General features: G+C 56.8%; 40 protein-coding genes (1 of these 40 cut by a window edge). 15 read left to right on the forward strand and 25 right to left on the reverse strand.

Annotation, left to right across the window (positions count from 1 at the left end; translation table 11 throughout):
• The first annotated feature begins 114 nt into the window (after window positions 1-114).
• A complete protein-coding gene (gene putP, locus RHM55_RS17095; RefSeq protein ID WP_322177488.1) occupies window positions 115-1,605 on the forward strand; it encodes a sodium/proline symporter PutP in 1,491 nt (496 codons plus the stop codon).
• 116 nt (window positions 1,606-1,721) lie between these two features.
• Here putP and RHM55_RS17100 read toward each other — a convergent pair whose 3' ends face one another.
• Window positions 1,722-2,387, reverse strand: coding sequence for a polysaccharide lyase family 7 protein (locus RHM55_RS17100; RefSeq protein ID WP_322177489.1), 666 nt, complete (start codon window positions 2,385-2,387; stop codon window positions 1,722-1,724).
• 307 nt (window positions 2,388-2,694) lie between these two features.
• Between RHM55_RS17100 and RHM55_RS17105 the strand changes: the two genes are divergently transcribed.
• Together RHM55_RS17105 and RHM55_RS17110 are read left to right on the forward strand one after the other, a co-directional pair.
• Window positions 2,695-3,216 (forward strand): M48 family metallopeptidase, encoded by a 522-nt coding sequence (locus RHM55_RS17105; protein ID WP_322177490.1) that lies wholly within the window; start codon window positions 2,695-2,697, stop codon window positions 3,214-3,216.
• A gap of 20 nt (window positions 3,217-3,236) precedes the next feature.
• Window positions 3,237-3,533, forward strand: coding sequence for a winged helix-turn-helix domain-containing protein (locus tag RHM55_RS17110; protein ID WP_322177491.1), 297 nt, complete (start codon window positions 3,237-3,239; stop codon window positions 3,531-3,533).
• Window positions 3,534-3,668: 135 nt separating this feature from the next.
• Here the strand turns inward: RHM55_RS17110 and RHM55_RS17115 are convergent, their stop codons facing one another.
• Window positions 3,669-3,872: a hypothetical protein gene (locus RHM55_RS17115; RefSeq protein WP_322177492.1), complete on the reverse strand. Its 204-nt coding sequence runs from the start codon at window positions 3,870-3,872 to the stop codon at window positions 3,669-3,671.
• Between the two features lie 170 nt (window positions 3,873-4,042).
• Window positions 4,043-4,501, reverse strand: a complete 459-nt coding sequence (locus tag RHM55_RS17120) for a GNAT family N-acetyltransferase (protein WP_322177493.1) — start codon at window positions 4,499-4,501, stop codon at window positions 4,043-4,045.
• A gap of 431 nt (window positions 4,502-4,932) precedes the next feature.
• On the opposite strand from RHM55_RS17120, the gene RHM55_RS17125 reads away from it, so the two are divergent.
• Window positions 4,933-5,670 (forward strand): substrate-binding periplasmic protein, encoded by a 738-nt coding sequence (locus tag RHM55_RS17125; protein WP_322177494.1) that lies wholly within the window; start codon window positions 4,933-4,935, stop codon window positions 5,668-5,670.
• 19 nt (window positions 5,671-5,689) lie between these two features.
• On the opposite strand, the gene yccS is transcribed toward RHM55_RS17125, so the two are convergent.
• The 13 genes from yccS to RHM55_RS17190 all read right to left on the reverse strand — a co-directional run bounded on the left by yccS (window position 5,690) and on the right by RHM55_RS17190 (window position 23,133).
• Window positions 5,690-7,873, reverse strand: a complete 2,184-nt coding sequence (yccS, locus tag RHM55_RS17130) for a YccS family putative transporter (RefSeq protein ID WP_322177495.1) — start codon at window positions 7,871-7,873, stop codon at window positions 5,690-5,692.
• Window positions 7,874-8,018: 145 nt separating this feature from the next.
• Complete coding sequence (locus tag RHM55_RS17135; RefSeq protein ID WP_322177496.1) at window positions 8,019-9,197, reverse strand: NAD(P)/FAD-dependent oxidoreductase; 1,179 nt, start codon at window positions 9,195-9,197, stop codon at window positions 8,019-8,021.
• 129 nt (window positions 9,198-9,326) lie between these two features.
• On the reverse strand, window positions 9,327-10,706 hold the full coding sequence (gene dbpA / locus RHM55_RS17140) for an ATP-dependent RNA helicase DbpA (RefSeq protein ID WP_219064461.1): 1,380 nt from the start codon (window positions 10,704-10,706) through the stop codon (window positions 9,327-9,329).
• 54 nt (window positions 10,707-10,760) lie between these two features.
• On the reverse strand, window positions 10,761-12,191 hold the full coding sequence (gene mdtD / locus RHM55_RS17145) for a multidrug transporter subunit MdtD (protein WP_322177497.1): 1,431 nt from the start codon (window positions 12,189-12,191) through the stop codon (window positions 10,761-10,763).
• 7 nt (window positions 12,192-12,198) lie between these two features.
• Window positions 12,199-13,524: a TldD/PmbA family protein gene (locus tag RHM55_RS17150; protein ID WP_322182995.1), complete on the reverse strand. Its 1,326-nt coding sequence runs from the start codon at window positions 13,522-13,524 to the stop codon at window positions 12,199-12,201.
• An 8-nt stretch (window positions 13,525-13,532) separates the two neighbouring features.
• Window positions 13,533-14,975 carry a TldD/PmbA family protein gene (locus tag RHM55_RS17155; protein ID WP_322177498.1) on the reverse strand — a complete coding sequence of 481 codons (1,443 nt, stop codon included), beginning with the start codon at window positions 14,973-14,975 and terminating at the stop codon, window positions 13,533-13,535.
• Between the two features lie 113 nt (window positions 14,976-15,088).
• The gene (locus tag RHM55_RS17160) at window positions 15,089-15,742 is read right to left on the reverse strand and encodes an RraA family protein (RefSeq protein WP_322177499.1); all 654 of its coding nucleotides are present in this window, start codon (window positions 15,740-15,742) and stop codon (window positions 15,089-15,091) included.
• 203 nt (window positions 15,743-15,945) lie between these two features.
• Entirely contained in the window at window positions 15,946-17,649 is a 1,704-nt protein-coding gene (gene betA / locus RHM55_RS17165) for a choline dehydrogenase (protein WP_322177500.1), read from the reverse strand.
• 83 nt (window positions 17,650-17,732) lie between these two features.
• Window positions 17,733-19,205 carry a betaine-aldehyde dehydrogenase gene (betB, locus tag RHM55_RS17170; protein ID WP_322177501.1) on the reverse strand — a complete coding sequence of 491 codons (1,473 nt, stop codon included), beginning with the start codon at window positions 19,203-19,205 and terminating at the stop codon, window positions 17,733-17,735.
• A 108-nt stretch (window positions 19,206-19,313) separates the two neighbouring features.
• Window positions 19,314-19,907, reverse strand: a complete 594-nt coding sequence (gene betI / locus RHM55_RS17175; protein WP_322177502.1) for a transcriptional regulator BetI — start codon at window positions 19,905-19,907, stop codon at window positions 19,314-19,316.
• Between the two features lie 190 nt (window positions 19,908-20,097).
• A complete protein-coding gene (gene choV / locus RHM55_RS17180) occupies window positions 20,098-21,276 on the reverse strand; it encodes a choline ABC transporter ATP-binding protein (protein ID WP_322177503.1) in 1,179 nt (392 codons plus the stop codon).
• Entirely contained in the window at window positions 21,273-22,118 is an 846-nt protein-coding gene (gene choW, locus RHM55_RS17185; RefSeq protein ID WP_322177504.1) for a choline ABC transporter permease subunit, read from the reverse strand. Before choW ends, choV begins: the two co-directional genes overlap by 4 nt.
• A gap of 67 nt (window positions 22,119-22,185) precedes the next feature.
• Complete coding sequence (locus tag RHM55_RS17190) at window positions 22,186-23,133, reverse strand: choline ABC transporter substrate-binding protein (protein WP_322177505.1); 948 nt, start codon at window positions 23,131-23,133, stop codon at window positions 22,186-22,188.
• Window positions 23,134-23,609: 476 nt separating this feature from the next.
• Here RHM55_RS17190 and RHM55_RS17195 point away from each other — a divergent pair, with 476 nt between their 5' ends.
• Both RHM55_RS17195 and RHM55_RS17200 read left to right on the forward strand, forming a co-directional pair.
• Window positions 23,610-24,986 carry an L-serine ammonia-lyase gene (locus RHM55_RS17195; RefSeq protein ID WP_322177506.1) on the forward strand — a complete coding sequence of 459 codons (1,377 nt, stop codon included), beginning with the start codon at window positions 23,610-23,612 and terminating at the stop codon, window positions 24,984-24,986.
• Between the two features lie 464 nt (window positions 24,987-25,450).
• On the forward strand, window positions 25,451-26,554 hold the full coding sequence (locus RHM55_RS17200) for a GlxA family transcriptional regulator (RefSeq protein WP_322177507.1): 1,104 nt from the start codon (window positions 25,451-25,453) through the stop codon (window positions 26,552-26,554).
• A gap of 41 nt (window positions 26,555-26,595) precedes the next feature.
• Here RHM55_RS17200 and RHM55_RS17205 read toward each other — a convergent pair whose 3' ends face one another.
• The 3 genes from RHM55_RS17205 to RHM55_RS17215 all read right to left on the reverse strand — a co-directional run bounded on the left by RHM55_RS17205 (window position 26,596) and on the right by RHM55_RS17215 (window position 31,991).
• Complete coding sequence (locus RHM55_RS17205; protein WP_322177508.1) at window positions 26,596-26,862, reverse strand: hypothetical protein; 267 nt, start codon at window positions 26,860-26,862, stop codon at window positions 26,596-26,598.
• A gap of 185 nt (window positions 26,863-27,047) precedes the next feature.
• Entirely contained in the window at window positions 27,048-29,294 is a 2,247-nt protein-coding gene (locus RHM55_RS17210) for an autotransporter outer membrane beta-barrel domain-containing protein (RefSeq protein ID WP_322177509.1), read from the reverse strand.
• A 165-nt stretch (window positions 29,295-29,459) separates the two neighbouring features.
• Window positions 29,460-31,991, reverse strand: coding sequence for an autotransporter outer membrane beta-barrel domain-containing protein (locus RHM55_RS17215; RefSeq protein WP_322177510.1), 2,532 nt, complete (start codon window positions 31,989-31,991; stop codon window positions 29,460-29,462).
• Between the two features lie 328 nt (window positions 31,992-32,319).
• On the opposite strand from RHM55_RS17215, the gene RHM55_RS17220 reads away from it, so the two are divergent.
• The 8 genes from RHM55_RS17220 to RHM55_RS17255 all read left to right on the forward strand — a co-directional run bounded on the left by RHM55_RS17220 (window position 32,320) and on the right by RHM55_RS17255 (window position 44,103).
• Window positions 32,320-33,069: a hypothetical protein gene (locus RHM55_RS17220; RefSeq protein WP_322177511.1), complete on the forward strand. Its 750-nt coding sequence runs from the start codon at window positions 32,320-32,322 to the stop codon at window positions 33,067-33,069.
• A 35-nt stretch (window positions 33,070-33,104) separates the two neighbouring features.
• Window positions 33,105-35,060, forward strand: coding sequence for a hypothetical protein (locus RHM55_RS17225; protein ID WP_322177512.1), 1,956 nt, complete (start codon window positions 33,105-33,107; stop codon window positions 35,058-35,060).
• A gap of 115 nt (window positions 35,061-35,175) precedes the next feature.
• Window positions 35,176-36,393: a hypothetical protein gene (locus RHM55_RS17230; protein ID WP_322177513.1), complete on the forward strand. Its 1,218-nt coding sequence runs from the start codon at window positions 35,176-35,178 to the stop codon at window positions 36,391-36,393.
• Window positions 36,394-36,572: 179 nt separating this feature from the next.
• On the forward strand, window positions 36,573-39,128 hold the full coding sequence (locus RHM55_RS17235) for a hypothetical protein (protein WP_322177514.1): 2,556 nt from the start codon (window positions 36,573-36,575) through the stop codon (window positions 39,126-39,128).
• A 120-nt stretch (window positions 39,129-39,248) separates the two neighbouring features.
• Complete coding sequence (locus RHM55_RS17240) at window positions 39,249-40,460, forward strand: hypothetical protein (RefSeq protein WP_322177515.1); 1,212 nt, start codon at window positions 39,249-39,251, stop codon at window positions 40,458-40,460.
• 303 nt (window positions 40,461-40,763) lie between these two features.
• Complete coding sequence (locus tag RHM55_RS17245; protein ID WP_322177516.1) at window positions 40,764-41,801, forward strand: hypothetical protein; 1,038 nt, start codon at window positions 40,764-40,766, stop codon at window positions 41,799-41,801.
• A gap of 184 nt (window positions 41,802-41,985) precedes the next feature.
• Window positions 41,986-43,137 (forward strand): hypothetical protein, encoded by a 1,152-nt coding sequence (locus RHM55_RS17250; RefSeq protein ID WP_322177517.1) that lies wholly within the window; start codon window positions 41,986-41,988, stop codon window positions 43,135-43,137.
• 126 nt (window positions 43,138-43,263) lie between these two features.
• Complete coding sequence (locus RHM55_RS17255) at window positions 43,264-44,103, forward strand: 23S rRNA (adenine(2030)-N(6))-methyltransferase RlmJ (protein WP_322177518.1); 840 nt, start codon at window positions 43,264-43,266, stop codon at window positions 44,101-44,103.
• A 77-nt stretch (window positions 44,104-44,180) separates the two neighbouring features.
• Here the strand turns inward: RHM55_RS17255 and RHM55_RS17260 are convergent, their stop codons facing one another.
• The 6 genes from RHM55_RS17260 to aceE form a co-directional block, all read right to left on the reverse strand.
• Window positions 44,181-45,434: a hypothetical protein gene (locus tag RHM55_RS17260; protein ID WP_322177519.1), complete on the reverse strand. Its 1,254-nt coding sequence runs from the start codon at window positions 45,432-45,434 to the stop codon at window positions 44,181-44,183.
• A gap of 662 nt (window positions 45,435-46,096) precedes the next feature.
• The gene (gene msrA, locus RHM55_RS17265) at window positions 46,097-46,759 is read right to left on the reverse strand and encodes a peptide-methionine (S)-S-oxide reductase MsrA (protein ID WP_322177520.1); all 663 of its coding nucleotides are present in this window, start codon (window positions 46,757-46,759) and stop codon (window positions 46,097-46,099) included.
• Between the two features lie 155 nt (window positions 46,760-46,914).
• Window positions 46,915-49,608 carry a putative bifunctional diguanylate cyclase/phosphodiesterase gene (locus RHM55_RS17270; protein ID WP_322177521.1) on the reverse strand — a complete coding sequence of 898 codons (2,694 nt, stop codon included), beginning with the start codon at window positions 49,606-49,608 and terminating at the stop codon, window positions 46,915-46,917.
• Between the two features lie 270 nt (window positions 49,609-49,878).
• Window positions 49,879-51,315 carry an alkaline phosphatase D family protein gene (locus tag RHM55_RS17275; protein ID WP_322177522.1) on the reverse strand — a complete coding sequence of 479 codons (1,437 nt, stop codon included), beginning with the start codon at window positions 51,313-51,315 and terminating at the stop codon, window positions 49,879-49,881.
• A 237-nt stretch (window positions 51,316-51,552) separates the two neighbouring features.
• Complete coding sequence (gene aceF, locus RHM55_RS17280) at window positions 51,553-53,199, reverse strand: dihydrolipoyllysine-residue acetyltransferase (protein WP_322177523.1); 1,647 nt, start codon at window positions 53,197-53,199, stop codon at window positions 51,553-51,555.
• 154 nt (window positions 53,200-53,353) lie between these two features.
• The gene (gene aceE / locus RHM55_RS17285) at window positions 53,354-55,999 is read right to left on the reverse strand and encodes a pyruvate dehydrogenase (acetyl-transferring), homodimeric type (protein WP_322177524.1); all 2,646 of its coding nucleotides are present in this window, start codon (window positions 55,997-55,999) and stop codon (window positions 53,354-53,356) included.
• A gap of 382 nt (window positions 56,000-56,381) precedes the next feature.
• Between aceE and glnE the strand changes: the two genes are divergently transcribed.
• Window positions 56,382-57,671, forward strand: the 5' portion of a protein-coding gene (gene glnE, locus RHM55_RS17290) for a bifunctional [glutamate--ammonia ligase]-adenylyl-L-tyrosine phosphorylase/[glutamate--ammonia-ligase] adenylyltransferase (RefSeq protein WP_322177525.1). 1,656 nt of this gene lie beyond the right edge of the window; 1,290 of the gene's 2,946 nt are visible here — the first part of the coding sequence; its start codon is at window positions 56,382-56,384; the stop codon falls past the right edge of the window.

Consider the following 57,671-nt stretch of genomic DNA (forward strand, 5'->3'; position numbering starts at 1 on the left):
TGGGGAAATTTCAGTCAAACGCGCGGTCAGTAGTTCATGCATGCGAGGCGAGCTCTTCGTTTCGGCGTGCCTGATAGCCGCCGCTAAATAAAAACAATGCCAGGGCTCAGCTCAATGATTGTCAGCAACCCAACCCTGATCACCTTTGTGATCTACATCGCAGCAATGGTGCTGATCGGCTTCATGGCCTATCGCTCTACCAACAACCTTTCTGATTATATTCTGGGTGGTCGTAGCCTCGGCAGTGTGGTCACCGCGCTTTCGGCTGGCGCATCGGACATGAGTGGCTGGCTGTTGATGGGGCTGCCAGGCGCCATTTACATGTCAGGTCTGTCGGAAAGCTGGATCGCCATCGGCCTGATCGTCGGTGCTTACCTGAACTGGCTGTTCGTTGCGGGGCGGCTGCGGGTGCAGACCGAACACAATGGCGACGCATTGACCCTGCCGGATTACTTCACCGGCCGTTTCGAAGACAAGAGCGGGTTGCTGCGGATTATCTCGGCCATCGTGATCCTGGTGTTTTTCACCATCTATTGTGCATCGGGCATCGTGGCCGGCGCCCGCTTGTTTGAAAGCACTTTCGGCATGTCTTACGAGACTGCGTTGTGGGCCGGCGCTGCCGCGACCATCGCCTACACCTTCGTCGGCGGTTTCCTTGCGGTGAGCTGGACCGATACCGTGCAGGCCACGCTGATGATCTTCGCGTTGATCCTTACGCCGATTATCGTATTGCTGGCCACCGGAGGCATCGATACCACATTCCTGGTGATCGAAGCGAAAGACCCGACTAACTTCGACATGCTGAAAAATACCAGCTTCATCGGCGTCATTTCGTTGATGGGTTGGGGGTTGGGCTACTTCGGCCAACCGCACATCCTTGCGCGGTTCATGGCGGCGGATTCGGTCAAGTCGATTGCCAAAGCGCGTCGGATCTCCATGACCTGGATGATCCTGTGTCTGGGCGGCACGGTAGCAGTGGGCTTCTTCGGTATCGCGTACTTCTCGGTGCACCCTGATCTCGTCGGCCCGGTTCTCGAGAACCCGGAGCGGGTATTCATCGAACTGGCGAAAATCCTGTTCAACCCATGGATTGCCGGTGTGTTGCTGTCGGCGATTCTTGCTGCGGTGATGAGTACCCTGAGCTGTCAGTTGCTGGTGTGCTCCAGCGCGCTGACCGAAGACTTCTACAAAGCTTTCTTCCGCAAACGCGCTTCGCAGGCCGAGCTGGTATGGGTAGGGCGCAGCATGGTTCTGTTGATCGCGCTGATTGCCATCGCCCTGGCCTCTAATCCGGATAACAGGGTGTTGGGTCTGGTCAGCTATGCCTGGGCAGGTTTCGGTGCTGCTTTCGGTCCTGTGGTATTGATCTCGGTGCTGTGGAAGGGCATGACGCGTAACGGCGCCCTAGCCGGTATTCTGGTCGGCGCGATCACCGTCATCGTCTGGAAGCACTTCAGCCTGCTGGGTCTGTACGAAATCATTCCTGGCTTCATCTTCGCCAGCATTGCCATCGTGGTTTTCAGCCTGATTGGCAAGGGGCCAACGGCGGGTATGTTGACGCGCTTCGATGCAGCCGAGAAAGAGTTCAACGACGCTTCTCGCTGAGTAAATGGATGGGCTGGCTTACGGCTGGCTCATGTTTCAAAAAAAACGGCCCGCATCTTCAGGATGTCGGGCCGTTTTTTGTGTGGGGTCGTTTTTAGTGAGCGGTGTGATCAGGTTTAGTTGTGGTCGATATCCAGCTTGTAGAACGTCGCCATACCTCCTTCATTGGTGTAGCCAGAGTTGTCCTGGGCATAGACGCCAGCCTTGAAGTACAGAGGCTTGTCACGCCAGGTGGCACTGATCGGGCTGCTCCAGTTCGCGTCGCGCACGCTAACGCCCAAGTCACCCCCCGGGCTCAGGTGGATGATGTATTTGAATTGTTCATTGAGCGGCACGTTCTCGGCGATGATAATCACGCGACTCTTCTGGTCATCAAACCGATTGCGCACTTTGGCGACGACGATGCCGCTCTTCGTCGCGTCCTTGTATTGGTATTCGACCTTCAGCAGCGGCTCGGTACTCTCGTAGGCATGAATCTGGCCGATGACGATTCTGCCCGATGATGGCACCTGATTGACGGCGAGGGTTGCGCGCAAAAAGTGATCGCCGCTGGGGTACAACCAATTGTGCAGCGTGCCATTGGAGTAGGTTTCTCGGAGTTCGCTGCGCGGGTATTTGGCGTTGGCGGTACGCGAGCCCGTGACCGGAGCCCAAAAAAACAGGGTTCCCGTGTCGGCGTGGAAATATTTGCCGTTGTAGCCGTCGACCAATTTGGGCGTGTCGATAGTCGCCGGGGGGGAGCCCACGGGGATGCTCAAATTCCAGGATGCCAGATCGATCATTGTTCAGTCTTCCAAATATGTCTCATTGCCAGCAGGAAAGCGTCTAGCGCAAGGGTTTGGGCGCGACCTTTATACGGGCTGAGCACGTGTTTGTTAATGCTGGCCCGGTGAATGGGTGGTGTCAAAGTGCCTCTGCAGGGGCTCAAACACCCGTGCGTTACTCCCTGAAGCGATATACCGTTAGTCGGATCGAGCTGCGTTTCGTCGTTGGTTACCGTCGCGCAGTTTGCCCAACCGTTCGATGGGGCGGGGCTCAAAGTGAGCTGAATTCGGTACACTGGGTGCTTCCAAATCTTCGTTGCTCCTTATGACCGCGCCAGCCCTCTCTCCCTTGAAATACCTGCAAGCCTACCCGCCGGCCTTGCAAGACCAAGTGCGTCAGTTGATTGCACAGAATCGGCTGGACGCTTACCTGAAGCAACGCTACCCGGAGCGGCATGCCGTGCAGAGCGATAAAGCGCTGTACGCCTATGCTTTGGCGTTGAAGCAAGAGCATCTGCGTAATGCGCCGAATATCGACAAGGTGCTGTTCGATAATCGTCTGGACCTGACGCATCGAGCGCTGGGCCTGCATACGGCGATATCCCGTGTGCAGGGTGGCAAGCTCAAGGCCAAGAAAGAAATCCGCATCGCCTCGTTGTTCAAGGAGGCCGCTCCAGAGTTTCTGAAAATGATCGTGGTGCACGAGTTGGCGCACTTCAAGGAATCCGACCACAACAAGGCGTTTTATCAGCTTTGTGAGTACATGCAGCCCGGCTACCACCAGTTGGAGTTCGATCTACGCATTTACCTGACCTGGCGCGACCTGCAAGGCAAGGCCGCCGAATGAGCCTCGATAAGGATTTGACGATGGACGTCAGCAAGACCAAAAGCAGTTTTTATCGCCGGTTGTATGTGGCGTATTTGATAGACAGCCGGATCGCCAGCAGTGTCCCCGCTTTGATGGAGGCCACCGGCATGCCGCGTCGCACGGCGCAGGACACCATTGCCGCCCTGGCCGATCTCGATATTCTCTGTGAATTCGAACAGTTGGACGGCGCACGCAATCATGCAGGCGGTTATCAGATCCGCGAGTGGGGGGCGATCGACAAGGACTGGATTGCGCAGCATCTGGTGCAGATCAAGACGGTGCTGGGCTACCCCTGAGGCGCGATGTGCCTGCGAGTTGGCGATGAGAGCTAAAGCTATAGCATTTGGCTCTCATCGTTGGAGCGTGTCGGCCAGCAAGCCGAATGGAGTAATAAGCATCCAGGGAAAAGTTGAATGCTCAAGGGTACCTGCTTAGCCGAAACTGAAGGCTGTGACGATGCCTGCGTCATCACCGGTCATGCCAATTCGCTGTGTATCAAACTCCCGGGTGGCAACGTCCTTCAGACCGACCACGCGAGGTCGACCGGTCAGTTCACTGATGTAGGCTTTGACAGTAGGCACGTAGCGGCTGCCGATCAAATGCTGGATCTGTTGAAGGGCTTCTTCATTAGTCATGTACATGTTCCTTATGCAGTTGAGATGTCCTTATGGACGCCCTGATGTTTACCTCTGTCGGCCCCTGCTGTGCGGTATATATTTGTCGCGTCCCCCGCTAAAGCCGCATGAGTTTTGCGGCATGTTTCCAATACGTCCTGCTTTCGCTCTTCTCATCCAGGAATGCGTTTTTATTCCAAGTCGCGGCGCATGCCGATATGGGGGATGTCGTCTTCCAGATACACCTCGCCCACCGGGGTGAAGCCATAGCGTCCGTAATAGCCTTGCAGATGCGCTTGGGCCGCAAGGTAGATTGGTTGGTCAGGCCATTGCTTTTCAGCGTGCTCCAGCGCCTGAATCATCAGCGCATGGCCCATGCCTTTATTGCGCGCAGTGGGGGCTGTCACAACCCGACCGATCACTACGTCGCCGCCTTGCTGGATGGGGTCAAGCAGGCGCAGATAAGCCACCAGAAGATCGTTTTCCCATGCCATCAGGTGGCAGGTGTCGCCATCCAGGTCCTGACCGTCGACATCCTGATAACAGCATTTTTGCTCGACCACGAACACTTCGGCACGCAGCTGCAAAATGGCGTACAGCTGTTCTTTGCTGAGATCGGTATGGTGTTTGCAGACCCAATTGATAGACATATGGCGGACTCTGAATAGACATTCTGGTCGAATACTAAAGCCAGCATCGTGTGAGAGGCCAAACAAAACTGTAGCGGCTTAATGCTGAGTGCGGTGATTCAGGCCAGGAGGTCTTGATAAAGCAGTAGCTCAGCGCAAAAAACAACCTGTCCAGTGGCATGGCTACGGGGTCAGTCTTTGGCTGTCAAGCACCGCATTAGAACGATTCCTTGAGCCAGCGCTCACATCAATCACTCATATGAGTTGTGCCTGCTCCACTATGAGTATTCAATCGAGGCTAATAGCCCTCATCCGGATTGGTTGCCATGTCATATTTGTGTAATCTGCATTGAGCCCCTGGGTTCCGGGTTTTATGGACCACTGTTAATGAGAGTCCAAGCGTAACGCGCCCTTAATACGGCGGGCGATCTGCCTGCCTCAGGAACTTGAGCATGCCGCGACTGCTTCGAGCCATGGGTTTGATGGGTTTGTTGTTGCTGACGCAAGCCGCCGCAGCGGAGAAGCTACGTTTGGTGGCCGATGCCTGGCCTCCGTTCACCGACATCAATCTGGTCAATGGCGGCCTCGCCACTGATCTTGTCAGTACGGCCCTGGCGCGGGCGGGATACGCCAGCGAGTTCGAACAAGTGCCGTGGGCAAGGGCGCTGCAAGGTATTGGCGACGGGCGTTATGACGTGCTGGTCAGTGCCTGGTTCAATCATGAGCGAACGTTGATCGGTGAGTTTTCTAACGAGTACCTGATCAACCGGGTGCGCTTCCTCAAACGCAAGGACTCGTCCATCGAGTTCGACCGTCTGAAGGCGCTGCACGCTTACCCGATTGCCGTGGTACGCGGCTATGCCTATTCATCCGCTTTCGACGGTGATCCCGAACTACAAAAAGTTCCGGTGCACAGTTTCTCCGTGGCGGTGCGCATGCTGGCAGCAGGACGGGTGGCGCTGGCGGTGGAGGACGAATATGTCGCTCGCTACAACCTCAGCAATGAAGCGCCTCGTGTCCGCGAGAGTGTTGAATTTTTGCCTAAACCACTGAGCGAGAACGGTCTGCATATTCTGGTCAGTCTGAAGAACCCCAATCATGCGCAGATTGTCGCCAACTTTGACCGAGGCATTGCAGCGATGAAAGCCGATGGCAGTTACGCCCGGATGTTTCGCCAGCACGGCCTGTAACAGGCTGTGTGAACAGGTTTCAGGCTTCTGTGGGCTCTTTGATCAAATGCGCAGCCAATGTTCGCAGCGGTCCCAATTGCCGGCCGATCAATGCGAGTTGGGTTTGCACCAATCGCTGGCTTTCGTCCATGTCATCGGGCATGTGCTCCAGATCGCTGGCCAGCGCTTCTTCGGCATCGCTCTGGATCGCTACCGGTTTTTTATTGGCCAGGCTTTGGGCGATTTCATCAATGCTCGCTGCCAGGCTTGCCGCAGCACCCTCAATCAAATGTTCGCGTACTTCGGCCGGCAACTGGGTTTCGCGGTGCGCGCCCAAGCCCGACAGGTAGCTGAGCAACGTGTGTGACAACACCAGAAAGCGAAAGCCCACGTCGGCTTCTTTGCGGAAGTGCCCCGGCTCCATCAGCATATTAGCCAAGGTGGTGGACAGTGCCGCATCGGCGTTGTGCGCGTTGCGCCGGGCCAGGCGGTACGTCAGGTCATCACTTTTGCCTTTGGCGTATTGCTGCATGATCTGGCGCAGGTAAATGCTGTTGCAGGTCAGGGTGTTCGCCAGCACTTTATTCAAGCGCCGCCCCTGCCAGTCCGGAAGGAACAGGAACACGGTCAGCCCGGCAATCAAGCTTCCAAGCAAGGTGTCGAACAACCGCGGAAGGAACAGTCCGTAACTGTCGCCTACCTGGTTGAAGCAGAACAACACCATCAAGGTGATTGCCGCCGTCGACAGGGTGTAGCGGGTGGTTCGGTTGACGAAGAACACCACACCAGCGACCACGGCGAACATTGCTTGAATCAGCGGGCTGGGGAATAGATCAAACAACGCCCATCCTGCAGTCAGGCCTATCGCCGTACCACTGATCCGTTGAACCAGTTTGCGCCGGGTTGCGCCGTAGTTGGGTTGGCAGACGAACAGCGTGGTCAGAATGATCCAGTAACCCTGGGTCGGGTGCACCAAGTGCACCATGCCGTAACCGATGCTCAACGCCAATGGCAGACGCAAGGCGTGGCGGAACAGCAGCGAGGTGGGGGTCATTTGCAGGCGCAAGCGATCCCACACGTCCTTGAATGTGTGGGGCGAACGGTCGAGCAGGCTGCTGTCTGTGGCGTCGGCCAGGCTGTCGGGATTGCTGGCATCCTTGATCAGTCGATCGAGTGTGCCCAGGTTCGCGGCCAGAGCGCGCAATGAGCGCAGGAGCCCACGCCATGCCGGGTTGTTCTGGGTGCGCAGGTACTCCAGCGAAGCGTGCAAGTCTTCCTGCGCGTGGGCAAAGCCCTCATCGTAGATGAATGGCTGACGCAACTGGATCGACTCCGACAGCAAGCGGCAGGCGACTCCCTGTTGGCGCAGCAAGCGCAAACAACGGAACAGTACATCACTGTGGAAGAACGCTTCGGCCAACGCGTTGTAGGGGTAATGCGACGAACTGGCGCGTTCGTGAATGTCCTGGGCGAGAAAGTACAGCTTCAGATAGCGGCTGACCTTGGCGCCGGGCCGCCCATCGCCGACGCGGTGCAGAATGATTTCCTTGGCTGCATTCAGGGCCGCGACGACGCGACCGTTTTGCTGCGCCAGTTTCAGTCGGCGCGCTTCGATGTCGAGTTGCCGGATCGGCTCGAACAGTGTCGCCTTGAGTTCCAGATACAGCCCCAGCTCACGAAACAGTCGGGCCAGGCTTTGCTGCACAGGCTGATTGGAAAACAGCATTTGCCACAGCACCGACAGCAGCCCGTACCAGGCGGCGCCAGCGACCAGCAGCATGGGCTCGTGCCAGAAATCGTTGACCTCGCCCCCGCGCTGATCCACGCCGATCATGGTGTACACAGACAGAATCAGCGTGGCCGAAGCGATGGTGCCATACCGTTCGCCCAAGGCGCCGAGCATGGTCAGGCCAAAGGCGGCCAGCGCCAGCGCAAAGACAAAAATCAGGGGGTAGGGGAATAGCAGCTCGACGGCAAGTGACGCGACGCTGAAACACACCAGCGTCACTGCCAGCGCATTCAGGCGGCCCTGCCAGCTGTCATCGGTTTCGGCCAGGGCGCTGGCGATAATTCCCAGAAAAACCGGGGTCAGCAGGCCCATTTCATTTTGATACCAGCACAGCGCCATGCTGCCGGTTAGCGCAATAAACACCCGCATGCTGTAGCTGAACTTGTCCAGCGCCCACAAACGACGGAGCGTATGACGAAAGGAAGTCGATGACATAAGTGAGCTAACGGCCTTGTTCGCTGGTTTCTTTAAGCATTCAGCTAAATTCAGCTAAGTATGTACAGCGCCAATCGAGGGCTGTACATGAGCTTTAGCAAAATTTATTTCCTGGTCGATCTTTGCCGCTCACCGCGACACCCGGTCAGACGTATTGCGCGGCCGCATAGGCCGAGGCCCAGGCCCACTGGAAATTGAAACCGCCCAGATGCCCACTGACGTCCAGCACTTCGCCAATGAAATACAGCCCTGGCGATTTCAGCGACTCCATGGTCTTGGAAGACACTTCACGGGTGTCTATTCCGCCGAGGGTCACTTCCGCCGTGCGATAGCCTTCGGTACCTGCGGGCACCACCTGCCAGCACGCGAGTTTTTCGGCGATATCGCTGAGTTCGCTCGGGGTGTACTGCTTCATCGGTTTGGAAACGAACCAGTGCTCGGCGAGCAGGTTGGCCATTTTCTTGGTGAAGATTTCGCCCAGCAGGGTTTTCAGTTCGCTGTTGGGCCGTTCGGCTTGTTGTTGCAGTAGCCAGCTTGGCACATCGTGGTCCGGCATCAGGTTGATGACGACCGTTTCGCCTGATTGCCAGAACGAAGATATCTGCAAAATCGCCGGCCCGCTGAGGCCGCGATGGGTGAACAGGATGTTTTCGCGAAAGCTTGTGTCGTTGCAGCTGACCAGGCAATCCACCGATGTACCGGACAACTCGGTGCACAGCGTTTTGAGTTGGTCGGTGATGGTGAACGGCACCAGCCCGGCACGGGTCGGCAGCAAGGTATGGCCGAACTGCTTGCCCACTTGATAACCGAAGCCGGTAGCCCCCAGCGTCGGGATCGACAGGCCGCCAGTGGCGACGACCAGCGACTGGCAATTCAACACGCCCGCCGTGGTGTTCAGGCTGTAACCGGTGTCGGTTTTTTCGATGTTCTGCACCGACGTGTCCAGATGCAGGCTGACGCCAGCCTGTTCGCATTCGTTGAGCAGCATGTCGAGGATGTCGCTGGATTTGTTATCACAAAATAACTGACCGAGTTTTTTCTCGTGGTACGCCACGCCATGCTTGGCCACCAGGGCGATGAAATCCCATTGGGTATAACGCGCCAGGGCGGATTTGCAGAAGTGCGGGTTTTGCGAGAGGAAGTTGTCAGGCTCGGTGTAGAGGTTGGTGAAATTGCAGCGCCCACCGCCAGACATGAGGATTTTCTTGCCAGCCTTGTTCGCGTGATCGATCAGCATCACCTTGCGCCCACGATTGGCGGCGGTCAGCGCGCACATCAAGCCTGCGGCGCCAGCGCCGATGATCACAACGTCAGTAACGGGCAAAGCAGAATCCTCAAAGAGCAGTTGAATCTTCGGTGTTTGATATGACGTCTTCGCGGATAAATCCGCTCCCACAATGTGAATGCGTTTCCCTGTGGGAGCGGATTTATCCGCGAAGCTTTTCGGCGGTTCTTACAAAATCCGCACGCGCAACGAGCGGCCTTTGATTTTGCCGTTGTTCAAGCGCTCCAGCGCTTGCATGGCCACGACGCTTTCGACGGCCACATACGCCTGGAAATCGAAAATGGCGATTTTACCGACCTGGGTGCCGGGAATGCCGGCATCGCCGGTCAAAGCGCCAAGAATATCGCCAGGGCGAACCTTATCCTTACGGCCCGCGCCGATCATCAGCGTGGTCATGGTCGGTTGCAGCGGTGCGCCGCCTTTGCTTTTCAGTTCGTCCAGTTGTTCCCACTTCAGCGGAGATCTCTGCACGTCTTCGATGGCTCGGGCACGGTGTGCTTCGGACGGTGCAACCAGGCTGATCGCCAGACCTTTCTCGCCGGCGCGACCGGTACGACCAACCCGGTGAATGTGCATTTCCGAGTCCCGTGCCAGTTCGACGTTGAGCACCATGTCCAGTGCGTCGATATCCAGACCACGCGCCGCGACATCGGTCGCAACCAGCACCGAGGTGCTGCGGTTGGCGAACATCGCCAGGACTTGATCCCGATCACGCTGTTCCAGGTCGCCGTGCAGGCCGACGGCGGAAATGCCTTTGGCGGTCAGGTGATCGACCACTTCCTGGCATTGCTGCTTGGTGAAGCAGAACGCGACGCAGGACTGAGGGCGGAAATGCCCGAGTACCTTCACCACGGCTTCAAGACGTTGCTCCGGGGTGATTTCGTAGAAGTGCTGCTCGATCTGGCTGTCCGCGTGCAAGGCTTCGACCTTGACCGTTTGCGGCGTGCGCATGAACTTCGAGGACAGCTGCTTGATACCGGTCGGGTAGGTCGCCGAAAACAGCAGGGTCTGACGCTTGGCCGGGGTCTGCTCGATGATGTTCTCGATCGAGTCGTAGAAACCCATGTCGAGCATACGGTCGGCTTCGTCGAGGATCAGCGTGTTCAGGCCGTCGAGGACCAGTGAGCCCTTGCGTAGGTGCTGCTGAATGCGTCCTGGGGTGCCGACGATGATGTGCGCGCCGTGTTCCAACGAGCCGATCTGTGGGCCGAACGGCACGCCGCCGCACAGGGTCAGGACCTTGATGTTGTCTTCGGAGCGCGCCAGACGGCGGATTTCCTTGGCCACCTGGTCGGCCAGCTCACGGGTTGGGCACAGCACCAACGCCTGGCAACCGAAGAAGCGCGGGTTGATCGGGTTGAGCAGGCCGATGCCGAACGCAGCGGTCTTGCCACTGCCGGTCTTGGCCTGGGCAATCAGGTCCATGCCCTTGAGAATCACCGGCAGGCTCTGTGCCTGAATCGGCGTCATCTCGGCATAACCAAGGGACTCCAGGTTAGCCAACATGGGTGCGGAAAGAGGCAGTGAGTTAAAAGCGGTGCTAGTCACGGGACGGGCCTGCAAAACAAAATGTCGCGCAGTGTATCAGGTCGCGGGCCAGCATTAATGCTCGATCTCTGGTTCCGGACGAGGAACACCCTGACTCCCCTTGGGCGGCAACTGCAAGAAAATCCCGGCGGCCAGCATCGACAGCACGCCAACACTGAGGAAGGTCATTTGGAACGCGCCCAACAGGCTGCTCACTTCGCCGCTGGTCACGTCGTCGGTAAAGCCGCCCAGCAACGCGGCGGCGCAGGCCACCCCAAGGCTCAAGGACAACTGCGCCACAACGGACAGCAGGCTGTTACCGCTGGCGGCGCTGGCGTCGTCGAGGTCGATCAGGGTCACGGCGTTCATCGCGGTGAACTGCAGTGAATTCACCGCGCCCATCAAGCCGAGATGGACCAGCAACACCCAATACTGAGTCTGTGCGTCGACCAGCGCCAGACTCGCCAGCAGTGCACCCAGCAGAAACGTGTTGCCGGTCAGCACCACACGGTAACCGAGGCGTTCAATCAGCGGGCGTGCCACCGGCTTGGTGAGCATGGCGGCGATGGCCAGCGGGATCATGCTCATCCCGGCCTTGGAGGGTGAATAACCGAGGGCCACTTGTAACAGTAGCGGTACCAGGAAGGGCAGGGCGCCGCTGCCCAGCCGGGAGAAAAGGTTGCCAAAAATCCCTACAGCGAAAGACCGGGTTCGGAACAGCGCTGGTGCGAACAAGGGGTAATCGATATTCCCGGCCCGCAGCCAGTAAGCCGCCAGACAGGCCATGCCGCCAAACAACAGCAGCACCACGCGCATGTGCGGCAGGTGAAGTTCGCCCAAGCCTTCCAGAGCGATGGTGATCAGCACCATCGACGCACCGAACAGCGCAAAGCCGACGCCATCGAAGCGTGTTCGGCCACCGCCTTGCAGGTCCGGCACGAGGGTTTTGACCGCGTAACAGCCGAGCAGTCCCACGGGCAGGTTGATCAGGAAAATCCAGTGCCAGCTCAGGTACTCAACGATCCAGCCACCCAGGGTAGGTCCCAGCAACGGGCCGAGCAGGCCGGGCACCGTGATGAAACTCATGATCCGCACCAGCTCGGAGCGGGGGTAGGCGCGCAACACAATCAAGCGGCCGATGGGCACCATCAACGCACCGCCCAGGCCCTGAACCACGCGTGCGGCCACCAGCATGCTCAGTGAGCTGGACAGCGCACACAGCAGTGAGCCCAGGCTGAACAACAGGATCGCGCCAAAGAAAATCCGCTTGATGCCGAACCGGTCCGCGATCCAGCCCGACGCTGGAATCAGCAAGGCCACGGTCAGCATGTACGCGATCACTACCGACTGCATGCGCAACGGGTCTTCGGCCAGGGAACGGGCCATGGCCGGCAACGCGGTGTTGAGGATCGTGCCGTCGAGGCTTTGCATGAAAAACGCAATCGCGACGACCCATGGCAGCCAGCGCAGGGTTCGAGCATCCAGAAACGGTGTGCTGTTCGGCATACGATCCTTAGAGCGTGAGGGTCAATCGGCTGATCAAGGCGCCCGGCAGCAGGCTTGAAGCTGTCTGGCGTTGATTGTAGGTGCTGGCGGACAGAATCAGTTCCCGCTCTCGGGTCAACGCTTCGAGGGCGGTACCCAGCAGGCTGTAGGCGCTGTCGTCGAAACGCATGGTGCTGACGGGCGCCTGAATCTTGCCATTCTCGACCCAGAACGTGGCGAAGCGGGTCATTCCGGTCAGGCGTGCGGCTGCCTGGTCGGAGAAGTTGAGGTACCAAAGGTTGCTGATATAGAGCCCGGTGCCGAGCTGTTCGAGTACCTGCTCCAGCTCCAGCGTACCTGCCGCCATGCTCAGTGCACTTGGCGATTCGCCTCCGCCAGCACCGTTGGCGGCCAGGCCATACTCTGCCGCGCTGCGCGAACCGACCAGTTGTTCTTGGGCGAGGCCCGCATTGATCAGCGGCAGATCCCGGCGCGGATACCCTTCTCCGGAGAACGCCGGTGACAGTGAGCCTGTCACCTGTTCGTCCAGACTCACTCGCGGGTTGAGCTGGGCGTCGCCGTTGTACAGCCGTTGCAGCGGGCTGGTCTTGCTGGCCAGCGCTTCTGCGGAAAAACCACCCCAGCACAACATGCCGATGATTTCATCGAGCGCGGCGGGGGCCAGATAGGCGCGGTATTGGCCGGGCGCCAGGGTGTGCAGGGGTTGATCGAGAAACTCAAGTTGCTCACACGCTTGCTGGAAGCGCCGGGCGAACGTCGCATCGTCCCAGTCGTGGCCCGCGTAGTTGGCTTTGACTGCCTGACCGTTGGCGTGGAACAGGCTCCAGTCGAAGTTGAAACTGTTGGCCTGATGCCAGCCCAGAGCACCCCATGAACTGGCGAAACCCCGGTACAGCGGGCCAGCGGCGTAAAAGCCCACCAGGTCCAGGCCTTCAGCCAGATCACTGATATGTTCAAGCACGCGGGCGGTGTCTGGCAGCGGCGGGTTCTGGCTGTTGCTGATCTGCCAGGCGTCGGTGTTGGGCAGCAGATAGGGATCCTGCGGTAGCAATACCAACGTTTCGCGTAATTGTTGCAGCGCCTCGGCCAAGCGTGCCTGATCGACCTGAGCATCGCCCGCCAAGGTCAGGTGCAGGTCTGCATGTCGGCCGTCATTGATCAATTTGACGTTCAGACTGGCCTGCTGCACATGCCCGGCCTGACGTACTTTGGCATGGTTGAAACGAATGAATTCCGAGGCTTCGGCGTTGTAGCCGAGGGTGAAAGCTTCCGTTCCGGTGATCGCGCTGCGCAGCCACTCGACCAGCGCTTCGAACTGCTGTTGCTGAGTCATCTGCGCCATCACGCATCCCCTCCGAAAACATCGACCTGGGAGAAGACACAGGCGGGTGAGGCATGGCCTACGCGGACCACCTGATTAGGTTCGCCTTTGCCACAGTTGGGTGTGCCCAGGACTTCAAAGGTACTGGCATCGCCAACAGCGCTGAGGTTGCGCCAGAAGTACGCGGAAATGGCCCGGTAGTTCGGGTTTTTTACCACGCCTTTGAGTTCGCCGTTTTCGATCAATTGACCCCATTCGCACCCGAACTGGAATTTATTGCGTGCGTCATCAATCGACCACGAGCGGTTGGTCGACATCAGGATGCCGTGCTCGATGCCGCCGATCAGCTGTTCCAGTGGTTGGTCTCCGGGCTCGATATTCAGATTGGCCATGCGGTCGATCGGCGGGCGGTTCCAGCTGCACGCGCGGCTGTTGGCGACCCCTTCCATGCCGGAGCGGTATTGCGACAACGCGCCGCCCAAGGGCCGAATCAGCAAGCCTTCGCGGATCAGGAACTCTTTGTTCGCTGGCGTGCCGTCGTCGTCATACGCGTAGCTGGCGAGCTGTTCGGGTATGTCCGGGTTAAAGGTCACGTTGAGCAGTTCCGAGCCGTATTGCAGGCTGCCGAAGTCACTGGCTTTGACGAAGCTGGTGCCCGCGTAATTACGCTCGTCGCCGAGAATGCGGTCCAGTTCCAGCGGATGGCCGATTGATTCATGGATTTGCAGGATCATCTGGTCCGGCGTCAGCAGCAGATCACGCGGTCCCGACGGGGTGTTGGGGGCCATGATCAGTTGCAAGGCCTGATCGGCAACCTGCGCCGCCGCGCCAATCAGCCCGCAGTTGGCGATGACTTCGGCGCCGCCTTGCTGGCCAAAGTTGTCGCGGCCGAGGCTGCGGGTCTGGCTGTCCTGGCCGTCGTAAGCGGTGACGCTCATTCCCGGGTAGACGTAACGCTGGGCCTGACGAATCTCGGCACCGGCGCTGTTCAGGTAAATTTGCTCGACGTTCTCCAGGCCAAGGCTGACCTGCCAGCTCACCAGACGTTTGTCGGCGGGCACGGCGGCAGACTCGGCGCCGAGCAATTGGTAACACTCACTCAGCGATGGGAAGGCGTCGCTGAGGTTGGGCGAAAGATAATCGGCGCGGCTGATGGACACCGGCTGATCGCGAAGATCCAGAAGGGCGTGGGGTGCGAGAGCCAGAGCATGTTGCTCGGCTTTTTCCAGCGCGGTCTGTAGCCCCCGTTGCGAGACATCGTTAGTCGCGGCGTAGGCTTCGACGCCGTTGATCCGCACCGTCAACATCGCACCTTCGTCACGGCTCAGGTGCGGGGGCTCGGCGACGTTTTTGCGTACCGACAGGTGTTGGCTGGTTTGCCGGACGTAACGCAGCGAGAAAAATTCGGCGCGACTCTGCAAGGCGGCAAACCGCTGCTTGAGCTGAGCGGAGAAATCGAACATGCAGGGAGGCTCCTTTTTGCGGGCATCGCCGATGTATGAGCGCGCTTACCCGCGATCGACCGCATAGCGGTCGCAAAATAGCTGACAGGGTTATAGGTTCAGCCTGAACAGTTTTAAACCGGGCAACCCTTGCTGCGCAGAATTGCGTCGAAGCGTGCCGGGTCCAGCGTGCCGGCCTGGATCGCTTCCAGCGTGGCTTTTTCGCGCGCCAGCAGGTCGTGGCAGCGCACCAGCAGTTCAGCCAGTTCACTGCGGGCTGCGGCGACTACTCCATCACCGTCGCCGATCATCAAGTCGCCGGGCATTACCAGCATGCCCGCGCAGGAAATCGGTACGTTGATTTCGCCGCCACCGTCGGTACTCGGGCCACGGTGTACGCCACCGATGGCATAAGCCGGAAGCTCGCCGGTCTGCCACTCATCGAGGTCACGCAGGGCGCCGTTGATGACCACGCCGACGATGCCGGCCTTGAGTGCCATGGCGCGCATGATGCCGCCGAACACCGCGCGGGTCAGGTCGGCGCTGCCGTCGATGACCAGCACATCGCCGGGACGGGCCATTTGCATGGCTTTGAGGATCATCAGGTTATCGCCAGGACGAACGCGCACGGTCAGGGCGCTGCCGAGCATGGGAGTATTACCGTGGAACGCTTTGAGCCCCAGACCGCCGACATTGCGGCCCAGGCAGTCGCTGACCGCTGCGGCGGGAATCTTGCTGAAGGCTTGCAGCCATTTCGGGTCGAGGGGTTCAGCGTTTGGGTTGATCATATAGCCCGTGGGCCATAAGCTCGAAGACACTACATCAAACATAGAAAAAGCCTCGTGGCCAGTCAGGGCTGGCGCGTCGATTGAAGCAGGGGGTTGATCGTTTGCGTGGCAATAGATTAGGCCTGCGCACAGGTCGGGATCAAGTGCGGTCAGGTGCAGGAAGGGTTTGACGCGGTGTGCGGGACACACCGCGTCAGTCAGGCTTACTGTGCCGTACGGCTGACTTCACGCAGCGGTTTGCCGCGTGCAGGCTTGTCGCCGGCCACATAGTAGACAGCCGTGCTGCGGGGCAGGGGAGACCGGCCACGGATTTTATCGGCGATTTTTTCGGCGATCATGATCGTGGGTGCGTTGAGGTTGCCGGTGGTGATCAGCGGCATGATCGACGCGTCGACCACACGCAAACCCTGCACCCCATGCACGCGACCTTCACCATCGACCACGGCCAATTCGTCGGTGCCCATCTTGCACGAGCAGGAGGGGTGGAACGCGGTTTCGGCATGTTCACGCACGAACTGATCGAGTTGCTCATCCGTCTGCACGTCGATGCCCGGGCTGATTTCACGGCCACGGTACGGGTCCAGCGCTGGCTGCTGCATGATTTCCCGGGTCAGGCGGATGCCGTCGCGGAATTCCTGCCAGTCCTGCTCGGTGGCCATGTAGTTGAAAAGGATGCTCGGGTATTCGCGCGGGTTTTTGGATTTCAACTGCACGCGACCACGGCTCGGCGAACGCATGGAACCGACGTGCGCCTGGAAGCCATGTTCTTTCACGCCGTTGCTGCCGTTGTAGTTAATCGCGACCGGCAGGAAATGGTACTGAATGTTCGGCCACTCGAATTCTTCACGCGAGCGAATGAAACCGCCGGCTTCGAACTGGTTGCTGGCGCCGATGCCGGTACCCAGGAACATCCACTCTGCGCCAATGGCCGGCTGGTTCCACCACAACAGCGAGGGGTACAGCGAAACCGGCTGGGTGCAGGCGTACTGCAGGTACATTTCCAGGTGGTCCTGGAGGTTCTGGCCCACGCCTGGCAGGTCGTGAACCACAGGGATGTCCAGGCTCTCGAGCAGTGCGGCCGGGCCGACGCCGGAGCGCTGCAGAATCTGCGGCGAACCGATGGCGCCGCTGCACAGCAACACTTCTTTGCGCGCTTTGGCTTCGATACGGGTATCGCTGTCGCCGACCATGTAAGACACGCCGACTGCGCGCTTGCCATCGAACAGAATCCGGTCGGTCAGGGCGTGGGTGACGATGGTCAGGGTCGAGCGATTTTTGGCTTGATCGAGGTAACCGCGAGCGGTGCTGGCGCGACGGCCATTGGGCGTCACGGTACGGTCCATCGGGCCGAAACCTTCCTGCTGATAACCGTTCAGGTCGTCGGTACGCGGGTAACCAGCTTGCACACCGGCTTCGACCATGGCGTGGAACAGGGGGTTGTTACCGGCTTTAGGTGTGGCCACGCTGACCGGGCCGTCGCCACCGTGGTAGTCGTTCGGGCCGATATCACGGGTTTCCGCCTTGCGGAAATACGGCAGGCAGTCGAGGTAACTCCAGTCTTCCAGGCCTGGGGTTTTCGACCAGCCGTCGTAGTCCATGGCGTTACCACGGATGTAGCACATGCCATTGATCAGCGAAGAGCCACCCAGGCCCTTGCCACGACCACATTCCATGCGGCGGTTGTCCATGTGCGGTTCTGGATCGGTTTCGTACGCCCAGTTGTAGCGACGGCCCTGAAGCGGGAAGGCCAGGGCAGCAGGCATTTGGGTACGGAAGTCGAAGCGATAGTCCGGGCCGCCCGCTTCGAGCAGCAGCACGGTGACGCCGGGGTCTTCAGTCAGACGGGCCGCCAGGGTGTTACCGGCAGAGCCGGCCCCGATGATGATGTAATCGAATGCTTGGGACATTAAATGCACCCTCTGTTAATGGGCGGGGGTGTGTCAGATGTGCCGCCTTCGCGAATGTATTCGCGAAGGCGGCCAGTGGGATGTCAGAACACCGACGCGTAATCGCCCAGTTCAACTTGTACGGACTTGATGCGGGTGTACTGCGCCAGCGAGCTGATGCCGTTTTCACGACCTACGCCCGACTGCTTGTAGCCACCGACCGGCATTTCTGCGGCTGACTCGCCCCAGGCATTGATCCAGCAGATACCGGCTTCGAGCTGGTGAATGACGCGGTGGGCGCGGTTCAGGTCTTTGGTGACGACCCCGGCGGCCAGACCGAATTCAGTATCGTTGGCGCGGCGGATTACTTCTTCCTCGGTGTCGTAGCTGAGGATGCTCATGACCGGGCCAAAGATTTCTTCGCGGACGATGGTCATCTCGTCGGTGCAATCAGTGAATACGGTGGCTGAAACGAATGCGCCTTTAGCCAATTCACCTTCAGTCAACCGTTCGCCGCCGCACAGCAGACGAGCGCCTTCTGCTTTGCCTTTGGCGATGTAGCCCAGCACGCTTTCCATGTGGGCGAAGCTCACCAGCGGGCCGAAGTTGGTGTTTTCATCCTGCGGGCTGCCGACCCGGATGCGCTTGACGCGCTCGAGGATCTTGGCTTCGAAGGCGGTTTTCAATGCGCTCGGTACGAACACCCGAGTACCGTTGGTGCACACCTGACCGGAACTGTAGAAGTTGGCCATCATCGCGATGTCGGCCGCACGGTCCAGGTCGGCATCGTCGAAAATGATCAGCGGCGACTTGCCGCCCAGTTCCATGGTCACGTCTTTGAGCGACGAACTCGACGCACTGGCCATGACTTTCTTGCCCGTGTCAGTACCCCCCGTGAACGAAATCTTTTCGATGCGCGGGTGTTCGGTCAGCCAGGTGCCCACTTCACGGCCACTGCCGGTCAGCACGTTGAATACGCCATCCGGAACACCGGCTTCGGTATAGATTTCGGCCAGCTTCAGGGTGGTCAGTGACGTGACTTCGCTGGGTTTGAAGATCATCGCGTTGCCGGCCGCCAAGGCTGGGGCGGACTTCCACAGAGCGATCTGGATTGGGTAGTTCCAGGCGCCGATACCGGCGACTACACCCAGCGGCTCGCGGCGGGTGTAGACAAACGAAGAGGTGCGCAGCGGGATTTGCTCGCCTTCGATGGCCGGGACCAGGCCTGCGTAATATTCCAGGACGTCGGCGCCGGTGACGATGTCGACGTAACGGGTTTCGGAAATCGATTTCCCGGTGTCCAGGGTTTCCAGGTCGGCCAGTTGATCATTGCGCTCACGCAAAATATCCACCGCCCGACGCAAAATGCGCGAGCGCTGCATGGCCGTCATCGCGGCCCAGATTTTCTGACCTTTTTCGGCACTTGCCACGGCGCGTTCGACGTCTTCTTTGGTCGCGCGCTGTACGGTGGCAAGGACTTCGCCGTTAGCCGGGTTGATGGATTCGAAAGTGGCATCGCCACTGGCGTCGACGTAACCGCCGTCGATGTAGAGTTTTTGCAGTTCGAAACGGGCCATAGTGTCCTCGCAAGTGCGGTGTGGTTTGGCGCTCACCACTGATCTGGTGCCATCTGGTTGTGGCAACGCGAGTCAGTGGTAGTTCAGGGGCTGATGCGGTTGTGCGTTCTAGCTCGCCTGCTTCGCCAGTTGCTGGTCCATGTATTCGTAAGCGATCTGTTGCGCCTGCTCGGTGTCGAAAGCATCTCCCGACAGCGCGCCGCGCAACCATAATCCGTCGATCAAAGCCGCCAGGCCGCGGGCTGCACTGCGCGCTTGAGGCTGTGGCAGTACCCGGCGGAACTGGCAGCACAGGTTTGAATACAGACGGTGATCGTTGATCCGCTGCAACCTGTGCAATGAAGGCTGGTGCATGCTGGCGGCCCAAAAGGCCAACCAGGTTTTCATCGCCGGGCCGTTGACCTGGCTGGCGTCGAAGTTGCCCTCGACAATCACCTGAAGGTGCGCCCGTGGGCTGTTATCGCTGAGTGCCATGCGGCGCTCGCTGACGTTCACGATCAGGGCATTCATCAGATGGCGCATGGTCGCTGCGATCAGGCCATTCTTGTCTTTGAAGTAGTGGCTGATGATGCCGTTCGACACACCGGCCAATCGTGCGATCAGCGCGATGCTGGCGTCGCCCATCCCAACCTGATCGACCGCCTCTAGCGTGGCCTGGATCAACTGTTGACGGCGGATGGGTTGCATACCGACCTTTGGCATTTCAAGCATCTCCTTAGGTCGCCAAGTGATCATGTTTTGATCGATTCGGCGGTGAAGCAGTCTATTTTGTTTTAATTGAACGTTCAATCAATAAAAAATAACGGCTACGACTATGGGGTGATGTTCTTGATGTTCGGGTTATGAAAGGAGAAAAAATGTGGGAGCCGGCTCGCCCGCTCCCACAGTGGAGTCAGCCCAAATTCTTCCCGAGTAATGCGTGGTACAACTCGCTGTCGCCGAGGATGCCGACCACGCGGTTGCCTTCTTGCAGGACCAGCTTGTTGCCAGTCTGATAGCGGATTTGCAGCGCGTCGCGCATGCCGATGTCTGAATGCACCAGCGTCGGACGACGGTGCAGCCCTTCCATGGGTTGCCCGGGCGTCCAGTTTTGCAGGTCGAGGTTGGCTGCGCCTTGGCGAGCACCCTTGATGGTGTTGCCTTCCGCGAGACCAATCCACGAGTCCCCGCTCGGGTCGAGGCAGATCTCGCCGTTGACGCGGGTGCAGTTATCCACGGTGCGCATCAAGCTACGGCCGCACAAGACGTTGAGCGGGTTGGTATGGGCGACGAACGTGCGCACATACTCATCAGCTGGATTAAGGACGATTTCTTCGGGCACGCTGTACTGGACGATCCGACCGTCTTTCATGATCGCGATCCGACTGCCGAGCTTGAGCGCTTCATCAAGGTCGTGGCTTACGAATACGATGGTTTTGTTCAGCTTGCTTTGCAGCTCCAGCAGCTCGTCCTGCAAGCCCTGGCGAATCAGTGGGTCGAGGGCCGAGAAGGGTTCGTCCATCAGCAGAATGTCGGCGTCCATCGCCAGTGCACGCGCCAGGCCGACACGCTGTTGCATGCCCCCGGAAAGCTCATCGGGTTTTTTATTGCGCCACTGGGTCAGGCCCACCAGCTCAAGTTTTTCATCCACCAGCTTGTGACGTTCTTTTTCGGGACGCCCTTGCATCTCGAGACCGAAGCTGATGTTCTCGCGCACCGTCAGCCACGGCATCAGGGCGAATTTCTGGAAGACCATGGCGATACGCTTGGTGCGCATCAGTTTCAATTCGGCCGGTGTACACGACGCGATATTGATTTGCGCGCCTTCGTGTTCGACGAACAATGCGCCACGGCTGACAGTGTTCAAACCGTTGATACACCGCAACAGACTGGATTTACCTGAACCGGAAAGGCCCATCAGCACGCAGATTTCGCCTTTCTCGACATCTAGGCTGGCTTTTTCTACACCGACGATCTGGCCGGTCTTCTTCAGGATCTGATCACGCGTGAGGCCTTGGTCCAGCAATTTCAGGGCCTCACGCGGGTCTTTGGCGAAGACAACGTCTACGTTGTCGAAGCGGATTATGCTCATGCGTCACCCCTTACCTGTGCGTCAGGCTGTTTGCAGATACGGTCGAGCATGATCGCCAGCAGTACGATCGCCAGGCCTGCTTCGAAGCCCAGGGCGATATCGGCAGTGTTCAATGCGTTGACCACGGGTTTACCCAAGCCGTCAGCGCCTACCAGTGCCGCGATCACAACCATCGATAACGACAACATGATGCATTGGGTGATACCGGCTGCGATGCTCGGCATGGCATAGGGCAATTCAATGCGCGAGAGCAATTGACGGCGCGAGCAGCCGAAGGCCTTGCCGGCGTCCATCAACTCTTGCGGTACATCGCGGATACCCAGATAAGTCAGGCGGATAGGCGCGGCAATCGCGAACACCACCGTGGAAATCAGGCCGGGTACCACACCCAGACCGAACAGAGTCAGGGTAGGAATGAGGTAAACGAAGGTCGGTACAGTCTGCATCAGATCGAGGACCGGTCGCATGATGGTATAGAACATCGGTTTGTGCGCTGCGACGATGCCTAGCGGTACGCCAATCAGCACGCAGACGAAGGTAGCGAACAGCACCTGGGCGAGGGTTTCCATGGTTTCCTGCCAGTAACCCAGGTTGAGGATCAGCAGGAAGGAGAGGATGACAAACGCGGTCAGGCCCCATTTACGCTGGATAAAGTGCGCGAGTAGAGCAATCAGGCCGATCAATGCCAGCGGATTGAACCAAGTCAGCGCGAACGTCACGCCGTGGATCATCGTTTCCAGTGTCGAAGCGATCAAATCGAAATAGTTGGCACCGTGTTTAGTCAACCATTCGACGAAGGCAGCGATGTACTGGCCTAGAGGGATTTTGTGATCAGTCAGCATGGTATTGAACGTCCGCATGCGGGGGAATATTTACAACTGCAGGCGGGCGAACCCGCCTGCACTCGGGTTACTGGGTCAGTTTGGCCTTAGCGGCCTCCAGGCCTGGTTTACCGTCAATGGTGGTCACGCCAGCGAGCCAGGTATCAAGGATCTGTGGGTTTTTCTTCAGCCAGGCTTTGGCTGCTACATCAGGCTTCATTTTGTCGTCCAGGACGTTGCCCATCAGCGAGCTTTCCATGTTCAAGGTGAACGACAGGTTTTTCAGCAACTGACCCACGTTGCTGCACTCCTGGGTGTAGCCCTTGCGGGTGTTGGTGTAGATGGTGGCCTGACCGAAGTTCGGACCGAAGTAGTCGTCGCCACCTGTCAGGTACTTCATCTTGAAGCGAGTGTTCATTGGGTGCGGTTCCCAGCCGAGGAAGACCACGTCAGTGTTGCGACGCGAGGCGCGATCCACTTGGGACAGCATGCCGGCTTCACTGGACTCGACCACTTTGAAGCCCGCGGCCTTGAGGCCGAACGCGTCCTTGTCGATCATGGACTGGATCAGGCGGTTGCCATCGTTACCCGGTTCGATGCCGTAGATCTTGCCGTCGAGTTCCTTCTTGAATTTGGCGATGTCGGCGAAGTCATGCAGGCCTTTGTCGTAAAGCGCCTGAGGAACGGCCAGGGTGTACTTGGCGTTTTCCAGGTTAGGACGAACGGTTTCCACGGTGCCGGCATCACGATAAGCCTTGATGTCGTTCTCCATGGTCGGCATCCAGTTGCCGAGGAACACGTCCATGTTCTTGCCGTCGGCCAGTGACTTGTAGGTCACGGGTACGGAAATCATGGTGGTTTTAGTTTTGTAACCGAGCGACTCAAGCACGGCGCTGGTTACTGCGGTGGTCACGGTGATGTCGGTCCAGCCGACATCGGAGAAGTTAACGGTCGCGCACTGCGCCGGTTCTGCAGCTTGCGCCAACAGCGGCAGACTCAGCGCAACGGCCAACAGCAACGTTTGGGAACCTTTCATCGATGGACTCCTGGGTGTTTTCTTCTCGTCATCAGCCGAAGGGGCTGATGCGGTTTGTGTGTTGCAGCTGAATGGCGAGGCGTGTCACGCAACAGCTCTACCGCTGCGCCTGGCAATCGAGTCGAGACTGATCATGTAACAGTGAAAAACAAACGCCTACAGGGGGCGTCGCATCCAGTACACACAGGGTCGTATCCAGTGTCGGCAACGTCGCTTACAGATTTTTTAGCCGGCAAAAAGGTACTTTCAGGTGTCGATACGGCATCTTGATGTTCAGATCAGTCGCAAACCGTCATGCCGGGATGCTCTCCATCGGCGGCGACGTTAGTGAGTATGGGTACGTCGGTGTCAGACGCCGTACGCCGCGATAAAAGCCTGATGATGCGCCCATCTCGGCGGATAGCAGCTTCAGCGTAGCAGCTCCGTCACCGGGCGCTTTTGGCGTCGGGAGTCTCGACTACAGAGGGTTTGCGGTAATGGCTATCAGTGTGTTCGACCTGTTCAAGATCGGTATCGGTCCCTCCAGTTCACACACCGTGGGGCCTATGCGCGCCGCGGCGCTTTTTGTTCAAGGGCTGCGCGAGCGTGAGCAATTGGCCCAGGTCGGCAGGGTTGAGGTGCGGCTATATGGGTCGCTGTCGGCCACCGGTATCGGCCATGGCAGCGACAATGCGGTGATCATGGGGTTGATGGGCGAATGGCCGGATGCTATCGACCCGTCGCAGATCGGGCTGCGCATCGCCACCCTGAAGGAAACCGACACGCTGCTATTGGACAGTGCCTTGCCCATCCCGTTCCAGTGGCAGCGCGACATGCGGCTCATTGATGAAAACCTGCCGTTCCATCCCAACGCCATGACCCTGATTGCCGAAGGCGCTGACGGAGAGCTGCACCGAGACACGTATTACTCGGTCGGTGGTGGTTTTGTGGTGGATGAAGCCCAGGCTGCAAGCGGCGTGCTGGACATGGACCGAACGGTGTTGCCGTACGATTTCTCCAGCGCTGCCGAGCTGCTTGGCCTGTGCCGGCAGCATGGCTTGCGCGTGTCCGAGCTGATGATGGCTAACGAAAAGGTCTGGCGCAGCGAAGAAGAAATCCGCACCGGACTGATGCGTTTATGGCGCGCCATGCAGGACTGTGTCGAAGAGGGCCTTAAGCACGAAGGCATTCTGCCCGGCGGTTTGAATGTGCGCCGTCGCGCTGCGCGTTTGCATCGCAGCCTGTTGGAGTTAGGCAAGCCTAACGTGATCGGCTCGACCCTCAGCGCCATGGAGTGGGTCAACCTGTTCGCCCTGGCCGTCAACGAAGAGAACGCCGCAGGCGGGCGCATGGTCACGGCCCCCACCAATGGCGCGGCGGGGATTATTCCGGCGGTGTTGCATTACTTCGTCAAGTTCAGCGAGGAAGTCAGCGAGGCCAATGTGGTCGACTACTTCCTGGCGGCCGCAGCGGTGGGCATTCTCTGCAAGAAGAACGCATCGATCTCGGGTGCCGAGGTCGGTTGCCAGGGCGAAGTGGGTTCGGCCTGCGCCATGGCGGCGGCGGGGTTGGCGGACATTCTCGGCGCTACCCCGGAGCAATTGTGCAACGCGGCGGAAATCGGACTGGAACATAACCTGGGGCTGACCTGCGATCCGGTCGGCGGGCTGGTGCAGGTGCCGTGCATCGAACGCAACGCCATCGCGGCGGTGAAGGCGATCAATGCTGCGCAGATGGCTTTGCGGGGCGACGGTCAGCACTTTATCTCGCTGGATCGGGTGATCCGGACCATGCGTGATACGGGCGCTGACATGCATGACAAATACAAGGAAACCTCGCGCGGCGGGTTGGCGGTCAGCGCCATTGAGTGTTGAGACACCATCTGCGGCGAGCCCAAATCCTGCAGGCGCGGGCTTGACGGGTTAGCCAGGCAGACTGCCATCGCGGCGGGACGCGTAGTTATAGGCTTGCTCCTTCAATGGGCACTGTCCGTCTGCACCGCCACCTTTTAGCGCGCGGCACTTTGAGCACCTACCGCTGGTCGGTTCGTGCACTGCAGTGACACTCCTTTAGTCTAGGTCGGTACGCACTTCACACAAGTGCTACCGAAGTGCTCAACCTCCCGAATCAGCCCGCAGCATAAGGCGTCTGCGACGTATAACCCCTCTAGTCGTGGGTCCTTATATAGACGCATCACGACGTCGTTTTCAGGTTTTATTGAATGGCCATTCAACTTTAGGCATGGCATTTGCGTTGTCATCACAAAGCCCTCATCGCATGGGCAATAACAAGAGCCTCGCCTGAGGCCATCAATCGCTTTGTGTGAGGAGATACCGTGATGACTTCGTTCAACTCCGGGGCCCAACCCCAGAACCGCGCGCCGCAATCCATCGGCTTTCTGCTGTTGGATAATTTCACGCTGATTTCCCTCGCCTCGGCGGTTGAGCCGCTGCGAATGGCCAACCAGCTGTCTGGTCGTGAGCTGTATCGCTGGACCACCCTGAGCGCCGACGGTGGGCAAGTCTGGGCCAGCGATGGTCTGCAAATCACCCCTGACGCCTCCATGCACAAAGCCCCCGTCCTGGACACCGTGATTGTGTGCGGCGGCGTGGGCATCCAGCGCACCGTGACCCGCGAGCACGTCAGTTGGCTGCAAAGCCAGGCGCGCCAATCGCGTCGTCTGGGCGCTGTCTGCACCGGTAGTTGGGCCTTGGCCTGTGCCGGCCTGCTTGACGGTTTCGATTGCAGCGTGCACTGGGAATGCCTGGCCGCGATGCAGGAAGCTTTCCCGCGTGTGGCCATGAGCACCCGCTTGTTTACCCTCGACCGTAACCGCTTCACCAGCTCTGGCGGCACTGCGCCGCTGGACATGATGCTGCACTTGATCAGCCGCGATCACGGTCGCGAACTGTCGGCAGCGATTTCCGAGATGTTCGTCTACGAGCGCATTCGCAACGAGCAGGATCACCAGCGTGTGCCGCTCAAGCACATGCTCGGCACCAATCAGCCGAAACTGCAGGAAATCGTTGCGTTGATGGAGGCCAACCTGGAAGAGCCTATCGACTTGGACGAGCTGGCAGTGTACGTCACCGTTTCCCGGCGTCAGCTAGAGCGGCTGTTCCAGAAATACCTGCACTGCTCACCGTCGCGCTATTACCTCAAGCTGCGCTTGATCCGCGCCCGGCAACTGCTCAAGCAGACGCCAATGTCGATCATCGAAGTGGCGTCGGTGTGTGGCTTCGTGTCCACGCCGCACTTCTCCAAGTGCTACCGTGAATACTTCGGCATTCCGCCGCGTGACGAACGCGTCGGCTCCAACACCGCGCAGCAACTCGCAATGATGCCAATCCCGCAATCACTGGTACTGGCGCCGCTGTCCGGTCCGCTGTCGGCGCTGAGCCAGGCGCGTAATGAATCGACATTTGCGAGTGTGCGGTTGTAAGACGAGCTAGTACTCCCCTGTAGGAGCCAACGTGTTGGCTCCTACAGGGGATGGTTATTTTTTTTGTATACCGCCAACGCTGGCAACAATTGCTGATCAATTGCCTGGCGCACTGCTGGCAAGATCGTCGCGCTGCCGGTGAGTATTTGTTCGATCATTCTGCGTAACGCCGTGGCGCGGGCTTCGGTCAGGCCGCATACCGCTTGGGTGCAGGCTTGTTCGGCGGTGGCGCCAGGGGGCATGTCGAAACCCAAGGCCCTGAGTTGGCTGAGCAGGTCTTCTTGGTCAATCAAATCCGCATGCATCATGTCGTCCACTCCTTTTATTCGGTATGGGTTGATTCTCGTTGCGCCCGTACGTGGCGGCAAGACCCTGCGAGGGCAATGGCCGGCATTCCTATGAACAGGTCGTTTTCGGTGATCCGCCGCCTTCACCTCGCAGCAAAGGCGAGACCAAAAAAAGGGCCGTTAGGCCCCCTAAATGAAATCAATATTTACCAGCTGTAGCGCAGACCTACGTTCATGCCCCACGGCTGCTCAATGTTGTTGCCCTTCATGTAGTCGAAGTCAGCATGCACTTGCAGTACATCGGTCAGTTGCGCAGCGATACCTGCGCCCAACTCGGCACGTGAACCTGACAGATCGTTAGTAAAACGATTGCCGTTAATGCTGACTTGATTGCTGCTGAGGAACTCACGCGCCGCCGCGACCTTCACGTACGGTTGTACAAAGCCGCCATCCGTCAGCGCGAATTTACGCCCCGCATGGGTACCGACCTTGGCCATTAGCGAATCGGCCTTGTTGCTGCTCGCTTGCATACCGTTGTCCAAGTCGTAGTCCTGGCCGCTGACCCACAGACCGGAGACCTGAGCGAAGGGTTCGATGAACCAGTCTTCATTGAGCTTTATGCGTTTGCCAGCTTCCACCGACACACCGATACCGTGGTTGGTGTACGTGCCTTTGGACTTCTCGCCGTCGCGCATCACTACGTCCGAAGAGTTTTGGAAGCGGTTGGCCTTGATCAGCGCATCGACGTAGAAACCATCGTCTGCCAGCCAGGTCGTGTAAGCCCCGATGTAGTAGCTGTCGACTTCGCCGGTGGTGCCTTCTTTCAAGTCGAGATCCGACTTGCTGTACCCGCCCATCAGGCCGGCCAGCCATTGCCCGTTACTGCTTGGCAACGGTGCGTCGGCGCCGAAGGAAATACCCTGCTGGACTTGCGAGTAAGAGACGCCGCCGCCGGCTGACAGTTTGTATTTGTTGCCATAGCTGCGCATCCAGCCGCCACCCTGATCGCCACCGTTGCGCAGTTCACCCATGCGACTGCGCAGGGTTGCGGACTCACCATACCAAACGGTAGGTGCCGCGCTGAACAATCCAATCACCGAGCGCGAACCGGCGGAAACTTCGCCGGTTTGCACCAATGACCAGTCGGTGCCGCCCGTGCTGTTTTCCTGCTGTTCCAGCTCATAGGCGAAGGTGCCGAAATCGACCTTGTCACCCACCAACGAAAACTGCGCATCGCCGCTGCCGGTATGCACTATTTGCTGCGGATCAGCGCCTTCCAGCGGATCTATACCTGTGTTCTGTACGCGCAATTGATGACTGCCGGTTGCGCTGCCGGTGACATCGAGAAAATCACTCTTCTGCGCCGCCAGATCGGTGCCCAAGGCAAAGGTCCCCGAGCCATTCAGCTCGCCAACGGTCAGTGTCTGGAAGCCGTCTGAAGTACCGCGCAAGTCAACGGATCCTCCGTTCAGTTCGAGCTTGCCGACCGTGGAATTCCCTTCCATCAGCCATGTCGAGGAACCATCGATATTCAACGTCGTAGCGTTGTTGATAGCGCCAGTCAGGCTGGCATTGTTCGCCAAAGACAGGTGCGCGATCGAGTCACTGGTGACCAGAACATCGCCCACCAGTTGGCTGTCATTAATAGCGACATAGCCGGTTGCCGCATTATTAACTTCAAGGGCAATACCGTTACCACCGGACAGCGTCGAACCGTTGCGGATATCGATATGAACATCTTGATTGGCAGCCGCCGATCGGGTGATGACAATGGCGCTGCCTTCCAGGCCCACAACGGACGACTGATCGACTACCAGCGACGCAGGTCTTTCAGTTGCGCCGGTTGCATCACCCCAAATGACGACACCGTTATTATCGCCCGTGACCACACTGTTCTGATTGAATGAGGCGCTGGCACCGGCCACCACTACGCCCGCGCCACCGCTGACAAAACCATTGCCCGAAGCACCCGCGTGGCCTTCAACATGCGTATTGAACAGTTCAAGGGATGCACTGTCGGTAACGTTAATGCCTCGGTCCGTCCCCGAAACGAAGCTGTTGCTGATGTGTGCGCTGGAAGCCTGCTCAAACCCCGATAGCCGAATGCCGAAACTGCTGACGTCGGGCCGGGCGGGATCAGCCTCGGCGATGATGGTGCTGTTGTTGATAACGGCACGGCTGTTGTACAGCGCGATGGCAGGTTCACCCGTGGAAGTGACCCTGCCGCCGTCCATTTCGAGTCGGGAATCGGCGGTCGCATGGATACGTCCTGTTTCGCCCCCAGCCTTCACGATCAAATGTGAGTCCTGAAGATTGAACTCATAAACGGGGTCGCCATCTCGGATGACCACATTTTGCCCCGGCGGTACATCAATGGCGGCCTCGCACACGTTGGCCGTTATCACGCCCAATACCATCACCAGTTGCCCGGCTTGCCCTTTGAACCGCTTCATTGCCACGCCCACACCTTGAATAATCGAGGGGCGCCATTTGATAGAGAAGGACTATATAAAAAGATCAGGCATTTCAGCAGTTGCTGTAGGACTTTTCCTAAAAATATGAGCGGATATACTCAAAATCACGTAGGCAGCGTTTTGCAGATAGCGGGCCCGCCAGTATCACCAGGTATATCGCACACCCAAGTTGACTCCCCAAGGCTGTTCAATGTTATTGCCGTTGCTGTAATCAATGTCAGCGTGCAATTGCAGCACATTGGATAGTTGTGCCGCGATGCCAGCCCCCACTTCGCCTCGGCTACCGGAAAGGTCATCACTGAAGGTGGTGCGATTGACGCTGACCTCATTGCTCTTGGCAAACTCATGGGCCGCCGCCAGTTTCACGTAGGGCTGAACGAAACCACCGGACCTCAACGCAATCGTTCGTCCTACATGAGTTCCTACTTTGCCAAGGAACGAGTCGGCTTTGTTACTTTTGGCTTCAAGTCCGTGGTCCAGGCCGTAATTCTCGCCCGTCACCCACAAGGCCGAACCCTGCAGATAGGGCTCGACGAACCAGCCGTCCGAGAAATCGAAGTGTCTGCCGGCCTCCACCGAGCCGCCTACGCCGTAGTTGCCGTAATCGCCCTTGGCCTTGACCCCGTCGCTCATGGTGACATCAGCTTTGTTTTGGAAGCGGTTGGCCTTGATGATCGCATCGATGTAATAGCCGTCATTCGCAAGCCAAGTGGTGTAAAGCCCGAGGTAATAACTGCTGACCCGGCCATTGGAACCCAGTTGCATGTTCAGATCAGAGTTGCTGTATCCCCCTAATACGCCAAGAAGCCAATGACCGTCGGTGGATATTGGCGTATCTGCGCCGAACGATATGCCTTGCTGAACTTGGCTGTAATGCACTTGATCAGCTGCGGAAACGTTGTACTTGTTGCCATACGTGCGGGCCCAGGCGCCGCCTTGCTCGTGGCCATTGCGTAACTCACCCATGCGGCTGCGCAGCGTGCTCAACTCGCCATACCACACCGTCGGCGCGGCACTGAATACGCCGATGACAGCCCGAGCACTTGGACTGATGATCGGGTCGCCCCCGCTGTCGCCCCCATCACCCCCATCACTGCCATCACCGCCATCGCCCGTGGTCTCCTGGACCAGATACCAATCGGTGCCACGCTGCTGTAAACGGTAAACAAAAGTACCCGCGTCAACTTGGCCACCCAACACAGTGAAGCTCGCTGTTCCGCTGCCGGTATGGACAACCTGCTGAGCATGATTTTCCTGGAGGGGTTCGACCCCCGTATTCTGAATGCTAAGCGAATGACTGCCACTGGCAGCGCCGGTGATGTTGACCAGATCACTTAGATGACCTGCAAGGTCGGTACCCAGCGCAAACGTGCCGCTTCCTGTCAGGCTCGATGCGGTCAAGGTTCGAAACGCACCCTTGCCGCCGCGCAAATTCACGGTCCCACCGTTCAAGGTCAGCGCCCCAACGGTCGAGTTGTTGACCATGTTGAATGTGGACGTAGTGTCAATCGAGAGGCTTTGCGCGCTGCTGACGGTGCCTGTCAAGCGGCCGCCATGGGTCAGCGTCAACGTGGCGGGCGTTTGAGCGTCTTGGACAATATCACCGGTCATCACACTGTTATCCAGACTCAGGCTGCTGATGTTGCTCATCGCGCCGGTAAACACAGAACCAGCAGCCATAGTGACTGATGCCGAAGATCCGGACGGCTCAACCACGTTCCCGGTAACCTGGCTGGCATTCATGTTCAGGCTGCTGATATTGCTCATGGTCCCGGTCAGCGTTGCGCCATTGCGCATCAAGACATCTGCGGTAGCGCCGGCCAACACCTGCACATCACCCACCAGTTGACTGTTATCAACGGTAAGTTGTGCCGCGGTCACCGAACCAACCGCTGATGTTGCAAGCCCAACTTCAAGCAGCACTCCATTCCCCGCCCTCATCGTGGAGCCGTTGAGCACTTCAATATTGGCACGCATCGGCGGGATGCCAATATTGCCTACAAGAATGGCACTGCCCGTACCGGATGTAAGGCTGGAACCATCGAGAACCAACGTTGGCGTCGCAGTTAAGGTTCTGTTGGAAAATAAGCCAGCCCCATGATTACTGCCCGTTGCCTGACTGCCCTGAAGGATGACTTCCCCCCCCACCAGCGAGATGCCAAGGCCGTCACCGGCAATTGATGCGCCTACAGCGCCAGTGCCCGTGATTTGTGAATTAATCACCGTGGCGATACTTCCTCCCGAGACATTCAGGCCACGCCCGGCCGCAGAAATAATGCTGTTGGTGACCGTTGCGGTAGAACCCGGAACCGTGTCATCTGCTCCGCGCACAACGGACAGGCCGGTATTGCGGGTGGAAACAAGGGTCGAGTCAGTGATCGCTCCAATGCTGTTGGTTAACACCAGTGCGCTCAGTGAAGTGGCAGAAACAGTTGCACCATTGAGAACCACCGTTGACCCGGCTGTGGTGACGATGTCCAGTGTTTGCCCGCCTGGGGCTACCGTCAAACTGGCTGCGGTTAACGACCATTGTTGCGCCGGTTCCCCGTTATTCACGGTAACGGATCCACCTGGGGGCACATTGAGCCCCCACGCTTGCCCGCTTACAGTAATAACCGTTATGGCGACGATCCATTGGCCGCAGAACTGAAGATTGTAGCGATCACTGATGTCCATTAATCCTCCCTGATCGTTAAGCAGTCAATGCCCAATGGCATGCTGCTGATCTCGTTTCCTACGTAGATCGAAATTGCGGCGCTACTCCCAAAAGCAATAACAACTTAGTAGTCCTATGGGTTTTATTCGTCAACAACTTGGTCGTCGTCTTGTTGATTTGGCTAGAGCTATTCGCAACAAATGCAATTGCTAAATAATATATGCAAGAACATCAGGGGGTTAGTTGATTTTTATGATTGCTGGTCGCCCAACCTGTCATTTATGACAGGTTACAGCGCTTAGTCTTTATGAATAACCTGAGCGTGCCTTCTGACATGGAGTCACGCAAATGGCACATTCTCACTCACGCAAAAAAATTAAAACTCGCGCTAACCTCCCGAGCCTGGAAGTCCCTGCTGCTTTGGAGGACGGACGGATTCCCCTCGATCGTTATGAAGAGGATCTTTTAGTGCGGATACCTCATTTCGCGGAAATGAAAGAGTCCGACATACTTAACCTTTATGACGGTGTCACCTCGCTGATCATGACCTATACCCTTAAAAAAGGAGAGGCTGAAGACCCTGATTTCAATGCGGAATTATTTATTCCTAAAGGGCGTTTTCCACCTGCCGGAGGCTTCACTGAATTAAGTCTGGATTATGAAATTATAGATCCTGTGACGGAAGACGGCGAACGCTCAGGGAAAACAGTGACCGTTGTATTCGACAGAGAATCCCCAGGTGGCACTTCGTTGACCGCGCTTTCTTTCACCGAAGAGCAAAAAGAAGGTATCACCGAAGAGGACTTGGTCGATGGCTACTTGCCGGTGACGGCCTATGCCTGGTACGGAATGGAAAAGGGTGATTTTATCACGCCTTGGCTAAGCGAACTCCCCGCCTCTGCTGACTCACAAGAGCTGTACCTGATTAAAAATGCAGAAATAGAAATAAGTACGGCCGGAACAAGGACGTCGCTAGGATTTCCTAAAGGTAGTTTCACGGCAGCCGCCGATTACTATTTTGGGTATCAAGTACGCGACAAGTTGGGTAACACTTCAGTGATCTCTAGCACGGTAAAAATTGCGGTTAACGTGGGTTAATTAATTAAACACTACTCATCAAGCAGGGTGTAATCATGACCATTATTCAAGCGTATGCGGGTGTAAAAAAAACTGCAGTCACTCTTGCGCCGTCCGCATTGCCCGCGCTCACGGTGCCGGCTGCTGATTCCCTGAGGGGGACTATTCCAATTGCATTGCTGACAGCCGATGTCGTTGTGAAAGTACCAAAATCCCCAGAGATGAAAAATACCGACTCTATTCAGCTTCTTAGGGATGGCGTCGCTTATGGCGCTCCTGTTGACTTGTCCTTGGTTGATCTTACCGATCCGTCACTTACTGAATTTGATCTTCTGATCAAAGTAGCGGATTTTCCGGCAAACGGAACGGACACGCGGGTTGTACTGAATTACCAAATTTACGACACCGCTTCCGAAGACGGTCAAACTACGTTATTGCCACTCACGGTCCGGTTTGACCGGCTCGCGCCAGGCGGTGATCAGTTACCACCCTTGCTATTTACCGAGGCCCAGCTTTCAGGTATTACCGTTAGCGACTTGGTGGACGGGCTTCTAAATATTGTCGTAGACCCCTTTTTCGACAGCGAAGCGGACGACCTTGTAGAACTGTGGCTGGGAACCAGCCCCACAACAGGTTCTTTTCTTTCGCCAACGTTCATGGTGACAGATCCTAAACGTCAACTGCCTGTCACCATTACCGAGGCCGATCTGAAAGCCACGGCCGATGGTAAAAAATATTTTAGCTATCGGGTAACCGACTGGGCTGGAAATGTCCGGAGTAATCCGGAATCTACCGCCATTGACGTATTCCTCAATCTGCCGGAATTACTTGCACCACTGGTGCCTGAAAACGATGACGGTCTGATTACCTACAACGATGCCGTGGCCGATGTCGGGGTGGTCATTCCGCACTACGACGGTGCCGTGGCAGGTGATTTTATTTACGTCATTTGGGGTGGCCGGACCATCAGTCCCTTCTCCGTGTCCGACCCAGTTCCACCTGCCCCCGATCCGATCGCGACCATTGCCGTACCCTACGACGTCGTAGCGGAAGTCGGAAACGGTCGGGATATCAAGGTCAGCTACTGGCTGCAGAGAACCGGTTCGCCTCGTGTCGAGTCCCTTGTAGCCTTGGTCAATGTCGACTTGCGTACACCTGGCGGACCAAACCCAGACCCAGACCCAACGACGCCTGAGCATGAGAACATCAAACCCCCCAGCATCCAATGTGGGACCAGCCCGGTTAACACGATAAATCCCGGGAATTATGGGCAGAATGCAACCGCAACCATTCCCCGTGTAGGGGAAGACTTAAACGTCATCTGGACTATTGGCGATGTCATTCAATTGTACTGGGGCACAGTGTCTTTGCCTGAGATGCCATTTGTCACGGTCACCGCGCCGAACGAAGGGAGCAATATATTGATACCGGTACCTTTTGTTGCAGTTATCGGGGCCATAGGTGTCGGTGATATCAATGTCTATTTCACCGTCACAAGAAAGCTGGATGCTACTAACACCGTGACCGTTAAATCTAAAGTTCAGGTAGTCACGGTTGCGTCGAGTGCTGAACTTCCCGGTGATGGCGCTCCGCTAGCACGGGGTATTTTTCCGGAAGCAAACGCCAGCAATATTATTACCCGGGCCGCCGGCCTAAACGGCACGACTTTCCGTATTACCTTGTCGGGGGTAAGCAATATAGACATCGGTAGGTCGCCCGTCCTAAGTTATAACTTTGTGGGCGTCAGCAGCGTGGACGCAACAGATCCAGCTGCCCCGCCCATTGAAGCGTCGAGATTGAAGTCGGATGACGTGCTCATTACTCAGGCGATGCTGGCGGCCGGTTATTACGAGGTTGCGCTGCCGTACTCGTTGATCTACTTGATTTGCCGGAACGGTGCGATTCTCGACTACAGCATCAGCAATGATCGCGGCAGAACTAACGGGCTCCAGAAGTTTGTCCGGTTTGCCATGAACGAGGCCGGAGGCAGTTGTTCGATCCCCTTACTTTAGGGCTATAGCAGGGGGATGGCTTATTTCGGCTAAGCGGTAGAAATGAGTCCTCCTCCTCTGCTACTTCAGAACATGAAGCGTTAGACGATTAACGCATCCTCAAGGACGAACCACCATGAGTGCATTAACCGCAGCACAAGAAAAAACCACCGACGCGTTCGCTTCGGCAACCAAGGACTCCTCGTTGATGGCCCTCAACAGCCTCGCACCCACGCAAAATACTGATTACCCCAAACCGCATGTGCAAGAAGCCCCTTCGGATACTCTGGACCCGCTGCTGGGTAACCCGTCCGGGGTGCATGTCGAGGTGGCTTATCCATCAATGAGGTCGTCCGACATCATTGGCTTGTTCTTTAACGGCAACGACACCTTTGCGGTGCAAAACGGCAGTGTGTTTGGCACGGTGACGTTCCTGGCTCCCGTCGCCGATGTCACCCTCGCGGTGGGCAAAACCATTCAGGTCATCTATGCCGTGGTCCGTCCGGATGGGGTGATCCTGTCCGAGATTCTGAACCTGATCGTGCAACCGATCGCGGCAGACAAACTGCCCACCCCGCAGATCACTCAGGCCTCGGAGGGCGTGCTGGACTTGACGACGTTTGACGGGGATGCCGATGTGACGGTTGAGGCCTGGCCGTTGATTGCGGTGGGGCAAACGGTTTGGTTGACGGTTACAGGGCCGGGTGGGGTACCGATTTGGAAGTTGTTGGAGGGGTATGCGATTACGGCAGCGGATGTGACTAATGGGATTGGTCGGGTTATTGCGCGAGGGGAGTTGGATAGGCTTGAGGAAGGAGGGGAGTTGAGGGTGGTTTTTAAGGTTGGGTTTGAGTGGGGGAGTGATGAGTCGATAGCTGTTGGATTTCCGATTTCAATTTTCAATATAAGTCTGAACTGGCGTATAGAAATCGAAAATTTCGAAACTGCAATTCACAATGAAACTATCCCGGCCGGAGGCGTTAGGCAATTCCCGGCACTAACTGTTTTAGCCAGAACCGAAGTTAAAATCGTAAATGCGGGCTATAGCCCTTGGGCAACAAATTATATGGTTTGGATGCTTGGCGGCACAGTAGAGTTCAGACTTGCAACACCCGCCGAGCGCGTGGTTTTTGGAATCTACTCTGATTCAGTCGGTACGATAACAATCAATTATCTTGATGTGCAGGGACTGTCGTTGTCTGTGTACCAGTTTGGTGGCGTGCTTGGTAAATGGGTCGAGTATACTTGTGATTCTGGCAAGAAAATATACACTATATCTGTAATTTATAGCCGCGGTGATCGCGGTGCAATAGTCATGGATAATTTTTCCATAGCGCACCGACCCGCGCCATGAGTCAATGGGACTGATTCATCAGCGAAAGAATAAGGCAGTTTGATTTATTCATATGATTGGTTGCGGAAGTTGGGGTCAAGTTTTCAGTAGCGCGTTGAAACTAAATCAAACCCTTCCCGCTTCGTCAGAGCGTAACGTTCTGACAGTCTATCTAAAGTTAAACATTAAGGACGGCAACCATGAACATCGACGATCTCGGCCCTCTGGTCTTCAGTGACTTCAACGACTCCGACGAAAACCCCCGCCGCGGCCTGGGGTATCACCAACTCTATGACCCCAACAAGAGAATCGGACTGACCGCCAAACTCCCCGACGTCACGCGCGTGGGCGACACCATCACGCTGTACTGGAATAACAACGACGTGCAGCAGTACAACCTCGATCAGCCGACCATCGACCAGGGCTGGCTGAGTTTCAGCGTGGGCACTGTCCTTGTTCAGGACCCCGGCGCCGAAGTGTATTACACACTGTTTGACAACCAGGCCGGGGACTTGCAGACATCGCCCACGCGCACCGTCGCGGTCAGCCGCCTATCGCCGGGGGATTTGGACCCCGATACCTCGACCGCCATCAACGAAAATCTGGTGGCCTGCACGGTCAGCCCTGATCCGGTAAATAACCCAGCTGCCGATGTCATCGTCACCGTGCCTGCATGGGCTTATCAAGAAGTAGGCGATGAACTGACTGTGATGTGGAACAACCTGCGCGTGATCCATCCGGCGCTGACAACGTTAGGGCCGCAAAACGTCGTGGTCCCCCCAGAGACGCTCGAAGCGGGCGGCAGCAGTGACATGCTGCTGGTCAATTATGAAGTCCGCGACATTGTGGATAACTACTCGTTGGTGTCACCGTCAACTTATGTGCGGGTTGAGATTGATCCAGATGCGCTGGCTTCCCCTCGGGTTAATGAGGCCGACCGCGTTACGTTGATCCTCAATCTGGAAGCGCTCGGCGATGCTGATGCGCATGTGGCGATTCCTTCTTACACCGGCAACGGAAAAGCCTACACCGTCACCCTCGACTGGGTAGGCAAAACACCGACCGCCGACATCAGCCTGACCCTTGCACCAGTGACAGTCGACGATCCCGGCTTCGATCACGCGACCTTCACCATCCCCAACGCCCACCTGAAACTCATCGCGGGCGGCTCTGCGGTGGTGCGTTACAGCCTCAGCCAAACAGGCGCTACGCCAGATAAACAATCAAAAACCACCACCATCACCCTCACTGGCTTGCCAGTTCAGCTCGCCCTGGCCGTCGTCAAAGAAGCTGGCGGCACCACCACCATCGACCTCGCCCTGATCATCGGCGACAGCGCAACGGTAACTATCGCCGCCTATTCCGGCCAAAGCGTCGGCGACAAAATCGTCGTCAACTGGAAGGGCACCAGCGCTTTAGGCGACCCGGTCAACTACAGCAGCAGTACCGTCATCGTAGTGGGAGGCGAACTGAAAGAAATCACCTTCAACGTCCCGAGGGCTTACGCCGATCAACTGGCAGGCGGCGCGCTGGAGTTGAGTTACCAAGTGGTGTTCAGCGCGACGGGCAGCACACAGAACTCGCCGATTGCAGGGTATACGGTCATCGGAACGCCCCTCCAATTGGCACCGCCTGCGGTGGATGAGGCCAATGGCGCGCTCATTGATCCCGGCACAGTGACCTTGGCGGCGACAGTACGTATCAAGCCTTACAACGGCAAGGATTTTGGCGACATCATTTACCTGCGCTGGGAGGGCAGAACTCAGACCGGAACCTCGCTCGTTCACACCGATGAGTACAGCGTAGGGCAAAATGAGAGCAACACAGACGCCACCTTTCTCGTTGATAAAAGTCATCTTGATCCACTGATCAACGGCACGCTGGCCGTGAGCTATCGCGTGCTGTCAGCGACAACTGAAAACACCCAGCCCTCAAGTGCGGCCACCTACACGGTAGGCACCAGTATCCTGCTGCTTATGCCAGCGGTGGATAACGCACCAGGCGATGTTTTCGACCCCGCTAAGTACCCACAGGGCACATCTGTACATGTAGACGGTCAGGCCATTTCATTGAAGCGACTGGACACCGTCACGATTTACTGGACAGGTGCCACCGCAGACGGCACAGCCTCGCGGGATTTCAGAGCCGCCACCGACAACCAAATGCTCACATGGCCCATAACGACTGCATTGATTGGCTTTAGCCGAGACGCAAGTGTCGATGTGTTTTACGAGGTGCTTCGCAGCGCAGGCGGCCAGTCCAAATCGTTCACCAGAACATTAAGCATTCTGGGCGATGCGGTTCCTGGCGAGATTACCGACGACTTTTCGATCCATACCGGGGACTTGATAACCGTCGGAGGGTCGGTCACTACGCCCCACATGACCATTCGGTTTTTATCCGGGACAGGGCAGGCGGGTTTTGCTCCCGGCTACATACTGCCTCCAGAGGCCGCCGACTATTTCGTCGGCACAGTGCTACAACTCGGTTATGCCGCCTCAGGCAACCAAACCCTTGAACTTGAACTGAATGTCGAATGCCGCATAGTGAACTGCGATGTCCACGGCGTAGAGACCGGTAGCACGGCCATTCGGTATCTGGATGCCAATAAACTAGAGCTTCATGCAGAGGTGCTGCCCAAGGCCAGCAATCAACATTTGCACTATGAAAGCCTTGGCAAGCCTATTCGTTACATAGAAATCGTGAATCAAAACAAAGACTGGACGCTGTGGGATAACTTTGTAATGCAAGTCTGATCGCCCATTGGGGACGGATCGATTTTCGGTGCAAGTCCGAAACTGAATCATTCCCCTAACTCGGAGCAGGCCATGTCATGCGCGTGCCTGCCAGCTTCACCCACATCAAGGAAGAACGCCATGAGTGTATTAACTGCGGCACAGGAAATAGAAATCTCCGACGCGTTTGCCTCGGCAACCAAGAGCGCGTTGTCGACGGTCCTCAACAGCCTCGCGCCCACGCAAAATGCTGATTACCCCAAACCGCATGTGCAAGAAGCCCCTTCGGATTCCCTGGACCCGCTTTTGGGTAACCCTTCCGGGGTGAATGTCGAGGTGGTTTATCCATCAATGACGTCGTCCGACTTCATTGGCTTGTCCTTCAATGGCAACGACACTTTCGAGGTAAAAAATGGCAGCCTGTTTGGAAAGGTAACGTTTCTGGTCCCCGTCGCCGATGTGACTCTCGCGGTGGGCAAAACCATTCAGGTCATCTATGCCGTGGTCCGTCCGGATGGGGTGATCCTGTCCGAGATTCTGAACCTGATCGTGCAACCGATCGCGGCAGACAAACTGCCCACCCCGCAGATCACTCAGGCCTCGGAGGACGTACTGGATTTGACAACGTTTGACGGGGATGCCGATGTGACGGTTGAGGCCTGGCCGTTGATTGCGTTGGGGCAGACGGTTTGGTTGACGGTGAGTGGGCCGGGTGGGGTGCCGACTATGGAGCTGCTGAATGCTTATGTGATGACGACGGCGGATGTGAGTAAGGGAGTTAGGGGGACTATTGCGCGGGCGGAGTTGGAGAAATTGGAGGATGGGAGTGAGTTGGGGGTGATGTGCAAAGTTGGGTTTGAGGGCGGGAGTGATGAGGCAGAGGCAGTTGAACTTCCGACTGCCGCATTTAAGACAACTCTGATTAGCTTTGAAGGTTTCGAGACAGCAAAGGAGGGACGCGTCCCTCCAGAACAGGTAGAAAGCTTCCGAGCATTCAGTATTTCAGCAGCTCAAAGCTGGGTAATTAGATCCGATTATAAATATCCGCCGTATATCACGGGTTTAATGGCGCATTTTAATCTCGGTCGGATAACCATTACACTAAAATCCCCCGCAAAAAGCATCAGATTTGCAGCTCAATATCAATCAGGGGATGCCACTATTGCATACAAAGATGAGCAAGAACTTACGATCACCACTCAGCTAGAACCCGCAGTAATTACCTATCCGGCCACAAAATGGATAGAGTATTTCACTGCGACAAGGAAAATAAAGTCCATAGTAATAGATCGCCCAACAATTCCTGGGTTCTCCGGGATCGGGCTAGATAATTTTACGTTCACATATATATGAGCTGCGGGGCAGATAAAAGTTTAAGAAAGGGGGCAGGCCGATTTTCGGTGAAGTGTTGAAAATAAATCAGTCTCTACCCGCCCGTCAGAGCATGAAGTCCTGGCGGGAAACCCAGAAGCATTAAACATCAAGGACGAACACCATGAGCGCATTAACCGAAGCACAAAAAAAGCCTGCGACGCGTTCGCCTCAGCAACCAAGAGCGCTTTGTCGACGGTCCTCAACAGCCTCGCGCCCACGCAAAATGCTGATTACCCCAAACCGCATGTGCAAGAAGCCCCTTCGGATTCCCTGGACCCGCTTTTGGGTAACCCTTCCGGGGTGCATGTCGAGGTGGTTTATCCATCAATGAGGTTGTCCGACTTCATTGGCTTGTCCTTCAATGGCAACGACACTTTCGAGGTAAAAAATGGCAGCCTGTTTGGAAAGGTGACGTTCCTGGTTCCCGTTGCCGATGTGACTCTCGCGGTGGGCAAAACCATTCAGGTCATCTATGCCGTGGTTCGTCCGGATGGGGTGATCCTGTCCGAGATTCTGAACCTGATCGTGCAACCGATCGCGGCGGACAAACTGCCCACCCCGCAGATCACTCAGGCCTCGGAGGACGTACTGGATTTGACAACGTTTGACGGGGGAGGCGATGTAACCGTTGAGGCCTGGCCGTTGATAGCGGTAGGGCAGACGGTATGGCTGACGGTGAGTGGGCCGAGTGGGGGGCCGACTATGGAGTTGCTGAAGGCTTATGTGGTAACGGCGGCGGATGTGAGTAAGGGGGTTAGGGGGACTATTGCGCGGGCGGAGTTGGAGAAGTTTACGGTTGGGAGTGAGTTGAGGGTTTGGGTTACGGTTGGGTTCGATAGGGGCGGTGATGAGGGAGAGGCGATTAAATTTCCAAACCCCGTATATACAATTGAAGATTTTATATTGTTCGAAGCTTTTAATGCTGCAAATCAAGATCTACTCGTAGGGCAATCAATAGGTTTTCCGACAATGGTGCTCACAGCAAGGGCGGGAAATGTTTTTATTAGAGATGCTGGATTTTTTACTCTGCCCCCGTGGATAACTGGTTCGGCAATAACGCTGGGTAGCCCCTCCAGCGTGCTGTTAACCCTTAACAAGCCGGCAAGGAAAGTTAGGTTCGGCGCCTTCAAAAGTTTGATATATACAGTTTCATATTTCGATGAGGGCGGAAGTTTAATATGGTCCCATGTTTCGCAGCAACTCGAATCTAGAATATGGTTTGAATACGCCAGTAGCCCGGATAGAAAAATAAAATCTATTTCGGTGGTTACAGGTGATAATTCCAGCACGTTTATAGATAATTTCTCTATGACCCAATAGTAGAGTGAAAATAGGGGGCTGATTGTTGTACATAAACCAGCCCTTTCACTAATCGCCGGGCTCAAACCATAAAGTACTGGGCGGCTCAATCTGGAAATTAAACATCAAGGACGAACACCATGAGCGCATTAACCGAAGCACAAAAAAAGCCTGCGACGCGTTCGCCTCAGCAACCAAGAGCGCTTTGTCGACGGTCCTCAACAGCCTCGCGCCCACGCAAAATGCTGATTACCCCAAACCGCATGTGCAAGAAGCCCCTTCGGATTCCCTGGACCCGCTTTTGGGTAACCCTTCCGGGGTGCATGTCGAGGTGGTTTATCCATCAATGAGGTTGTCCGACTTCATTGGCTTGTCCTTCAATGGCAACGACACTTTCGAGGTAAAAAATGGCAGCCTGTTTGGAAAGGTGACGTTCCTGGTTCCCGTTGCCGATGTGACTCTCGCGGTGGGCAAAACCATTCAGGTCATCTATGCCGTGGTCCGTCCGGATGGGGTGATCCTGTCCGAGATTCTGAACCTGATCGTGCAACCGATCGCGGCGGACAAACTGCCCACCCCGCAGATCACTCAGGCCTCGGAGGACGTACTGGATTTGACAACGTTCGACGGGGGAGGCGATGTAACCGTTGAGGCCTGGCCGTTGATAGCGGTAGGGCAGACGGTATGGCTGACACTCATTGGTACGATGGTGGATGGCTCCAGGTTCCAACTAAATCTGCTGGATGGATATATTATTGGTCAACAAGAGATCTTGAATGGCATTGCGCTGAATATCCCTCAGGTTGACTTGGAGCGATTGAAAGACTCCAGTGAGCTTACCCTGACTATTGAAGTTGGATTTGGCAAATCTCCCTCGCAGCATGATGCAATGTCTTTCCCTGTGCTTCGATTGAAGGTAAGTGCACAGTTAGAGACGTTTGAGTTCATTCCTGTACAAAGTACGTCCCTTGGGGGGAGTATTGACACCCCTTTCCTGGAGATCGCACTCGTCTCGGGGAGCACCAGCGCAATTGTGAGCGTTGTTTGCTATCCCCCTGCGGCACCTCGGGACATTTGGTATCTCCATTACAACGACAATGAAAGCCCTCCTGCGGTATTTGCGATGGAACTCAGATTGAAGTCAACGTACGCGAAAGTTAGTTTTCGGTGGTACGGACAAGCGAGCCTCTTCGAAGCGTACGATAAAAATCGAATACTATTATCTAGTCAGCGACACCCAAGCGTAGGCCCCAAACCGATAGATATTTCTTTCTCAAATGTTGGGCTGAACGTTATCAAAATATTTCCGGACCATACCGGCGGAAGTATTATAGAAATAATAAAACTAACTAGATAATAACGACACCTTGACCGGTGACCTGCAGGAGTCACCCAAACGCACCATTTCGGGCAGCGATAATCGCCGAGCAATTTGGACCCTTCCAGCACAGCTGCTAAACTCCGCTCCCTTCCAGGAGCCGCCATGAATTACCGTCACGCCTTCCACGCAGGCAACCATGCCGACGTGTTCAAACACCTGATCCTGACTCGCTTGATCGCCCTGATGGCGCGCAAGGAGCAGCCGTTCGCCTACATCGACAGTCACGCCGGGATTGGTCTGTATGACCTCAAAGGCGATCAGGCCACCCGCACGGGCGAATGGCTCGAGGGCATTGCGCGCTTGTGGGACGCGCCGGACCTGCCTGCGCTGGCGGCCGATTATCTGCAGGTGCTGCACGACATGAACCCCGACGGCGAGCTGCGTTATTACCCAGGTTCTCCGGAAATTGCCCGTCGCCTGACCCGCGAGCGTGAGCGCATTCTGCTCAATGAGAAGCACCCCGAAGACGGGCGACTGCTTAAAGAGAACATGAAGGGTGATCGCCGCGTTGCGGTGCATTTGGGTGAGGGTTGGCACGTGCCGCGTGCGCTGCTGCCAGTGGCGGAAAAACGTGGGCTGTTGCTGATCGACCCGCCGTTCGAACAACTCGACGAAATGAAGCGTTGCGCCGTGGCCCTGAAAGAAGCCATCGGCCGCATGCGTCAGACCGTGACCGCGATCTGGTACCCGATCAAGGATCAGCGTCTGTTGAAACGCTTCTATCAAGACCTGGCCGAAACCGGTGCGCCGAAGTTGTTGCGAGTAGAATTATTCGTGCACCCGCTGGACACCCCGCAAAGCTTGAATGGCTCTGGCCTAGCCATCGCCAACCCGCCTTGGGGTCTGGAAGAGGAGCTGCGCGAGCTGATGCCATGGCTGGCCAAGACCTTGGGGCAAACTCAGGGTGGCTGGCAGATGGATTGGTTGATTGCGGAATCTTGAGAGCAACAAGATTGATTTATCTTCAATGTTTTATCGAAAATAAATCAACCGCCGCCACTGACGTCGCTAGCTGGAAACTATTCACTTATACCGTGTGCCTCGGCGCTCAATGGGTCGGTTACTTGATCCCTGACCTTGTTTCCGAAAACCACGATCTTACCTGTAGCGAGTCCATTGGTACGGATGCTTTTAAGCGCAAGGGGGGTTACGAAGGTACCAAGATTGCCAAAGGTCTCATCGAGCTCCCCATTGCTCTGGTAACGCGACACTAAACTCACTTCAATCAGAATGGAGTCTCGGGCTGACATCGCTACGTAAACGTTGTTTAGATCGCCTAGCGCAAGGTATCCAAACCACGCTAAAGAATCGTTTTGGTAAAACGGCAGTCGAACATGCTGACCGCGGTTAAAGTCATTGTCAAACGTGCCATCAATGCCCAGCTTGCCTAAATAGTGATGTTGGGTGTCGTTGATGAGTTCGATAGCGATGTAATAGATTGCTCCTTCAGGGGCTGCAATGACCGCGACAATGGGCCTAAGGTTTTTGGGTGCGGTGTAGGAGCCCTCTACACCAAACGTTGTGTCTAGACTGCCTGCGGTGGTGTATCGAGCAATTCTATTCTCTTTAGCAACCAGCAACGTTGCGTCCTTGGGCTGGGTTGCAATAAATCCTTCACTGAGGTCGTAATCATCTAATGGCAAAACACCTGTTCCATTGAATGAGGTGTCTAACTCGCCTTCATGGGTGAGGCGGACTATCGCTTCTCGACCTATGATGGTAATCGTACCGCCTTCACAAATAAAATTACCAGTGTTCTCATGGTTCTCATTGTTTCTATTCGTCCCATCAGCGCTGGCGGCTGGGCTATTCTTAAAGGTGGGCAGCGTTATTCTTTTCACGCCACCGTTCCCAAAACTTACATCAAGCTCACCGGTAAGGCTTGAACGGAGCATTGCTACCTCCTGAAACCATTGGCCCTGTGGGCTCGATGACAATCCCAAGATCAGAATATGCTCTGCCGTTTGGCAGAGTCCCATGATCGACATCTGCCGAGAGCCGTCGAGAACAGCGGGTTGGAAGTACAATAAGCCGCCGTCTCCAAATGTTGTATCAATCGTTCCATGTTGGCTTAATTTTACCAGCCAATTGGCAATGTTTAATTCATTTTTTCCGCCGTATGCAGTGCCGCCGCATAGGTAGCCACCTTGTAGGAGTTGAGTGGTGGCTCCAAAAGAATTAGGTTTAATGATTATTTCTTTTCCGAATTCAAACTTTCCATCTGTACCGAATTCAGGGTCTAACGCATTGGGTGTAATCGCTTTACTTTTCATATTGGCAACTCCAAGTATTTGAATATTGACCTTACGGCAAGTGCGCCCGGATCTCTAGCTGTCAGAAATGACAGGTGCTTTAGGTTCAGCGAGTCCGCTGGGCAAACGATCAAACCTCTCAGTCGCTCAACTCGTAAATGGGGTGGTTTCGGAACGCTGCCTTATATCCTTTGGCGATTGCGTTGCTCATGGTTTCATCCATTAATTATTTTAATCATGGAGGATTAAGGAGATGGAGCACTGAATTTTTCGACACTTTTCAGTTTGCAGTTCATCCCGTCAGCGTGATATTTCTGGTCTGAATAACTTTCTATGTGAGTGGGTTGGCCATTATTGAACCGAGGGTCGAAATCGCCAACATTGTTATATCGAAATATTTGACCTTCCTCGCAAAGCCCCATCAGGCTCATGTCTGTGAGTTCTTCAGCAAGATACTGTCAGAAATAACAGGTTATTTGATTCAGGACAGCCGCCTGTCGTGTGAGAAGGCTTTCTATGGATGCTCTAGCGTTGATTTCGGAACTTTGATCTGACGGCGTAAGTGCGCTTGCCCGCAATGACATACTTTCAGACGATTTTTCATTGCCTGAATTGACGCCATCGCGTGCAAGCGCGCTCCTGCAGGTCAGCGGGCACTCGGAAGAAGGACGACTCAGTTCAAATCAATCCGCATTCAAACTCGGCGGCATGCACACCCCGGTCCCACCAATCCCGCAATACCCAGCCGGGTTCTTTGCCAAGTATTGCTGATGATAAGCCTCGGCGTAGTAGAACGTCGGCGCCTCTTCGATTTCTGTCGTAATTTGGCCCAAACCTGCCTTATCCAGTTCAGCTTGGAAAGCAGCCTTGCTGGCCAGCGCCGCTTCTAGTTGAGTTTCGTTGGTGCAATAGATAACCGAGCGATATTGCGTGCCGATGTCGCCGCCCTGGCGCATGCCCTGAGTCGGGTTGTGCGTTTCCCAGAACACTTTCAACAGCGCGTCATAGGTGGTGTGTTCGGTGTCGTAGACTACCAGAACGACTTCGCTGTGGCCGGTCAGGCCCGAGCAGACTTCTTCGTAGGTCGGGTTGGGCGTCATGCCTCCGGCGTAACCGACTGCCGTGCTGTACACGCCCGGTTGCTGCCATAGACGGCGTTCAGCACCCCAGAAACAGCCCATCCCAAAAATCGCAAAATCCACGGTGCCAGGAAACGGGCCGAGCAACGGGTTGCCGTTGACGAAATGCTTTTCCGGCACGGTCATGTGCGTTTCACGGCCTGGCAGTGCCTGCGAGGCGGTAGGCAGTTCATTTTTGTTCACGAGTATCTCCGAGCGCAAAACCATGAGCCAAATCCTCTGAATAGATCGAGACAACGGATAAGCATTGTCAGTCAGGGCTTCTGATTAATAGAGGGTGAGTGACGATAGACCGACAGTTTGCCCGACTGTTCAGGGTCGAGGGAAGGGGCGGGACACGCGTAGGGAGAGGCGCGCTGATGTCAGACCAGAGGGCCGCGAGGGTAACGTCGGAGCTTGTCGATCAGCTCCAGCCCTGGAATCGGCCGGTCAAACAGATAGCCTTGACCGACGTCGCATCGATGGCGACGCAGGAACGCCAGTTGTTCGGCGGTTTCGACACCTTCGGCCACGACCGTGAGTTTAAGGTTGTGGGCCATGGCGATCACCGCTGAGGTGATTTCCATGTCGTCCTGATTATCCGGAATGTCGCGGATGAAGCTGCGATCGATCTTGATGACGTCAATCGGGAATTTTTTCAGGTAGCTGAGGGAAGAGTAACCGGTGCCGAAGTCATCCATGGCCAGGGTCAGCCCGAGACTTTTCAGGGAATCGAGTTGTTGTCGGGTGTCCTCGGTCGCTTCCAGCAGCAAACCTTCGGTGAGTTCAAGCTCCAGCAAGGGGGCTGGCAGACGTTCTTCCTTGAGGATGCTGGCAATCGAAGACACCAGGTCCGGGTCGGAAAACTGCTTGGGTGACAGGTTGATCGCAACGTGCAAGAGCCCCAGCCCGGCGGCGGTCAGTTGTTTGCTCATGCGGCACGCTTCACGCGCGACCCATTTACCAATGGGGATGATCAGGCCGGTTTCTTCTGCAACGCTGATGAACTGGTCCGGGCGAATCATGCCTTTTTCCGGGTGATTCCAGCGCAACAGCGCTTCCATCCCCAGCAACCTTCCGCTGCGCAGGCACAGCTTGGGTTGGTAGAACACTTCCAGCTCGTTTTGGGTCAAGGCGCGTCGCAGGTTGTTCTCGACGAACAGCTTATAGCTGGCCTCGGCGTTGAGGGCTTCTGTGAACACTTGCACCTGATGTTTGCCGTTGGCCTTGGCCTTGTGCAGAGCCAAGCCGGCGTTCTTCATCAGGGTTTGCGGATCGCGGCCGTGCAGTGGCGCGCAGGCGAGGCCCACGGAGCCGGTGACGCTGATCAACTGGTTGTCGACGAACATCGGTTTATCCAGGGTCTTGAGTACCTGGATGGCGATCTGCTGGCCGGCGTCGAGGTCGGTGTCATCCAACAGCACGGCAAACTCGTTACTGGCAAATCGCGCCAGACTGCTGCTGGGGCTCAGGCTGTTCCGCAGGCGCCGGGCAAGGCTGATCAGCAGTTTGTCGCCAGTCTGATGGCCAAGGCTGTCGTTGATGCGTTTGAAGTTGTCGATGTCCACCAGCAACAGGCTGATGGGCGTGTCGCTGTCACGGGCAAAGCGCTCATCAAGGTTGCGAATGAACGCCGGCCGGTTGCCCAGGCTGGTGAGGTTGTCGGTGTAGGCCAGGCGTTCGATGCGCTGTTGTGCGAGCTTGGTCTGGGTGATGTCTTCGTAAATGCCGATGTAATGAGTCAACTCACGATTGTCGCCATACACCTTGGAGATCGAAAGCTGACCCCAATAGGGTTCCAGATTTTTGCGACGGCTCTTGAACTCGCCTTGCCAGCTGTTGCTTTTGGCGAGGCTGGAGTTGGCGTCGAGCAGCAATTCGTTGAGGTTTTCCAGCGCTGTCAGATCTGACAGCCGGTGGCCGTGGACCTCTTCGGTGGTGTATTGGGTGATCGCGGTGAAGCTCGGGTTGACGTATTCAACCACCCCGTCGCAATTGACCAGCAAGAAGGCGTTGGCGCTTTGTTCCACGGCGCGCTGGAACAAATGCAAGGCGCTGGTGGCGGTGCGTCGGTTGTGGTTGTTGAGAACCTGCGCGAATTGATCGGCCAACTCGCCGGCAAAGGTTATTTCATCGGCCTGCCAGGCGCGCGGGGTGCCGGTCTGTTCCAGGCACAGCACACCGACGACATTGCCATCGACACGGATACTGGCATCGAGCATCGCATTGATGTCCCGAGGCTTCAGGCTTTCGGCCATCTCGCGGGTGCGCGGGTCTAGTGATACGTCATTGGCATCAATGGCGCGGCCGGTGTGCAGGGCACCGAGGTAGCTCGGGAACAGGCTGGCGTCGATGGGTTGTGGCAGCAGGCAGTCGCCAGTGTCGCGATTGAACGCGGCAATCGGCTCCAGGCGCTGGTCGTTGAGGTTCCAGATGCTGGCGCAGGCGATGTCGTAGATTTCACAGGCGCTTTGAGTGATCAGCTGGGCCGCTTCCTGCACTGAGTTTTGGCTGCTGTAGCGATGACGGGCCAGGCGCAGGATCAGGCTTTGCTGAGCGCGAACACGCTCCAGATGCAGCAGTTGCTCATGCTGGGCACGCTGGTTGAGCTCAAGGGCAATTTGCAGGCGGTTGTTCTGGTTTTCCAGATCCGGGTCTGATGCAGGGCCGCTGTCACCGAGCAGGCCTTGGACCACGATGATGTAGCCGCGTAGCAGGTGGCGGTTATGCTGCTTAAAGCCCTCACCCATCTCCAGCAGGCTGATCGGGCCAACGGCAGTGTGCAGCGTATAGCGGATCAGATAGAACGGGCTGTTGGCCAATTGCAGCTGGATGTCGTCATGCATCTGATAGCGCGCTTCGGGCTCCATCAGGCTGGCATAAGGCGAGCCAACGAGGGAGCAAAGGTCTACCGCGGGCAGGCCAAACTGCTTTTCGCAATTGGGATCGAGGTACAGCAGCGCCCAGCTAGCGTCATTCAGCCGTTCGAAACGCAACATACCGAGCCGCGAGGGCACCGGTAATTGCGTGACTACCTCGACCGCGGTTCGACCGACGGCATCGGGTTGGCTTTTCATTAACAAACTCGCTTCCAGAATGCTGATCGCGCCCGGGCTTGCGCCCTCTTTTTTGTCGCGTGCGCCAAGGTTGCATCATGCAGCTCAGGCTGACAAGGGAGGGCAGTGGCTTAGTGCTATAAATCGTACCGATTGGCGTATTGATCTGCAGTATTTCCCGGGACTTTCGGGGTGTGCCTGGCTTGGGGCTTCGCATGCAAGCCCTTACCCACAAGCTCTGCGCTGGATTGTGGGTACCGGCTGGCCTGCAAAGAGGATAGACGCGGTCTGTTAGTCCAATGTAATGACGACAGGCTGTTTTTCCAGGGTTTGGCCATTTTTGCCAAAGAATTGCACCTGAACTTCTTTTTCATTCGCGCTCACATAGGCAAAGTTGTCTTCGCTGTGAACGTTGCTGATGAGTTGGCTGTTGTAAGCACCGTCGTTCACGATGCTCACCAGCCCATTCAGTATGAAGTCCGATTCATAGGAGTAAGCATACGTCGCCAACAGCGGGATTTTGTACAGCGGCGAAGACACGATGGTGTGCACGCTAAAGTCGGGGTCGGCCGAATGGGTCAGTTTACTGATCAGCGAACAATGAACGTCGCCGGAAACGAATACGACGTTCTGGATTTTATTGAAGCGAATGTAGTCGAGGATCTGGTTGCGTTGTTCCGGGAACGACTTCCAGCTGTCGCCATGGTCTGACTGGAGGTCCGGGTAAAACATGACCGGCGTAACCACGAACTTGACTCGCGCCTCACTGGTTTTCAACCTGTCGAGCAGGGCGGCCATTTGCACCGTGCCAATCATTTCGGGTGGTGTGGTGTGCAATTTGCGCTCGGTTCGGACGTCCATGACAAACCAGTCTGATACGCCGTTGGTGACGGTGTACCAAAACTTCTTCGGGATGACCGCGCCGGAAATGTCTCCGCTCTTCCTGGCGTCGTACAGGGGGCTGTGGCTGCACTGGTAGATGCTGTACGCCTTGATGGCTGCAGGGTAGAGCGTTTCTATGTCCTGAGGGGTGGCCTTGGCGGGCCAGTTGTCCTCGATCTCATGGTCGTCGAGGATCATGTAGGTGGGTACGTTGTTCATCATTTTGCCGATACCTTCCTGGCTGAACGCGACCCGGTAGCGGCTGAGGAAATCTTCCAGCGCCGCTGCCGGGTTGATCAGGTTGAGGTCGTCGGCATAGATCTGATCACCCACCATGAACACGGCATCAATGGGCATTTTCTTTCGGGTGACTTTGTCGAACATCACTTTGAACATTTGGTCGCCCAGATCCGGCCATAGGCCCATTCCATCACTGCCCCTCAAAGTATGGATATAACGGCAGGAGCCGACGATGAAGTTGCGCTCGGCTTTTGGATTGCGGGTGGCCGTTTTGAAGACATAGGTGCTGCTGTGCCACTTCAGTTTGCCGCTGCTTTGCAGGGCGACATTGTCCAGGGTTGTTTCAGCGCTGAACCAGCCTGCTTGATAGTCATAGACCGTGTTGTCATCGAGGCCATCGAGGATCATGACCGCCGTCATGTCGTTGTAAGGCATCAGTTGGTTGAACACAGGTTCAGACCAGTCAGGATTGTGACTGACTCGGTAACGTGCAACGCTGAAATGAGGGGTTTGCGACTCGCTTTTTTTGCTGCGAAGAAATATCCGGCATTGTTGCGAGGTGGTGTGGCCAACGATAGGGCCGACAGTGGGCTTGAGTATTTCCATGATTGAATCCGTTCAAATCAAATTGGGTGTGTAGTGCCTCATTGATTTTAGGGTGGACAGGAAAAAAATCGCTTCATGAAGGGCTACAGCGTTTGCGGCTGCTGACGATGCGTGCTGTAGGAAAAGCGGTTCGGCGGGCAAAAAAAAGCCCCGCCAAGCTGGCGGGGTTGAGGTACGAGCGTGGCAGCTCGGAAAACAGTGCTCGGCAGGCCCGGGGAAACGGGCCTGCCGGCTTTTTTACAGGAGCATCGTGCGGATATCCCCAAGCAGCTCGCTTAAGCGCTTGGTGAAGCGCGCAGCCGCAGCGCCGTTGATCACGCGGTGATCATAGGACAGCGAGAGTGGCAGCATCAGTTTCGGCTGGAAGGCTTTACCGTCCCAGACTGGCTGGATAGTGGCCTTGGACACGCCAAGGATCGCCACTTCCGGTGCGTTGACGATCGGCGTGAAGCCGGTGCCGCCAATGTGGCCGAGGCTGGAGATCGTGAAGCAGGCGCCTTGCATGTCATCGGCGGAGAGCTTTTTGGCGCGCGCTTTTTCTGCCAGAGCGGCAGCTTCAGCGGCCAGTTGCAGGAGGCTCTTCTGATCGACGTTCTTGATGACCGGGACCAGCAGACCTTCCGGTGTGTCCACGGCGAAGCCGATGTTCACGTACTTCTTGCGGATGATCGCTTTGCCGCTTGGCGCCAACGAGCTGTTGAAGTCCGGCAGTTCCTTGAGCAAATGCGCAGCGGCCTTGAGCAGCAGTGGCAGGACGGTCAGCTTGACGCCAGCCTTCTCTGCGACGGCTTTCTGAGCGATGCGGAAAGCTTCCAGTTCGGTGATGTCGGCCTGGTCGAACTGAGTCACGTGCGGAATGTTCAGCCAGCTGCGGTGCAGGCTTGACGCGCCGAGTTGCATCAGGCGAGTCATCGGCACTTCTTCGGTTTCGCCATAACGGCTGAAATCGACTTCCGGGATCGGCGGGATACCCGCGCCCCCGGTAGCGCCGCCGGCCGGTGCTTCCTTGGCCTTCTGCATCATGGCTTTGACGTAAACCTGCACGTCTTCTTTGAGCACGCGACCGTGTGGGCCGGTTGAGCCAACCGCACTCAGTTCTACCCCGAATTCACGGGCCAGTTGGCGAACTGCCGGGCCTGCGTGAACCTTGGCGCCGTCTTTCGCGGGTGCCACGGCGGCTGGAGCAGCGGCTTCGGCTTTTGGTGCCGACGCTGCTGCCGGTACGGCCGCTTCGGTTGGAGCTGGTGCAGCCGCCTGAGCCTGAGCCGGTGCTGCGGCTGGAGCTGCAGCGCCCGCCACTTTCAATTTCAGGATCAGGTCGCCGGTGCCGACTTCCTGGTCCAGCTTGACGCTGATGCTTTCGACCACGCCAGCAGCGGGCGAAGGAATTTCCATGCTGGCTTTGTCGGATTCGAGCGTGATCAGCGATTGATCAGCGACGATGGTGTCCCCGACCTTGACCATCAATTCGATGATCTTGGCTTTGCCCGACGAACCGATGTCCGGAACATGGATGTCCTGGACCGTTTCGCTGGCCGCGGCAGCGGGTGCAGCAACCGGTGCCTGGGCGGCGGCAGGCGCCGCTTTTTCTGGCGTGGCAGCGGCAGGTGCGGTCGCAGCGGGAGCCGCTTGTGCAGGAGCAGCCGCGTCGCCTTCGACTTCCAGTTCGAACAACTCGTCGCCTTCTTTCAGGCGGTCGCCGAGCTTCACTTTCATGCTTTTGATGACACCGGCTTTAGGCGCAGGGATTTCCATGCTTGCCTTGTCCGACTCCAGCGTCAGGATGCTCTGATCGGCTTCGATACGATCGCCGACCTTGACCATCAACTCAATGACTTCACCTTCACCGTTGCCGATGTCGGGTACTCGAATTAGCTCTCTCACAATCTCTCTCCTTCGGAGAACCTGTTCACTCTCGACTGCACTGGTTTCAGTTGAGACGAAAACAGCGTTGGGTGCTCATTTACCGATGTAAATTCCGCACCCTCTGCTGCTTCGCGCACCTCATCAGCGCTGTGTGCGATCTGAAAACAGACTCTTAACAGTCCAGTGGGTTGCGTTTCTCAGGGTCGATGCCGAACTTGACGATGGCTTCAGCCACCACCTTGGGTTCGATATCGCCGCGATCAGCCAAGGCTTCCAGAGCTGCCAGGACCACGAAGTTACGATCGACTTCAAAGAAGTGACGCAGCTTCTTGCGGCTGTCACTGCGGCCGAAACCATCAGTGCCCAGGACTTTGTATTCCTTGGTCGGTACCCACTGACGAATCTGGTCAGCGAACAGTTTCATGTAGTCGGTCGAAGCGATCACCGGACCTTTACGGCCACTGAGGCATTCTTCCACGTAGCTCAATGCAGGCTTCTGACCCGGGTGCAGGCGGTTGCTGCGCTCTACGGCCAGGCCATCGCGACGCAGTTCGTTGAAGCTGGTAACGCTCCAGACATCCGCGCCGACGTTGAACTGCTCGCGCAGGATCTTCGCCGCTTCACGCACTTCACGCAGGATAGTGCCCGACCCCATAAGCTGGACGTGGTGCGCCGCTTCCTTGGTGTCTTCTTCGAGCAGGTACATACCCTTGATGATGCCTTCCTCGACGCCAGCCGGCATGGCCGGTTGCACGTAGGATTCGTTCATCACGGTGAGGTAGTAGAAAACGTCCTGCTGCTCTTCGAACATCAGGCGCATGCCTTCGCGGATGATCACCGCCAACTCATAGCCGTAGGTCGGGTCGAACGTGCGGCAGTTCGGAATGGTCGAGGCCAGGATGTGGCTGTGACCGTCTTCGTGCTGCAAACCTTCGCCGTTGAGCGTGGTCCGACCGGCCGTGCCGCCGACCAGGAAACCCCGGGTGCGGCTGTCGCCAGCGGCCCAGGCCAGGTCGCCGATACGTTGGAACCCGAACATCGAATAGAAGATGTAGAACGGGATCATCGGTTGGTTGTGAGTGCTGTAGGACGTACCGGCAGCGATGAAGGAGGACATGGCGCCTGCTTCGTTGATACCTTCCTCGAGGATCTGACCTTTCTTGTCCTCGCGGTAGAACATCACTTGTTCTTTATCGACTGGCTCGTAGAGCTGGCCGACGGCCGAGTAGATGCCCAACTGGCGGAACATGCCTTCCATACCGAAGGTACGGGCTTCGTCGGGAATGATCGGCACGATGCGCTGGCCGATCTCTTTGTCCTTGATCAGTTGCGACAGAATCCGCACGAAGGCCATGGTGGTGGAGATTTCGCGATCGCCGGAACCGTCGAGGATAGCCTTGAGGGTTTCCAGTGGCGGAGTCGGCAGATTGAAGCTCTTGGCGCGACGCTGTGGCACGAAACCGCCCAGTGCGGCACGGCGCTCGCTCAAGTAGCGGGCTTCGGCGCTGCCTTCTTCGGGCTTGAAGAACGGCAGGGTTTCCAGTTGGTCATCTTTGATTGGAATGTCGAAGCGGTCACGGAAGCTTTTCAGGCTGTCGACGTCGACTTTCTTGGTGTTGTGCGCGGTGTTCTTCGCTTCACCCGCACCGGTGCCGTAACCCTTGATGGTCTTGGCCAGAACCACGGTCGGTTGACCCTTGTGGTTAACGGCTTCGTGGTACGCCGCGTAGACCTTGTACGGGTCGTGGCCGCCACGGTTGAGTTTCCAGATTTCATCGTCGGACAGATCAGCAACCATCGCCTTGAGTTCGGGCGAGTTGAAGAAGTGTTCACGCACGAACGCGCCGTCTTTGGCTTTGTAGTTCTGATACTCGCCGTCGACCACTTCGTCCATCCGGCGTTGCAGGATGCCGTCGACGTCTTTGGCCAGCAGTGGGTCCCAGAAACGGCCCCAGACCACTTTGGTCACGTTCCATTGAGCGCCACGGAACACACCTTCGAGTTCCTGGATGATCTTGCCGTTACCGCGAACCGGGCCGTCGAGACGTTGCAGGTTGCAGTTAACGACGAAGATCAGGTTGTCGAGGTTTTCACGACCGGCCAGGGAGATTGCACCCAGGGATTCCGGCTCGTCGGTCTCGCCATCGCCCAGGAAGCACCAGACTTTCTGCTTGCCTTCAGGGATGTAGCCACGGTGTTCCAGGTACTTCATGAAGCGTGCCTGGTAGATCGCCTGGATCGGGCCAAGGCCCATGGATACAGTCGGGAACTGCCAGAAATCTTTCATCAGCCACGGGTGTGGATAAGACGACAGGCCTTTGCCGTCGACTTCCTGACGGAAGTTGTTCATTTGGTCTTCGGTGATCCGGCCTTCCATGAACGCCCGTGCGTAAACGCCCGGCGAAGCGTGACCCTGGAAGTAGATCAGGTCGCCGCCATGTTCGTCGGTCGGGGCCTGGAAGAAGTAGTTGAAACCAATGTCATACAGCGTCGCGCTGGAGGCGAAGCTGGAGATGTGACCGCCCAGGTCAGGGTCATGCAGGTTGGTTTTGACAACCATTGCCAACGCGTTCCAACGCACCAGCGAGCGAATGCGGCGTTCCATGAACAGGTCGCCAGGCATGCGTGCTTCGTGGGTAACGGGGATCGTGTTGCGGTAGGGCGTGGTGATGGCGTAAGGCAGCTGTGAGCCACTTCTGGTGGCCAGCTCGCCCATACGGGTCATCAAATAGTGAGCACGGTCTTCGCCTTCTTTGTCGAGAACCGATTCCAGGGCGTCCAGCCATTCCTGGGTTTCGACGGGATCGAGGTCTTGCATGGCTTGCTCCAGGGCGGAAAGGCTTCCAGAATCGGTTGCCTGAGTTTGCGACTGGCCTTGTGGGCAGACGACATAAATTCTTGGATTACCGGGGGTTGTACCGGCGTTGTGTAGTTTTACTACAAATCGTCGGCCATTTCAGCCTTTCGAGTAGGTGCCTCAGTAGTAAAACTACAGAAGAGCGACTTATGGGCTCCTGTTGTGTTGTGAGATAAATCGTTAATGTAGGTGTAACGTGAACTCGGACGGGGAAAGACTTGATGTTGGCTGCCAAGAAATATGATTTTTCAGCTATTTATAACCTTTGTTCGACGATCCGCCTCACTACGTATTTCTTGTTGTCACGACAACCGGCCCTCCGTACGCCGATAAAGGATAGACCATGAGCCTCCCTTTGCTGGCCGATCTGCCAGCCATCCTGCAGCCGTTTGTCACGCGTGCGCATCAGTCGTGGGGCACCGCCGTGGCCTCCCTTTCCGACGATATCCTTGTCACGCTTGATACGTGGCCCGATGCGCGCCGCGCCGCTTTCGAACGCGTGTGCGCGGCCAGTGACTTTGTCGCCGATCAGGTGTGTCGCGACCCGCAAATGCTCCTCGACCTTGCCGCGTCCGGCCAGTTGGAGCGCAGTTTTGCCGTGGGCGAGATGCGCGAGCAGCTTGACGCCGCCGTGCAACTCGCCAGCACCGAGGATGAGTTGGGCCGCCATCTGCGCCGCCAGCGCACCCGACATCAGGTGCGCATCGTCTGGCGTGATCTGACCCGTCAGGCCGATCTGGTTGAAACCTGCCGCGACCTGTCGGACATGGCCGACGCCTGCATCGATCTGGCCTATCAATGGCTGTATCAGCGCCATTGTCAGCAGTTCGGTGTGCCGACCGGGCGTCGCAGCGGTGAGCCGCAGCAGATGGTCATCCTTGGGATGGGCAAACTGGGGGCGGTCGAACTCAACTTGTCGTCGGACATCGATCTGATCTTCGGTTACCCCGAAGGTGGCGAAACCCAAGGGGTCAAGCGCCCTCTGGACAATCAGGAATTCTTCATTCGCCTGGGGCAACGGCTGATCAAGGCGCTGGACCCGATCACCGTCGATGGTTTCGTGTTCCGCGTGGATATGCGCTTGCGGCCTTATGGCTCGTCTGGTGCGCTGGTGCTCAGTTTTAACGCGCTGGAGCAGTATTACCAGGATCAGGGTCGTGACTGGGAACGCTACGCGATGATCAAGGCGCGGGTGGTGGGCGGCGATCAAGTCGCTGGCGCGCAGTTGCTCGACATGCTGCGGCCGTTCGTCTACCGGCGTTATCTGGACTTCTCTGCGATTGAAGCGCTGCGCACCATGAAGCAGCTGATTCAGCAGGAAGTCCGGCGCAAAGGCATGGCCGAGAACATAAAGCTTGGCGCAGGCGGAATTCGCGAAGTGGAGTTCATCGCCCAGGCGTTCCAGTTGATTCACGGCGGTCGAGACCTGAGCCTACAACAACGCCCACTGCTTAAAGTGCTGAACACCCTGGAAGGTCAGGGGTATCTGCCGCCTGCGGTGATTAGTGAGCTGCGCGATGCCTATGAGTTTTTGCGATACACCGAGCACGCGATCCAGGCCATCGCCGATCGCCAGACCCAGATGCTCCCGGACAGCCCGGAAGATCAGGCGCGCATCGCCTTCATGCTGGGC

The sequence above is a fragment of the Pseudomonas sp. MH9.2 genome (assembly GCF_034353875.1).
Taxonomy (GTDB): Bacteria; Pseudomonadota; Gammaproteobacteria; order Pseudomonadales; family Pseudomonadaceae; genus Aquipseudomonas.

Coding starts and splice junctions, on each gene's coding strand:
- RHM55_RS17120 (WP_322177493.1), bottom strand. CDS start 4,501: ATGTCTATCAATTGGGTCTGCAAACACCATACCGATCTCAGCAAAGAA.
- RHM55_RS17190 (WP_322177505.1), bottom strand. CDS start 23,133: ATGAAAGGTTCCCAAACGTTGCTGTTGGCCGTTGCGCTGAGTCTGCCG.
- RHM55_RS17225 (WP_322177512.1), top strand. CDS start 33,105: ATGACCATTATTCAAGCGTATGCGGGTGTAAAAAAAACTGCAGTCACT.
- RHM55_RS17110 (WP_322177491.1), top strand. CDS start 3,237: ATGGACGTCAGCAAGACCAAAAGCAGTTTTTATCGCCGGTTGTATGTG.
- RHM55_RS17200 (WP_322177507.1), top strand. CDS start 25,451: ATGACTTCGTTCAACTCCGGGGCCCAACCCCAGAACCGCGCGCCGCAA.
- RHM55_RS17210 (WP_322177509.1), bottom strand. CDS start 29,294: ATGAAGCGGTTCAAAGGGCAAGCCGGGCAACTGGTGATGGTATTGGGC.
- RHM55_RS17195 (WP_322177506.1), top strand. CDS start 23,610: ATGGCTATCAGTGTGTTCGACCTGTTCAAGATCGGTATCGGTCCCTCC.
- betB (WP_322177501.1), bottom strand. CDS start 19,205: ATGGCCCGTTTCGAACTGCAAAAACTCTACATCGACGGCGGTTACGTC.
- choV (WP_322177503.1), bottom strand. CDS start 21,276: ATGAGCATAATCCGCTTCGACAACGTAGACGTTGTCTTCGCCAAAGAC.
- putP (WP_322177488.1), top strand. CDS start 115: ATGATTGTCAGCAACCCAACCCTGATCACCTTTGTGATCTACATCGCA.
- RHM55_RS17255 (WP_322177518.1), top strand. CDS start 43,264: ATGAATTACCGTCACGCCTTCCACGCAGGCAACCATGCCGACGTGTTC.
- RHM55_RS17100 (WP_322177489.1), bottom strand. CDS start 2,387: ATGATCGATCTGGCATCCTGGAATTTGAGCATCCCCGTGGGCTCCCCC.
- betI (WP_322177502.1), bottom strand. CDS start 19,907: ATGCCAAAGGTCGGTATGCAACCCATCCGCCGTCAACAGTTGATCCAG.
- msrA (WP_322177520.1), bottom strand. CDS start 46,759: ATGGTTTTGCGCTCGGAGATACTCGTGAACAAAAATGAACTGCCTACC.
- RHM55_RS17275 (WP_322177522.1), bottom strand. CDS start 51,315: ATGGAAATACTCAAGCCCACTGTCGGCCCTATCGTTGGCCACACCACC.
- RHM55_RS17125 (WP_322177494.1), top strand. CDS start 4,933: ATGCCGCGACTGCTTCGAGCCATGGGTTTGATGGGTTTGTTGTTGCTG.
- choW (WP_322177504.1), bottom strand. CDS start 22,118: ATGCTGACTGATCACAAAATCCCTCTAGGCCAGTACATCGCTGCCTTC.
- RHM55_RS17160 (WP_322177499.1), bottom strand. CDS start 15,742: ATGATCAACCCAAACGCTGAACCCCTCGACCCGAAATGGCTGCAAGCC.
- betA (WP_322177500.1), bottom strand. CDS start 17,649: ATGTCCCAAGCATTCGATTACATCATCATCGGGGCCGGCTCTGCCGGT.
- RHM55_RS17155 (WP_322177498.1), bottom strand. CDS start 14,975: ATGTTCGATTTCTCCGCTCAGCTCAAGCAGCGGTTTGCCGCCTTGCAG.
- RHM55_RS17205 (WP_322177508.1), bottom strand. CDS start 26,862: ATGATGCATGCGGATTTGATTGACCAAGAAGACCTGCTCAGCCAACTC.
- RHM55_RS17115 (WP_322177492.1), bottom strand. CDS start 3,872: ATGACTAATGAAGAAGCCCTTCAACAGATCCAGCATTTGATCGGCAGC.
- RHM55_RS17240 (WP_322177515.1), top strand. CDS start 39,249: ATGAGTGTATTAACTGCGGCACAGGAAATAGAAATCTCCGACGCGTTT.
- mdtD (WP_322177497.1), bottom strand. CDS start 12,191: ATGCCGAACAGCACACCGTTTCTGGATGCTCGAACCCTGCGCTGGCTG.
- RHM55_RS17270 (WP_322177521.1), bottom strand. CDS start 49,608: ATGAAAAGCCAACCCGATGCCGTCGGTCGAACCGCGGTCGAGGTAGTC.
- RHM55_RS17105 (WP_322177490.1), top strand. CDS start 2,695: ATGACCGCGCCAGCCCTCTCTCCCTTGAAATACCTGCAAGCCTACCCG.
- aceE (WP_322177524.1), bottom strand. CDS start 55,999: ATGCAAGACCTCGATCCCGTCGAAACCCAGGAATGGCTGGACGCCCTG.
- RHM55_RS17230 (WP_322177513.1), top strand. CDS start 35,176: ATGAGTGCATTAACCGCAGCACAAGAAAAAACCACCGACGCGTTCGCT.
- yccS (WP_322177495.1), bottom strand. CDS start 7,873: ATGTCATCGACTTCCTTTCGTCATACGCTCCGTCGTTTGTGGGCGCTG.
- RHM55_RS17215 (WP_322177510.1), bottom strand. CDS start 31,991: ATGGACATCAGTGATCGCTACAATCTTCAGTTCTGCGGCCAATGGATC.
- RHM55_RS17260 (WP_322177519.1), bottom strand. CDS start 45,434: ATGAAAAGTAAAGCGATTACACCCAATGCGTTAGACCCTGAATTCGGT.
- RHM55_RS17150 (WP_322182995.1), bottom strand. CDS start 13,524: ATGACTCAGCAACAGCAGTTCGAAGCGCTGGTCGAGTGGCTGCGCAGC.
- RHM55_RS17220 (WP_322177511.1), top strand. CDS start 32,320: ATGGCACATTCTCACTCACGCAAAAAAATTAAAACTCGCGCTAACCTC.
- RHM55_RS17235 (WP_322177514.1), top strand. CDS start 36,573: ATGAACATCGACGATCTCGGCCCTCTGGTCTTCAGTGACTTCAACGAC.